Consider the following 54,968-nt stretch of genomic DNA (forward strand, 5'->3'; position numbering starts at 1 on the left):
CTGGTTTGTTCACCGAAGTGAACGATTTATTACCGTAAATTACGCTCGATGTTCAGTTTTCAAAGAACAAGCTGTGTTGCTTCTTTTTGTCATCCGCGCTAACGGCGACTTTTATAATATATCACAGCTGCCTACTCGATTGCAAGAGGTAATTTCTTACTTCTTTTATCATCTTGTATTCGATGCTGTGCGTCGCGCCCGTTTTACTGGGGCGAAAGATAATTTAACACAGATGCAGGCAGCGGGTCAAGCCTTTTATGCAATCTTCTTCGATTATCTTTGCAACCTTAATCCCGTCGCGTATCTGGACAGCTCTCTAGGCGGCGCGATCCGGGCGTACATACGGAAGATGATCTTGTAGCGCTTGGAGATCGCCTCCTTAACGGGCCCATCCAATCTGCGGTCGCTCATGTCGAGGAGCATCTCGTCCATCTCCTTGCGGAGCAAGTAATCCAGTTCCTTGCATTCCTTATCCGTGAACATCATTCCGAGCATAGGGCGCGACTCCTCCTGTATATAAGCGGCTTGTACCGATGCTCGGCCAAGTCGGCGGACGCTACCGGTATCGTTTTACTGTTATGCTCTTTTTTGCCCGCCTTTATGTCGGTTCGCCGCGCCTCTTTCCAACTTTATGTTAGGTCATTAACCAGTACGTAATCGTACTCTCCACCGCCGCGGCCAGCAACAACAGCGCGATGATCGCCGCGATGCCCGGTACGACGCCGATCGCCGTGCGCACGAACGGCTGCCATGGCTCCGACTTGCCGGTCAGGGAACGGCCGATCCCGCGAATGAACGTCAGACCGAACCGAATGCCGAAGGCGCAAGCCAAGAAGACCGCGCACAGCTCGAGCACGCCGTGAGGCAACAGCCCCTTCACGATCGTAAGCCATACGTTCTGATCGGTCTGACCGACGAGAGTAAGGACATAGCCCATGAGCATGCCATTCGAGACGAGCACCGCGATCGGCATGATGGCCCCGATGATTCCGAAGCCGATCGCCATGACGGACGCCAGCAGATTCTTCCCGATGATCAGGAAGAACATCGCGCGTTCCGGACTATCGGTCCCTTCCGCCGACTGCCTCAGCTTATCGATCTCTTCCAATTGACCGTTCATCCACCCGACCGGCGCGTCCGACGATCCCCCGACGAACATGCTGGCGAAGAACAAGATGCAAGCGAAGACGAAGTATCCCCGCGTTTCCTTCCAGATCTGCAGCAAGCCCTGACGCGAAAACATCCCGCTTCCTCCCTGGTCCCATGAATAACTGAATCGAACAAGCATACATTGTAGTAAACAAGCCCGGCCAAGCCGTCGGGCCGAGCGCACGTCATTTTATTCCGGAGAGGAGCCGATCATTCCCCATGAATTACTTTTTCGTATTTAATGGACGGCGTATTAAGAGAGCAATGTTCCTCGCGTTAACCGCAATCCTGTCCATCGCCATCATATGGGTAGAGAAGGACAACCTGAGCGTGTTCGCTCCCCATCCGCCGGCCGCGATCTACAGCGTGCCGACCGAACGCAAAGTCGTCGCCCTGACGTTCGACATCAGTTGGGGAGAAACGCGCGCGGAACCGATTCTCGAAATTCTGCAGAACAAGGGCGTGAAGAACGTCACGTTCTTCCTCTCCTCTCCTTGGAGCAAGACGCATCCGGACATCGTGAAGAAGATCATCGACGCGGGCTACGAGATCGGCAGCCATGGTCACAAGCACGACAACTACAGCCAATACAGCGACTCGGAAATCCAGAAGCAGATTACGGTCGCGGACGGCATCTTAAGGGAAATGACGGGCAAGAGCCCTACCCTCATCCGCATGCCGAACGGCGACTTCGACAAACGCGTGCTGCGCATCGCCGAATCGTTGAACTACAAAGTCATCCAATGGGATACCGATTCGCTCGATTGGAAGAACCCCGGCGTGAACACGATCGTTCAGCGCGTCGTCACGAAAGCCCATCCGGGCGACATCATCCTCATGCACGCCAGCGATTCCTGCAAGCAGACCCATGAGGCGCTCCCTACGATCATCGATAAGCTGCGCTCCCAAGGTTACGACTTCGTCACCGTATCGCAAATGATCGACCAGACCGAGACGAAGGGCAACACGGTCCAAGACAAGACCGCCTGGAACGAGCTGGCCCTGCTGGATTAACTCGCGCTCGTGACTTGAGCCGCGGATTGCGGCGACGTATCCAGAATGCGATGAAGCCTCATGATCTGGAACGCATTGCACGCGAATAACGGAATGATCTGGAACAATAGCGAAGGCATGCTGCCCGTCCGGAATGCTGGAACCGACTCCAACGCCGTAACCGCAACGAGGAAGAACACCGTTGGAATCCAAGCGCCGGACGACGTTTCATGCGTTTTCCTCCATCCGACGAGTACCGATGCGGCAAGCAAGACAAGCGGAACCGCCCAGAACGCGTTATCCGGGAAGTTGGTGTCGTACGTCCAGTAGCCGATTTCGAACAGCACGAACGCAGCCGCGATCGCTTGTACCATTAGCCAGGTGAACGGACGCTTGAAGATGCTGCGCGCGATGTAATTCAACATGAGATAAGCGAAAAAGCCCATATGCGAGAAGGCCCCGAACGTCAATCCGCCGAGCGCCATCATTCCGATATTGACGAGCCAATTCTCCGTGCCCTTCACTTGAAATTCCTGATCCGTAATCATAAGACCGATGCCGGTTAACGCCGCGATCAACGCGCCGATCAATACCGTCGTACCGAATAGTTTCATCCATCTGCGTAAATTCAAAGCCCGATTCCTCCTCGATGCATTTAAATCTTCGTCGGGCTCGAACGAACTCACCCTCGATTTGATCAACCTTTATTTTACCATGATCCAGCGAAAAAGCCATGAACCCCCCCTCATATTCGCCCTTCCCGCGTCGCATACTACCTCCATAACCCTATGGAAGGGAGTATAGGCCTACATGCGTATCCGGTTCGTCTCCGTATGCGTCGTTATCTCCATGCTTGTGGCTCTCTCCGCTTGCGGCCAGGAATCGAGCGGCGGCGGCGGGAACCAAGTCAGCTATAAAGAAGTCAAATCGATGGTTATCGACATTCTCGGCTCCGAGGAAGCGCAGAAAGCGTTGGAGAAGGCGTCTACCGCCCAATACGGCGAGAGCACGCTGCAGATGAAGAGCATGACCCCGCAAGATCAGGAAGAAGTAAGAATCGCGGTCAAAGACGTCCTGACGTCCGAAGGTTACGAGACGGTGCTCAAGAAGCTCATGGTCGATCCGAAGTTCGCGGGCGAGTTCGCCAAGGCGGTAAGCAAGGATAACAAGCAGATCCACAAAGATCTGATGAAAGATCCGACGTACCAGAAGGAACTCGTCGATATGTTCAAGACGCAGGAAATGCAGAAGATCATGACCGACTCGATGAAGACGCCCGACGTGAGGAAGCTGGTGAACTCCTCGGTTACGGAGGCGATGCAGAACCCTCTGTTCAAGCTGGAGATCATGAAGCTGTTGCAGGTTGTCGTCAAGGAAGAGCTTACGCCCGACACGGAGTCCAAAGGGAAGAAGGACGAGCAATCCGGCGGCGAAGAGCAGCAATCCGGCGGCGAGGAAGGCGGCAGCGGCGAAGAAGGCGGCGGCGAGGGCGGAGACGGCGGAGGCCAATAGCGTCGATCTCCGTCGGATGGCAAGGAAAAGCCTCGGGATTCCGGTAGATACCGGTTTTCCGAGGCTTATTCGCGTCGTTGACTATTAGCGTCCGCAGCGCGCGATGACCGCGTGCGCTAGCTCCAAGTAGGCTCGTCCCGTCTCGGAATCGGCCTTGTACACCGATGGAGAGTAATCAGGCTCTAACGGATGGTTGTCGGGAGCGCCGAGCGGGAATTGCGCGAGCAGCTCCGTATGGAGCGTCTCCGCAAGCTTGCCGCCGCCTCCGCGGCCGAAGATATAATCGCGCTCTCCGAGCTTCGGATGCTCGTAATACGACATGTTCTCGACGACGCCGAGAATGGCGTGATTCGTGCGGATCGCCATCGCGCCCGCTCTCGCGGCGACGAAGGCCGCCGTGGCGTGCGGCGTCGTGACGATGATCTCCTTGCTCTGCGGAAGCATCTGGTGGACGTCGAGGGCGATATCGCCCGTCCCCGGCGGCAAGTCGAGCAGCAAGTAATCCAGCTCGCCCCACTCCACTTCGGAGAAGAAATTGCGCAGCATCTTGCCGAGCATCGGCCCACGCCAGACGACCGGGCTGTTGTCTTCGACGAAGAAGCCCATGGAGATGACCTTCACGCCGAACCGTTCGACCGGCTTAATCTTGTCGCCGATCTGATCTGGACGCTCGTCGATACCCATCATATCGGGCACGCTGAAGCCATAGATATCGCTGTCGATCAATCCGACGCGCTTCCCGAGTCTCGCTAGCGCGACGGCCAGGTTGACCGTAACGGTGGACTTGCCTACCCCACCCTTGCCGCTCGCGACCGCGATGAATTCGACGCCGCTCTCCGGATGAAGGATCGGATGCTTCTCCAGCCCTGCGCCGTGACCTTGGATCGGTTGTTGCGGCTTCTGCGCGTCCGCCTGGGGCTGCTGTTGCGTCTGTTGCGCTTGCTGCTTGCCTTGCGCGTCGTCCAGCTCTCTCTCCGTCATCGTCCGATAACGGATGTGCGGCTGAGAGACGCCGATTCTCGCCAGCGCTTCGTTCAATTCCTTATGCAACGGCGCCGTAATATGCTCCCCCGTACTATCTGGATGCGTTACGAGCGTCAAGGAAACGGTCCCTTCGCGCACGACGACGTCGCGAACGAGACCGAGCTCCGTAATGCTTCGTTTCAAGGTTGGATCGATAATGTATGCCAGTGCCTGCAAGACTTGTTCTCTTGTAACCAAATGCTCGCCCCCTCGCGATCGTAAGCTAATCACCTTATTATAGCACAGGCTTGCCCGTTTCACCGGATGCATAGCGAAGGATACCTCGGTAGATAGCCGTCGCGACCTTCCGCTGATACTGTTCATCCGCCAACAGGTTCGCCTCGCGCGGGTTCGAGAGGAAGCCGACTTCGACGAGCGCCGTAGGCATCGACAGCTTCTTCAGCAAGTAGATCGTCTCGGCCTTCTTCGCGATTCGCTCCGTATTGCCGAGCGATTCGCGAATTTCGGATTGAATGACGGCCGCGAGCCGTTGGTTGTCCGGATTGGACGGATAGAAGAACGTCTGCGCCCCCGACCATTGCGGCGAAGGCATGCTGTTCATATGGATGCTGATCGTCAGGTCGATCTTCTTGCCGCCGCTCAGCTCCTCCACTCGCTTCATAAGGTCTTCCGTCTTCCTGCGCGAATAGCCTTTCGTATCTGGAGACGCCAGATCGTAATCCCCTTCCCGCGTAAGCAGCGTCACCGCGCCCGCTTGCTGCAGATAGTCGCGAAGGTACAGCACGATAGCCAGGTTCAAGTCCTTCTCGATCTCGCCCTCTCTGCCGACCGCGCCGCCGTCAGCGCCTCCATGTCCGGCGTCCAAGGCAATGACCTTGCCCGCCAGCGGCGTAGACCAATGACTCCAGGTGCGGGACGTCGGCATCTCGCTTAGGAATGCCGCTCCCGTGAGCGCGATCAATAAGGCGACGATCGCCAATCTTGTCCACCCGCGGCGCGTCATCCAGACGACCATGCGCCTTCTCGTCAATCTGGACCATAACTTGGTAACATGCCCTCTAAACAAAATAATCCACCTCGTCCCGGGAAAACTCCCTACATCATATGGGACAAGGCGGATCATTATGAGTAAGGCTTATCCTTTATTTCGCACGAGGATATTGCGGTATTTCCCAAAGTTCCCGGTTGTGCCGTTACCCGCTTCCAGCCCGTTAAGATCAAGCAAAGGTAATTTCGGCTCGCGAGGGCCGAAGCCCGTGAATATGCCGCCGCGAATATTGGCGAAGCCTACGTCCGACTGCAGATCGAAGTCGGAAGGATATGCGCATTGATCGCTTATCAGAGGCAACGCATCTCCTTTGTTGTACGTAGCGGCCGGTTGCTTGTGTCGCAGTACCATATTCACGTCCGGCTCATACCAGAAGCTGTCGAATAGATTGACTTGCTGCTTGGCATCGCCATCCTGCAGAAACACGCCGTTCTGATTCTCGTTGCCTACGGACACGACTACGCCGCAAGCTGCCGTGGCATGCATGACGCGGTCGATCAGAATAAGCGCGCCCATCGTTTTGTGCTGCAGAAACTCATCGACGACTAGCGGTTCCGAGACGACGATATCGCAGCTGACCAGCTCGTTCTTGACCGCGGTAGCCGTCGCAAGCAAGCTGCCGTTATTGACGTCTACCTTGTGATGCAAATCCGTCACTACGGCCGGCAGCATCTTCGTGCCCAGCTTAATCCAGTATTCCTTGCTCGGAACGAGCTGCTGTTCATCCATCCACAAGAGCGTCGTCGTAAGGGTGGTCGACGTCTTCAATCCTGCTTCTTTGGTCAGCACGCAGCCGCGCGAAACATCGACCTCGCGATCGAGCTGAATCGTTACTGGCTGCCCGGCGACGGCGCTGCCCACCTTCTTCTCTCCGATGTGAACGGACTTAACGATCGCCGTTTCGCCGCTTGGCAGAATCGTCAGCGTCTCGCCGACTTCAATCTTGCCTGCCTCGATCTGTCCTTGGAAGCCGCGGAAGTTGTGATCCGGACGGCTCACTCGCTGAACCGGCATGTAGAAGCCGTTCTCCGCTGCATCCGTGGAGATATCCACCGTCTCCAGATGCTCCAGCAACGCCGGACCGTCATACCATTCCATATGGGGAGAACGCCGCGTCACGTTGTCGCCCTCGGTCGCCGAGACCGGAATGATAACCGTATCTTCCAGACGAAGTTCGTTGCGAAGCTGCTGAATATCCTCCGTAATGTTCAAGAACCGTTGTTTGTCGTAGCCCACGAGATCGATTTTGTTCACCGCGAATATAAAGTGCTTAATGCCCATCAACGCGCATATCCGGGCGTGACGACGGGTTTGCACCAGAACGCCCTGTTTGGCGTCGATCAAGATAATGGCCAAATCGGCAAAGGCTGCGCCAACGGCCATATTACGGGTGTACTCTTCATGTCCCGGCGTATCGGCAACGATAAAGCTGCGACGCTCGGTGTTGAAGTAGCGGTAGGCAACGTCGATCGTAATCCCTTGTTCGCGCTCGGCCATCAGACCGTCGAGCAGCAGCGAATAGTCGATCGCTCCGTTTCGGCTGCCCACCTGACTGTCCAGCAGAAGAGCCTGCTCTTGATCGGCATACAGCATTTTGGAGTCGTATAGAATATGGCCGATAAGCGTTGACTTGCCGTCGTCCACACTGCCGCATGTAATGAATTTAAGTAGACCGCTCGCTGGTTGACTCATTAGAAATACCCCTCCCGTTTGCGCCGCTCCATGCTGCCTGCCGCTTCCTTGTCGATAACGCGGCTCGTGCGTTCGGAAGTCGTTGCCGATAGCGTCTCCGCGATGACCTCGTCCAGTGTATCCGCCTCCGACTCAACCCCGCCTGACAGAGGGTAACAGCCTAACGTACGGAAACGTACCATCTTCATCTCGGGAGTTTCTCCAGGCATCAGCCGCATGCGGCTATCGTCCACCATAATGATATTGCCGTCGCGATGAACGACCGGACGCTCCGCAGCGAAATAGAGCGGAACAATCTCTATATTCTCGCGTTGGATATATTGCCAAATGTCCTTCTCCGTCCAGTTGGAGATCGGAAATACGCGCATGCTTTCGCCTTTATGGATACGTGTATTAAAAAGCTTCCACATTTCGGGGCGTTGGTTTTTGGGATCCCAGGTATGCTGTTCGTTCCGGAACGAGAAGATACGCTCCTTGGCGCGGGACTTCTCTTCATCGCGTCTGGCACCTCCGAAAGCCGCGGTGAACTGATACTTCGTCAGGGCCTCTTTGAGCGCCTGCGTCTTCATAATATCCGTGTAGGCCGATCCGTGATCGAACGGATTGATGCCCTCGGCGATGGCGGCTTCGTTCCGATGAACGATCAGATCGACGCCAAGCTCCTGCGCTCTGCGGTCGCGGAACTCGATCATTTCGCTGAATTTCCAGCTCGTATCGACATGAAGCAGCGGAAATGGCGGTTTTTCAGGGTAGAAGGCCTTCATCGCGAGATGAAGCAAGACCGATGAATCTTTCCCTATCGAATAAAGCATGACCGGGCGCTCGCATTCGGCGGCAACTTCCCGGAAAATGTAGATCGCCTCAGCCTCAAGCTTATCCAAGTGTGTCAGCGACATCTGTATCACTCCTATATTGCCAAATTGAATCAGCACAATGTTCATCTAAGTATATGTATTTTCGATTGAGATGACCAGCATTGATTACGCAAACGTTTCACTTGAAATTCTCGCAAAGTTTGCGTTAACTTTACGCAAATCCACTTTCAATTTGCGTTAAAACCAGCTATCATATCCAATAAATAGGCAGGAACGCGAGGGAAGTCCGATGACTCTAAAGCAGATCGCAAATATGGCGGGCGTATCCATCTCGACGGTATCGCGCATTCTGAATTCCCCCGACAATAGCTTCGCGACGAAAGAAGTTCGCGACAGGGTCTGGAAGTTCGCGAGAGAAATCGGCTATGTACCTGATCAGAACGCCAGAGAGCTCAAACGCGGCAAACGTACGCTCCGCAAGTCTTCCCCTCCTTCCATCTCGTGCATCTTGGGGCGCACCAGACAATTGGATGACGATCCGTTCTTCGCTCAGATGTCGCGCGCCATCGAACAACAAGCGCTGGATCTGGGTTATGCCGTTCGCCATTCTTATTCGCTCTTCGATATCGAGACCGATACCCTGCTTGATCAGATCGAATCCTCGCATACGGACGGCGCAATCATATTGGGCCGCTTCAGTAACGACAGCATGAGCTTTCTCGAGAAGCACTACAAAAGTTTGGTCTATGTAGGGCGAAATATGATTTCCGCCAGCTGCGATCAGGTCATTTGCGACGGATACGAAGCTACGGAAATTGCGATTAAGCACCTGATTGCGAATGGACACAAACGAATCGGATATATCGGCGAGACGTTAAACGAGGTAAGGTACGAGGCCTACTGCGATATCATTCGCAAATACGGACTGGAAAGCTCGGATACATGGGTGAGTAATTGCCCGCAGAACGGTCCTGGCGGCTACCAAGGAGCCGAGGAGCTGTTGGCGAAAGCCTCTCCGCTTCCGACTGCGGTATTCTGCGCGACCGACATCGCGGCAATCGCCGCGCTGCGACGATTCGCGGAGGCGAAAATCAAGGTGCCCGAGCAGCTGTCGATTATTAGCATGGACAACATCGAGCTGTCCGGTTATATATCTCCGATGCTGACGACCGTGGGAATGCCGATCGTCGAGATGGGCAACTGGGCGGTTCAGCTCTTCATTGATCGTCTTAACCAGCGTCACAAGCTGCCGGTCAAAGTGTTGTTGCCGAATAAGCTGATTATTCGAGAAAGCGTCGCTAAGAGAACCTGATTCGTAATTTCATGCTGTAATAGAATTCGGCCGTCAAAGCGCCCATAAGGCACTCTGACGGCCGAAAGTCTGTGTTCTCGTCTTTACTTGTGCAAACCGCATTCCGTCTTCTCGTTGCCCGCCCAACGTCCGGCGCGCGGGTCTTCGCCCGGCATAACGGGACGCGTGCAGTGTTCGCAGCCGATGCTCGGATAGTTGCGATCATGTAATTCGTTGTAAGGAACGTTGTTCTCGCGGATATAGTTCCAGACGTCTTCGGTCGTCCAAGAAGCGATCGGGTTGAATTTCACGAGGCCGAACTTGACATCGTACTCGATCTTCTTGGAGTTCGCGCGGGTAGGCGCTTGATCGCGGCGAATGCCCGTGATCCACGCTTGGTAACGGCCCAATACGCGCGTGAGCGGATCGACCTTGCGAATGTTGCAACATGCCGTCGGGTCGCTCTTCCACAGCTCGTCGCCGTGCTCGGCGGCCTGCTCTTCCGGCGTAATCAACGGCTTCATCTCTACGAACTTCAAGCCGTATCTTTCGATCAGCTTATCGCGCGTCTCATACGTTTCCTTAAAGTGAAAATCGGTATCGAGGTAGAAAATGTCGGTTTTCGGGCTCACCTTCTGCAGCATATCGACGAGAACGACGTCTTCCGCGCCGAAGCTGCAAGCGAACGTGATATTCGGGAACGTCTCGACGGCGAACTTAATGATCGCTTCCGGCGTTTCATTTTCCAATTCGACTTCCATCTTACGGATTAAAGCTTCTTTTTCTAGCAAGTTCATAATATTGGCCCTCCATTATAAACCCAAGCAAGTTTGAATTGATTATACGACTTCACGCGCGTTAGTTCAATTAGAATAAAAATGGAGCAACGCAGTACCCATCATATGCCTATATATGCAAAAATGCCTTTCTCCCGGAAGGAGAAAGGCATCGCATAGATTAACGTTTGGAGAACTGTGGCGCGCGACGAGCGGCTTTCAAGCCGTATTTCTTACGTTCTTTCATGCGCGGGTCACGAGTCAGGAATCCGGCTTTCTTAAGAGCCGGGCGAAGCTCTGGATCGGCTTTCAGCAACGCACGGGAGATCCCGTGACGGATTGCGCCGGCTTGACCGGAAGTACCGCCGCCATGAGCGAGGATGTGGATATCGTATTTAGTGACCGAGTCGGTCAGGTTAAGCGGTTGTTTCACGATGAGTTTCAACGTTTCGAGGTCGAAATAGTCGTTGATCTCGCGTTTGTTGATCACAATGCGGCCTTCACCCGGCACGAGACGAACTCGCGCAACGGAGTGCTTCCGGCGACCCGTTCCGATGTATTGTGCTTGAGCCATTCGTAAGTCCTCCCTTATCGATTATCCGCGAAGTTCGTAAACTTCAGGTAGTTGTGCTGCATGTGGATGCTCTGCGCCTGCGTAAACTTTGAGCTTGCCTTGGAGCTGGTGGCCGAGCTTGTTGTGCGGAAGCATGCCGTATACGGCGAGCTCGATGATGCGAGCAGGCTTTCTGTTCAGCATTTCTTGCGCGGTAGTCGTTTTCAGACCGCCTGGGTAGTGGGAGTGCGTGTAGTACTTCTTCTGTTGCAATTTCTTACCCGTCAGTACGATTTTGTCGGCGTTGATGACGATAACGAAATCGCCCGTGTCAACGTGAGGGGTAAATTCAGGTTTGTGTTTGCCGCGGATCAGAGCCGCCGCTTCGCTTGCCAGACGGCCGAGCGTTTTTCCAGCAGCGTCGATCAACAGCCATTTGCGCTCGATTTCATTCGTCTTAGCCATGTAAGTGGTACGCATGAAAGTTCCTCCTTCGGGATTGTTGCCAGCTTGTATGTGATCCATCAGTTCCGTACTTGTTCGTTGCGTTCGTTATCTGGTTAAAATTCCGATGCGCATGATCGATCATCCGATCTAGGGAATAACCGATTGTGTCATACACAGCAAAATAGCGTGACGTTTCTTCGCTGGGGCCGTGGGTAGCCACGAAGAAAGCACAAAATTTATTGTACATGATTTTAGGCATATACGCAAGCAATAATTATTCGAGAACGTATGCCTCGCATTCGGTACGACAAACGGGCAGCCAAGGCTGCCCGTTCGCGGTCTGCTTATGCGAATTGCGCTTACTGAGACAACAATCTATACAGCACTTGCGCTACTTCCGCCCGGCTAGACGTCTTGCCAGGGTTCAGCTTGCCGTTCGAGCCCGAAATCGCGCCTGCGCCGACGAGCGCGTCGAACGCTTCTTGCGCATAGCTCGGAATCGAGGATGCATCGGAGTACGAAGACGTCGATGCCGTTCCTTGCGCCGCCGGTTGTTGGCCGATCGCTTTCAGCGCGCGATGCAGCAGCGTGAACAGATCTTGACGCGAGATCGTCGCGTTCGGAGAGAACCGATTCCCTTCGAACCCGTTGGCGATGCCAAGACGCTTCGCCGCCGCCAAGTAGCCGGTGTAGTACGTGTCGCCTGCATCCGCGAAGTTGCTCGCTCCTGCAGCGTCCGGAGCGATGCCGTAAGCATTCAGCAAGAGCACGATGAACTGACCGCGCGTGACGGTCGCGTTCGGGCTGAAGTGCGTATCGTCCGTGCCGCTCGTGATTTCCCGAGCCGCGAGGTATGATACGGCTTGCGCGTACCATGCCGTCGATTCGACGTCGGAGAAGGCAATTTTATTGTAACCGATAATGTATTGCGAGAAGTGCGTCGTTCCGAATTCGACCGATTGAGTGGCCGCGTTGTACTTGCCCGTGACGATTTGCAATTCTCCTTCTTCCGTCACGTAGTATACGACGACGGCGTTCGGATCTTCTCCCGGCTTAAGCGTGTATGGAAGCGATACTTGTACTTCCGATCCTCCGAAGCTCGTTACGCCCGTCTGGCCTGCATAGACGAGCAGGTCGTACACCGGACGGTCTCCGAGCACTTCCTTGCCTTCCGCCGTCAGCTCGGATTTGATCAGGATGAAGCTGATGTCTCCGCCGTCGGTCGAACCGCCGATTTGCTTGAGCGCCGCCGCGTCGAAGGACACTTTGCCGTAGCCGACGTCGATGACGATGTCCGCGCCCGTTCCGTTAACTAGCTCGTCGAACGCCGCGCGCGGAACCGTCACTTGCACGTTGCCGGTCTGGCCGGCGTCGCCGACTTTGATTTCCAATACAGGCTTCTTGCCTTCGCTCTCGGCTTGCTTCGCTTTGTTCAGCAAGTCTTTCGCCGCTTCCGGCGTGACGAGCGCGATCGAAGAGCCCGTCGCTTCGTCTTTCTTCGCTTCGATGGCCGCGGATGCTCCGTTGGTGGTGTCGGTTACGCCGGTATTTGGCGCAGTCGTCGTGCCACCAGAGCTGCCTCCCGTGTTGCCGCCGTTATTGCCGCCGTTGTTGCCATTGTTCGGTGCCACGTATTCCGGAACCGTTATGACCGTATCGGCGCTCGCAAGCGTTGCAGCAGTCTCCTTAACTCTCACGTAGTAGCTACCTGTCAGCAACGGGCTAATTTCCGTGCCGCTTACCGATACGTAAGTATTGCTGCCGCTCGAACGATACTCAAGGGACGAGTTTACGCCCGTGATTTTACCGTTATTTTGCGACGTTGTCGTCGGCGCTACTGCCGCAAGTCCCGATGGGGCAGCGACATTGGCTTTGATGACGAGGTCGACCGCGATACTCGGATTGTAATCTTCGTATACCGCGTAACGAACGCTATAGGATCCAGGCGTGAGGCTAACGATCTTGCCCGCTGCGATTGCCTCATCGGATACGAGCCCATATTCGCCGTCGTTCTTTTTATACTCCAGCTTGTATTTCGAATCGTATTCTGTTCCTTGAGTCAATCCGGTAATTTGACCGTCGTTATTGTCCAACGTCGTCGGATGTACGACGCCAAGGACCGATGGAGGCGACAGTTCCTTGTAACCTGGGACAGTTACGTTGACTGCCGCGCTTGCCGCGTACGTATCTCCGTTAACGATCTTGCTCGCGACTCTGACTTGATACGTTCCCGGTACAAGTCCTGTGATTGAAGATCCGATCACCGGCGTGTATTCGGATTGCGAATTCGATTTGTACTCAAGACCCGACGGCAAATCTACCGTAGCGCCGTTATCGTGAGCAACAATCGAGCCGTCAGTGTTGGCCGCGGTCGTCGGTTCATTGCCGATCAAGTGTGCAGGTGCCGCTTGGAAGTATGGAACTTCGAAGACTACGGACGGCCCCGGAGGATATACGGTCGTCGTATAACTCTGATAGTTATTCGATTCGCTCTCGAAACCGAACTTCGACGCATAGCGGACTTCGTACTTGCCCGACGTCAATCCTTCGATCGCCGTGCTCGTCGTCGGAACGGCGGCATAAGCGGAATCGCCTACTTTTCTATATTCCAAGGAACGAGTCGCGTAACCCGCCACTCCGTCGACGACGCGAGTCTTCGCGATGCCTTCGATTTTACCGTCCGCGCCGCCCACGCTCGTCGGAGGCAACGGCGTCAATCCGGACGGCTTCCACTCTAGTCTGGAGAATAGCGTGCTTAACGCGCTGCGCTTTAAGTTTTTTGCATTAACATTGCTATGCGTATCTCTCCAATATCCCATGAATTCTACGTGTCCGAGAATCGGCGCCCAATTATCGTTCTCGTCACGATTTCGCTTATCGTATACGAGTACATATGGGGCTTGAATCCTGCTCGCCTTAGTCGCGGTTCCGGCGTCTTTAGCCGCTTGATCCGGGAAGTAATAGATGGACGCATTGGCTTTCGTATTCTCCGAAGTCAGGTTCGGGAAGTAGGTCGATATTAAGTTGGTATAGATTGGTGTTATATTCTGGCTATTATCACGCGTTTGTAGGAAGTTGCCTCCGATATCACCCCAGGCCGGTCTCGCGGAACCTGCTTGCGCATGAGCCGGAGCGGCGCCGATTCCGCCATCCAGTTTCGTATCGAAGTTGTATACTTTCGTAATGCCGAATTCATTAGCTACTTGGTTAACGTATTTCACGATCCCTTGCGTATCTCCGCACCATGCACATCCGATCAGGAAGGCGTGCGTCTCTTCGGTGTTCAACAAATACTTGAACTCGTCTAACGTCACGGAATCGATGACGATGGCCGGATCGGACGAATCGAAGATTACCGGCGTCGGAGTCTGTCCCTGTGGAACCGTTCGGAATTCGTTGTACGAACCCGCAACATATTCTTGATTTGTCAGCGTTTTGAACTTGGCGTTCTTCGTGCCCGCTTCCGATATCGAATCGAACAATTCCCGAAGCTCGGCCTTGTACGCATCTGCTCCGGAGCCGTCCTGCAACGCCGTTAAACTGCCCGCGCTGCTGATTCCTTCGAGACTAGCCACGATCGGAGAAGCGGCATTGCCGCGATTATAGATGAACAGATACGGAGCGCCTACCACACGCGCGTTTTGTACTCCCGGAGCGTCGGCGCCTGTATACTCGGAGGTCAGCTTGGTACCCGCATATTGATCTGACACCACGAGGTTTTTCAAGTAACGAACAGCGAGATCGACGTAACGTCTCGAGAAGTCCTTTCTCGATTGTTGATCGCTCGCAGGTTTATTAGCATTCGGCTGCTCAGCGGGTGGTGGAGGTGCAGTCGGATTCGGAATTGTACCTCCAGGGCTAACCGGATAGTTAGGCGATGCATTACTCTTCGTGATATCCACCCAACCATCCGGACCGTCCAGCTTCGTATCGAAATTCTTGATCGACGTAATACCGTATTCCTTCGCCACTTCGTTTATGTAACCGATCGCGGCTTGCGTTTCCGGCTGCCAAGAGCCACCGAACAGAACGATGTAGTTATCGTCCGCGCCCGTCGACGCGTTGCGAAGCAAGTAGTCGAGCTCGTAATACGTTACCGTCTCGAACACGTGCGATTGATTCTGAAGCGCAGCATACCGTGTTTGGAAATAATCCTGCTGTCCCACCGCTACCGGATCCGCGCTTGCAATACTTGCCCCAAATGCGGGTATCGCCAAAGTAGCCGCTAGTAACAGCGAAGTCCAACGGCGGGCTTTAAATATCTTCCCCATATTTAACTTCTCCCATCAGAATAGTATGAATTATTGATAATGAAATGGCGGATACCGCGACCCGGTCGCGAGAGCTGTCCGGGTCGCTTCCGCCATTAAACTTTAGCCTCGTTACTGCTCGACGGTTAACGCTCCTTAGCAGATCTCTTCGCTGGAGGACGAAGAATCGCTCGAAGAGGACGAACCGCTGGACGAAGACGAACCGCTAGACGAAGAGCTTGCTGCAGGTGCCGGCGTTTCAACCTTCTGCGGCGCGTTCGACTGCTTCTGCGTCAAAATGGTTTTCTTCTTCTCGACAGGAGCCGGAGCAGGAGTCGGTTCAGGCGTCGCCGCTGCCGGAGCTTCGGCCTTAGGCGCTGCAGCCGGTGCAGGCGTAGCCTTCGGTTCGTTCGTCGTGGTCGCTTGAACTTCCGTCTTCGCCGCTTGCTTAGCCGGTGCCGTTGCTTGAGGCTTGCTGTCTTCCGTCTTCGCCGCGACTTGCTTCGTCGACGGTGCCGGGGCTGGCGTCGACTTGTTATCGGACTTCGCAGCTGGCGCTTGTACGGACTCGGCTGCCGGTTCGGAAGCCGCAGGCGCCTCGGTAGTTGCCGCGCCTTCCGCATCGCTGCTCGGCGCTTCCACGACCGCTACGGTCGTTTCTGTTACGGTTTCCACTGCCGCAGGAGCTTCCGTCGTAGCTTGCTCCGCTGCCGGTTGTTGTTCGACGACCGCTACGGTCTGTTCGGAAGGAACCGTGGTCGTCTGAACGACGCCCGTGTCGGACTCCTCGTTATTATTCGGTTTCGCGGCTACCGCCACGTAAGTCAATGCGATGAATGCTACAATCGAAGCCAGGAACAACAGCGTAAGCTTAGAGATCTGTTTCTTTGCGATAGTCATGTACATCTGCCTCCTCTAGTCTGATGAATGATTGGCCAAGCATTCGAGGGATAAAAAAAAGATTCGATATAAGGCGATATCACGCCTTACGTCGAATCTCTGGTTGTCCAGTAGATGTATGCTCTTCGTTTATCCAACGAGATAACTCGGAATTAATTTCCTGTTCTCATATTAAAACGAAGATCGCATGCTGTCAATGGATTTTGTTAAATTCATATAAAAACTGTCGGAATTCAACTGCAGTACTTAGAAAGCGCCCATTACCAAGAGGCATAAGCCACTTCCCATAGCGTAAGCCCGTGCGGCACCGCCGTCGGTCCGGCCTTCGCGCGGTCGCAAGCGGCGAGAATCGTCGCGACGTCCTCGGGTCTCCGCTTGCCTTCGCCTACTTGAATGAGAGTGCCGGCGATAATGCGCACCATGTTATATAGGAATCCGTTGCCGGTTATATACAAGTGGATAACTCCGCGTTCCTTGCCGGGGTACTTCTCGCCGTCCCAAGCCGCGGAATGATAGACGTTAGGTACGCCGAAATCGATCGATTCCGGCTTCTCCACTTCGATTCTCGCATCCAATACCGTGCGTACGTGGCTCGGCTTGGTCGAGAGCGGCGAAGTGAACGAAGTGAAATCATGCTCGCCGAGCACATGCGCGAGACCGCTGCGCATTGCGTTAACGTTCAATGGAGCGGGATGATGGAACTCATACCGGCGTCGGAATAGATCCGGTATGCGATTGCAATTAATCGAGTAGCGATACGTCTTCCGGATGGCTCCTCGCCGTGCATGGAAGCTCTCGGGAACATCAAAGGCGGATTGAACGACGATGTCTCCTGGCAGTCTGCTGTTGAGCGCGAGCGCCCAACGCTCGGCCGGTATGCTGGACTCGGTCAAGAAGTTCGCGACTTGTCCTCTGGCGTGAACGCCGGCATCCGTACGGCCAGATCCGATCAGCTTCACGCTCTCGCCGGACAACGCGAGGATCGCATCCTCGAGCCTGTCTTGAACCGTATTGCCGCCCGGCTGACTTTGGAAGCCGAAGTAATCCGTCCCGTCATAGCTGACGAGCAAACCGATATTGCGCATCGCCTCTGCCTCCTACCCAGGTTTTCATGCACAAAAAAAGGATGATCCGAATACATGATTCGGTCCATCCTTCCCTTGCTCCGTTCTTACGCGCGATCTACGAGCTCGAGATACACCATCGGAGCGGAGTCGCCGCGACGAGGTCCAAGCTTCAAGATGCGTGTATATCCACCTGGACGCTCCGCGTAACGCGGCGCCAAATCGGAGAACAGTTTTTGGATGGCGTCTTGATTACCGTCAAGGCTTTCACGACGCACGAATGCTGCTACCTGACGACGCGCGTGCAGGTCGCCACGTTTCGCGAGAGTAATCAACTTCTCGGCGATGGAGCGAACTTCCTTCGCTTTCGCTTCGGTCGTTTGAATACGCTCGTACAGGAACAGGTCGGTTACCAAGTCACGGAAAAGTGCTTTCCGCGCGCTGGAGTCGCGACTTAGTTTTTGATAAGCCATCTGTTTTCCCTCCCTTGTGCGTGATGATCGCTCATCACTTAATGCTGTCTATCTTTCACGATGCTATTCCTCGAAGCGAAGACCCAATCCGAGTTCTTCGAGCTTCTCTTGTACTTCCTCGAGGGATTTACGGCCCAAGTTGCGAACCTTCATCATGTCCTCTTCGGTTTTCGTGATCAGCTCTTGAACGGTGTTGATGCCGGCGCGTTTGAGGCAGTTGTAGGAACGGACGGAAAGATCGAGCTCTTCGATCGTCATCTCGAGCACTTTCTCTTTCTTGTCCTCTTCCTTCTCCTTCATCGTTTCCGTATCTTTTGCTTCATCCGTCAGGCCGACGAACAACGACAAGTGATCCGTCAGAATCTTCGCGCCAAGGCTTACCGCCTCTTCGGGGCGAATGCTTCCGTCCGTCCACACTTCAAGCGTGAGCTTGTCATAGTTCGTGACTTGGCCGACGCGGGTATTCTCGACTTGATAGTTCACGCGAGTGATCGGCGTGTAGATCGAGTCGATCGGAATAACGCCGATCGGTTGGTCATCCTTCTTATTGCGATCCGCCGGAACGTAGCCGCGGCCTTGTCTGGCGAAGATGCGCATATGAAGTCTGCTACCTGCCGCGAGAGTCGCGATGTGCAGGTCCGGGTTAAGGATCTCCACGTCGCTGTCCGCGCGAATGTCGCCGGCTGTGACGACGCCGTCTCCTTCCGCATCGATCTCAAGAACTTTCTCCTCGTCGGAGTGGATCTTAAGGGACAGACGCTTCAGGTTGAGGATGATTTCCGTCACATCCTCCATGACGCCCGGAATCGTGGAAAATTCGTGGAGCACGCCGTCGATCTGTACGGATACGACAGCCGCGCCCGGCAAGGACGACAACAGAATCCGGCGAAGGGAGTTACCCAACGTCATCCCATACCCGCGCTCAAGCGGTTCTACGACGAACTTGCCGTACCTCTTATCGTCTTGAATTTCCACCGAATCGATTTTCGGTTTTTCGATTACGATCACAACCATTACCTCCTTCAAAACGTCGCTAGACGTTGCCGATTGCTCACCCTACAACTTATGATAAAGCGCTCAGTTTATGAGGCTTATCCTTTAGCGGGTAAACCATGTAGTATGCCTAACCGTTACAACCATTATTCTCAAGTTGTTCTTGTTTGATACCACAGGAGCAACGCGGCTTATACGCGGCGGCGCTTCGGAGGACGGCAGCCGTTATGCGGGATCGGAGTCACGTCTTTGATCATGCTGACTTCAAGACCAGCGGCTTGCAGCGAACGAATCGCGGCTTCGCGGCCGGCGCCAGGACCTTTAACCATGACTTCTACGAGACGCATACCGTGCTCCATCGCAGCGCGCGCTGCAGATTCCGCTGCCATTTGGGCAGCGTACGGCGTGCTTTTGCGGGAGCCTTTAAAGCCAAGGTTGCCGGAGCTCGCCCAGGATACCGCGTTTCCGTGCGGATCCGTAATCGTCACGATCGTGTTGTTGAACGTAGACCGGATATGTGCAACGCCCGAGTCGATGTTTTTACGGTCACGACGCTTGGTACGAACGACTTTCTTGCCTTTTTGTGCCATGTCTGTTAACCCCCCTTATTACTTCTTCTTGTTCGCTACTGTACGACGAGGACCTTTGCGCGTACGCGCGTTCGTCTTCGAACGTTGTCCGCGAACCGGGAGGCCGCGGCGATGACGGATGCCGCGATAGCAGCCGATCTCGATCAGTCGCTTGATGTTTAGTGCAATTTCGCGACGCAAGTCGCCCTCGACCTTTTGCGATTTGTCGATCGATTCACGAAGTTTAGCAAGCTCGTCTTCGGTAAGATCGCGAACGCGAGTGTCGGGATTGATCCCTGTAGTTGCAAGCAGCTTCTGGGAAGTGGACTTGCCAATTCCGAAGATGTAAGTCAGGGCGATTTCTACGCGTTTGTCGCGTGGAAGGTCAACACCAGCAATACGTGCCACGTTAGGAGCACCTCCTCTTGATTAGCCTTGTTTTTGTTTGTGTTTCGGATTTTCGCAGATAACCATCACGTTGCCTTTGCGACGAATGACTTTGCATTTTTCGCAAATCGGCTTGACCGAGGGTCTCACCTTCATGAAATTGTCCTCCTTATTTGTGCGGTCAATGGTTGTGAGCCTCTGGCGTCACGGATTGACCGTCACGCTTTCGGTAGACCGGACGAACTTATTTGCGGTAGGTGATACGTCCCCGCGTCAGATCGTATGGCGACAGCTGAATTACGACTTTGTCTCCTGTCAGAATCCGGATGAAGTGCATCCGAAGCTTGCCGGAAACATGCGCCAGGATCTGATGTCCGTTCTCGAGTTCCACCTTGAACATCGCGTTCGGTAGCGGTTCTATGACCACACCTTCCACCTCGATGACGTCCTCTTTGGCCACCGTCATTCTCCTTTCTCGTCAGCATGCGCATCAAGCGCGACCTTCAGTCGTTCATCCTGAAGCCGCTCTTCATTCGTCACGTGTTCGATTTGTCCGATAGCGAACCGGAGCTTCGCGTTCGTTACGCGTCCGGTATCGCGAAGGCTATTCGCGACTTCCTCGCTATGGAGCCCGATCGGTTCGAGATGAAGCACGTTCTTGCGTTTGGGCCGATCGAACCGGCGATTGCCGCCGTCAGCCACGAGCGCGAATCGCTCGTCGACGATGGAGATTACGACAAGCAATTCTCCTTCGTCCCTTCCACGCCGGCTTCTCACGATGTCTCCGGGTACGAGCTTCACGTTTAGCGTCATTGCATTCACCTAGCTTTACGCACGGGTTAAGATTTCGAACCCGTCTTCGGTTACGGCAATCGTATGCTCGAAATGCGCGCACAGCGACCCGTCCACCGTGACGACGGTCCAATTATCGGACAACGTCTTCACGTAGCGTTCTCCTACGACGACCATCGGTTCGATCGCCAGCGTCATTCCCGGTTTGAGCCGAGGCCCGCGGTCAGGTACGCCGTAGTTCGGAATTTGCGGTTCCTCATGGAGGTCCTTGCCGACTCCGTGCCCTACGTATTCCCTGACTACCGAGAAACCAGCTTCTTCGATGACTTTCTGAATACCGTACGAGACGGTGAACAGGCGAACGTCCGGCTTGACGAGGTTAAGCCCCGCATAGAGCGATGCCTCGGTCACGTCGAGCAGCCGCTGCGCTTCATCTGAGATGCGACCGACGCCATAGGTCCACGCGGAATCGCCATGGAAGCCTTTGTACTGCGCGCCGATATCGATGCTGATGATGTCGCCTTCTACAAGCTTCCGCGGACCGGGGAATCCGTGTACGAGTTCCTCGTTCGTGGAAGCGCATATGCTAGCTGGAAAACCGTTGTAACCTTTAAAAGAGGGGACGGCGCCTTGGCTTCGAATGTACGTTTCCGCAATTCGATCCAATTCGGCGGTAGTGACACCAGGCACGACTGCCTGCTTCATCAGACGATGAGTTTCCGCCACGATCCGCCCTGCTTCACGCATCAAGTTCAGTTCTTTGTCAGACTTGCATACGATCATGGCCGATTACCCTCTGAGAAGGGAACCGATCTCGGCCGTAACCGCATCGATGTCCTTCTCTCCGTCTACTTCGCGGAGCAATCCTTTGTCGCCGTAATACGTCAGAAGCGGTGCGGTCTTGCTCGAGTATTCGTCGAGACGGGTACCGACTTTCTCTTCCGTATCGTCAGAACGCTGGTAAAGCTCTCCCCCGTCCTTATCGCAGATGCCTTCCTGCTTCGGCGGGTTGAAAATAATGTGATACGTCGTGCCGCAAGATTTGCAAATCCGTCTTCCCGTCAGACGAGCGAGCAAGAAGCCGCGATCTACTTTCAGGTTGATGACGTGATCGATTTTGCGACCCATTTCGCTGAGCATACCGTCCAACGCTTCGGCTTGCGCGATCGTCCGCGGGAACCCGTCAAGAAGGAAGCCCTTCTCGCAGTCGGGTTCGGCAAGACGATCCCTCACAATGCCGTTCGTCACTTCATCGGGAACAAGAAGGCCCTGATCAACGTACTCTTTCGCCTTCAATCCAAGCGGCGTACCTTGCTTCATGGCTAGACGAAACGCATCACCGGTGGAGATGTGCGGAATGCCGAATTGCTCGACGATCCGCTCAGCTTGCGTTCCTTTACCGGCGCCAGGAGGCCCCATAAACAAGATGTTCATCGCAAGTTCCTCCTGTTCGTCCCGTGATTACTTATTGATAAACCCTTTGTAGTGACGTTTGATCAGCTGGCTCTCGATTTGCTTCATCGTCTCGAGCGCAACGCCGATGACGATGAGGAGCGACGTGCCTCCGAGTTGAACGGTACGAGGCAGGTCAGCCAACATTCCGAAGAATACCGGCAATACCGAGATAAGCGCCAGGAAGATCGCGCCGGCGAGCGTGATGCGAGTGATAACGCGCATCAGGTAGCCTTGCGTTGGCTTGCCCGGACGAATACCCGGGATATAGCCACCGTTCTTCTTCATGTTATCCGCAAGCTGCTGCGGGTTGAATTGCACGAACGTGTAGAAGAACGTGAAGCCGATGATCAGCAATACGTACAACAACATGCCGAGCGGCTGGTCGTAGTAGAGGTGATTGATGACCCATTGCGCCCAATCGCGGTCAGCCCAGAATTGAGCGATCGTAATCGGGAACATCAGGAGCGATACCGCGAAGATTACCGGAATGACGCCCGCGCCATTAACCTTAAGAGGAATGTGCGTGGATTGGCCGCCGTACATTTTCTGTCCGACAACCCGTTTCGCGTATTGAACCGGGATCTTGCGAACGCCCTGTTGAATGAAGATAACCCCTGCGATAATCAAGATGATTACGAGCAGGATGATGGCTACCTTCACCACGTTAAGAAATACTTGATCGGAATTCGCGAATTGGTCCGCGTAGATATCGCGTACGTGCTTCGGAATCGCTGCCACGATTGCGGCGAAGATAAGGATCGAGATCCCGTTGCCTACGCCTCTTTCGTTGATTTGTTCGCCGAGCCACATCAGGAACGCGGTACCCGCGGTCAATACGATCGCGATCATGAGGTAGGTTGCGGCCGTAGGGTCGATAACCATACCGTACATGCGGTGGAACCCGATGGCCGTTGCAAAGGCTTGGATAAGCCCCAGAATGACCGTCCCGTAACGTGTAACCTGCGCAAGCTTGCGTTTACCGTTCTCGCCTTCCTTCTGCCATTCCGAGAACTTCGGAATGACGTCCATGGAGAGGAGCTGAACGATAATCGAAGCCGTAATGTACGGCGTAATCCCCAGTGCGAAGATGGAGAAGTTAAACAATGCGCCGCCGGAGAACGTGTTGAGCAGGCCGAACAAATCGCTACCCGATTCTCCAGCCTGCGTCAGAGCGTCCTTGTCAATGTTCGGAACCGGAATGAAGGCGCCGATGCGGTAAATCAACAGGATGAAAAGGGTGAACAGAATCTTCTTGCGAAGGTCCACGACTTTCCAAATGTTAGTGACGGTCGCGAACATTAGATCACCTCGGTTTTACCGCCGGCGGCTTGAATTTTCTCAATCGCGGATTGAGAAAACTTGTGGGCCTTAACGGTAAGCCCCACGTTCAGTTCGCCATTGCCCAGAATCTTGATTCCGTCTTTCGCGTTCTTCAGAACGCCCTCGGAGAGGAGCAGTTCCGGAGTCACTTCCGTGCCAGCCGCAAAACGGTTCAGTTGGTTCAGGTTCACAATTGCGAATTCGGAAGCAAAACGATCGTTGTTAAAGCCGCGTTTCGGAACTCGACGGTAAAGTGGGTTTTGGCCACCTTCGAATCCAGGACGAACGCCACCGCCGGAGCGAGCGTTCTGCCCTTTATGACCGCGACCGGACGTTTTGCCGAGACCGCTGCCGGCACCGCGACCAACGCGCTTACGCGTGGAAGTCGCGCCAGCGTTAGGAGCAAGCTCATGCAATTTCATCGTACGTCGCACCTCCTTGAGAGTTATGCTGTTATTCTTATACTTCTTTAACTTCGACCAAGTGGCTAACCGTGTTGATCAGACCGCGCGTTGCCACGTTGTCTTCTCTAACGACAGTGGATTGCAGCTTGCCCAGACCGAGCGTCTTCACCGATTGGCGTTGATTCTCGGGACGGCCGATCAAACTGCGCACGAGGGTAATTTGAAGCTGTGCCATCTGTTTCCCCTCCTTAACGGAATAGCTCTGCTACGGTTTTGCCGCGCAGTTTCGCTACGTCTTCGGCGCGTTTCAGGCGGGAGAGCCCTTCCAACGTCGCATTGATCATGTTAATGGAGTTGGAGGAACCAAGCGATTTCGTCAAAATATCGCCGACTCCAGCGAGTTCGAGCACGGCGCGGACAGGACCGCCCGCGATTACGCCCGTACCTTCGGATGCGGGTTTCAGCAACACTTTGCCGGCGCCGAATTGTCCTTCAACCGTGTGCGGAATGGTCGTGCCGACCAATGGAACGTGAATGAGCTTTTTCTTAGCGTCGTCGACGCCTTTACGGATCGCTTCTTGAACTTCGGAAGCTTTGCCGATACCAGCGCCAACCCAGCCCTTGCCGTCGCCGACAACGACGAGTGCGCTGAAGCTCATCCTACGTCCGCCTTTGACGGTTTTGGAGACACGGTTAATTTGAACCATTTTTTCGGTAAGTTCCAACGTATTCGGATCTACACGCAAGTCGTTTACCTCCTTGTGCAAAAAGTGAATTAAAACTGAAGGCCGGCTTCGCGTGCAGCGTCAGCCAGCGCTTGGATACGTCCATGGTACAGGTAACCGCCGCGATCGAATACGACGTTAGCGTATCCTTTCGCTTGCGCGCGTTTCGCGATGAGCTCGCCGACTTTGCGAGCGGACTCAACGTTACCGCCGTTGCCGAGTTCGGCAAGGTCTTTGTCCACAGTGGATGCGCTAGCGATCGTTACGCCTTTAACGTCGTCGATCAATTGCGCGTAGATGTGCTTGGAAGAACGGAATACGGACAAGCGCGGACGCTCGTTCGTACCGGTGATCTTCTTGCGCACCCGAAGGTGGCGTTTCAAGCGTGCTTTGTTCTTATCGCCTTTGGTAATCATCCGAAAGGTCACTTCCCTTCAAGTTGTTGTTGCCTATGGGCAGTCTTCAGATCAGGCCACCCGCAACGTGACGCTCAACTTACTTCTTCTTACCGGCTTTACCTTCTTTACGAAGGATGCGCTCGCCTTCGTATTTGATTCCTTTGCCTTTGTAAGGCTCTGGAGGACGGACAGCGCGGATCTTAGCAGCAATCTCGCCGACTGCTTCTTTGTTGATGCCTTTAACGATGATCTTGTTCTGAGCAGGCACTTCGAATTCAATGCCGTTCTCTGGAACGAACTCGACGGGATGGGAGTAACCAACGCTAAGTACCAGCTTCTCGCCAGTCTTGTTAGCACGGTAACCTACGCCAACCAGCTCCAGGTTTTTAACGTAACCTTCGGTTACGCCGCTAACCATGTTCGCTACAATGCTACGAGTCGTTCCGTGCAAGGAGCGATGAAGCTTATTATCGGAAGGACGTTCTACGGAGATGACGTTCTCTTCGTAAGAAACCTTCATATCTTTGTGCAATTCACGGGACAAAGTTCCTTTCGGACCTTTAACCGTGATTACGTTGTTATCCAGGTTCACGTTCACGCCGTTAGGCACCTGGATCGGTTTGCGTCCAATACGGGACATGGGTGCACCTCCAATCTTGTGACAGTTAAATTACCAAACGTAGCAAAGCACTTCGCCGCCGGATTTGCCTTGACGGGCTTCCTTGTCGGTTACGATGCCTTTGGATGTGGAAATGATCGCGATGCCGAGGCCACCCAGCACGCGCGGTACTTCGTTCGATTTCGTGTATACGCGCAGGCCGGGTTTGCTGATGCGTTTGAGGCCCGTGATAACGCGCTCGTTGTTTGGACCGTATTTCAGGAAAATACGGATCAAACCCTGTTTGTTATCTTCTACATATTCTGCGTCGCGGATAAAGCCTTCACGTTTAAGGATTTCAGCGATTTGCTTCTTAACCGTGGATGCAGGCAGTTCCACCGACTCGTGACGCACAAGATTCGCGTTGCGAATGCGCGTCAGCATATCTGCAATTGGATCAGACATAACCATGGGGTAAACCTCCTTCCCGAACTAGAGCCGATTACCAGCTCGCTTTTTTGACGCCAGGAATCTGGCCTTTGTATGCCAACTCACGGAAACAGATCCGGCAGATCTTGAACTTTTGGAAAACCGAATGCGGACGGCCGCAACGCTCGCACCGCGTGTAAGCGCGGACTTTAAACTTCGGCTCGCGTTGTTGCTTGATCTTCATCGATGTTTTTGCCACTTGCTTTACACCTCCATTGGGTCGCTATTTGCTAATTTGGCCGGGTGGGCGTCACTTCGCAAACGGCATACCCAATTGGGTCAGCAGCTCACGCGCTTCTTCGTCCGATTGAGCCGTCGTTACGATGACGATGTCCATCCCGCGAACTTTATCAATCTTGTCGTACTCGATTTCCGGGAAGATCAATTGCTCTTTCAAGCCCAGCGTGTAGTTACCGCGTCCATCGAACGATTTCGTCGATACGCCGCGGAAGTCGCGCACGCGTGGCAAGGAGATGTTGAACAATTTGTCCAGGAAGTAGTACATGCGGTCGCCGCGAAGCGTTACTTTCGCGCCGATTGCCACGTTCTCGCGAAGGCGGAAACCTGCGATCGACTTCTTGGAGCGCGTGATTACCGGTTTTTGACCGGCGATCTTCTGCATGTCTTCGACGGCATTGTCCATAATCTTGGAGTTAGAGACTGCCTCGCCGACGCCCATGTTGATAACGACTTTCTCGATTTTCGGCACTTGCATGACCGATTTGTAGCTGAACTTCTGCATCAGAGCAGGAGTAATTTCATTCTGAAAGCGTTCCTTCATTCTTGCTGCCATGAGTCACAATGACCTCCTTTCCGTCTAACTTTCGATTAATCGATCTCTTGTCCGGATTTTTTAGCGATCCGAATCTTTTTGCCGTTCTCGAGCGTTTTGTAACCGATACGGGTTGCTTTGCCGCTCTTAGGGTCGATATGCATCACGTTGGACACGTGAATCGGCGCTTCGCGCTCGATGATACCGCCTTGTTGGTTCGTTGGGTTCGGACGCGTATGGCGCTTGACCATATTGACGCCTTCTACGAGCACGCGGTTCTCGCGCGGATACGCTGCGATAATGCGGCCTTTTTTCCCTTTATCTTTGCCCGTGATGACGATAACGTTATCGTCTTTCTTCACGTGCAGTTTATTGTTGTGCGATTCAAGCACTTTTTTCAAACGGGGCATGGGTCCACCTCCTAGCCTGTTTCTTCGGCTGACGATACCGTGAGTTAGAGAACTTCCGGTGCCAGGGAAATGATTTTCATGAAGTCGCGCTCGCGAAGTTCGCGTGCGACCGGTCCAAAGATACGAGTACCGCGCGGGCTCTTATCTTCTTTTACGATTACGGCAGCGTTCTCGTCGAACGCGATATAGGATCCGTCTTTACGGCGCACCGAGCGTTTCGTACGGACGATAACGCATTTGACTACGTCGCCCTTTTTGACAACGCCGCCTGGTGTTGCTTGTTTTACGGAAGCTACGATCAGATCACCGATGGCTCCTACGCGGCGGCCCGTGCCACCAAGAACGCGGATGCACATCAATTCTTTAGCGCCGGAGTTGTCGGCAACTGCAAGACGCGTAAACGGTTGAATCATCGCAAAGTCCTCCTTTCAGTCATTGGTCAGTCAATTAGACCAATACGGCTTTCTCGACGATCTCGACCAAACGCCAGTTTTTGTCTTTCGACAACGGGCGGGTCTCCATGATTCTCACGGTGTCGCCGATTTGCGCATCATTGTTCTCGTCGTGCGCTTTGAATTTCTTCGTGTATTTAATCCGTTTGTGGTACAGGCTGTGCTTCTTGTAAGTCTCGACAGCTACCACAATCGTTTTGTCCATCTTGTCGCTAACGACTTTGCCGATCTGGACCTTGCGGTTGTTGTTACGATCGCTCATGGTAATCCTCCTTTTCTCGGGTTTTAGCCGATGCCGAGTTCACGCTCGCGCAAAATCGTTTTGGCCCGAGCAATTTCTTTCCGCAGATCGCCGAGGCGATGCGGGTTGTCCAGTTGGCCAGTAGCCAGTTGGAAGCGGAGGTTGAACAGCTCTTCCTTGAAGCCGGCGATCTTCTGTTCGAGTTCCGCCGAAGTCAGGTTACGAAACTCACTGGCTTTCATTTGCTTCACCACCCAGTTCTTCACGTTTCACAAACTTCGTCTTGATAGGCAGCTTGTGTGCGGCAAGACGCATCGCTTCACGTGCGATCTCCTCGGATACGCCTGCAAGCTCGAACAAGATTTTGCCCGGCTTAACAACCGCTACCCACTTCTCGACGTTACCTTTACCGCTACCCATCCGCACTTCGAGAGGCTTTTGGGTGATCGGTTTAGCAGGGAAAATTTTGATCCATACTTTACCGCCGCGTTTGATGTAACGAGTCATGGCGATACGAGCAGCTTCGATTTGACGGTTCGTTACCCAGGATGGCTCCATGGCTTGCAAACCGAACTCACCGAAATGCACTTCAGCGCCGCCTTTTGCGCGACCTTTCATTTTACCGCGGTGTTCTTTGCGGTGTTTTACGCGTTTTGGGACCAGCATGATTAGTTGCCTCCTTCCTCAGCAGCTCTTTTCTTCGTTGGAAGGACTTCGCCGCGGTAGATCCATACTTTTACGCCGATGCGGCCGTAAGTCGTATGTGCTTCCGCAGTACCGTAATCGATGTCGGCGCGAAGCGTATGCAATGGCACCGTACCCTCGCTGTAGCCTTCTTGACGAGCGATTTCCGCGCCGCCCAGACGACCGCTAACGGAAGTTTTGATTCCTTTAGCACCAGCGCGTTGCGTACGTTGCATAGCTTGCTTCATCGCGCGGCGGAACGATACGCGGCGTTCCAGTTGTTGAGCAATGCTCTCAGCAACGAGGATCGCGTCCATTTCCGGGTTTTTGATCTCGGAGATGTTGATGTGTACTTTTTTGCCGTTCGTGAGCTTCGTCAGTTGACCGCGAAGCACTTCGACTTCTGCGCCGCCTTTACCGATTACGATGCCCGGCTTAGCCGTATGAATCGTAACGTTAACGCGGTTCGCAGCGCGTTCGATTTCGATTTTGGAAACCGAAGCTTCTTTGAGCTTATTTTTGAGGAATTCGCGGATTTTGACGTCTTCCATCAGAAGATCGCCGAAATCTTTGTCAGCGTACCATTTGGATTCCCAATCACGGATAACGCCGATGCGAAGACCGACGGGATTTACTTTTTGACCCACACGTTGTCCCTCCTTATTTTTCGGATACGACCAGCGTAATGTGGCTGGAGCGCTTGAAGATGCTGAATGCGCGACCTTGGGAACGCGGTTGGAATCGTTTCATCGTAGCTCCTTCGTTGACGAAGGCTTCGGATACGACCAATTTGTTCACGTCGAGCTGGTAGTTATGTTCAGCGTTGGCGATCGCGGAGTTCAGCAGCTTCTCCACTACAGGAGATGCCGAACGCGGGGTGTGGCGCAGGATCGCAATCGCTTCGCCCACTTTCTTGCCGCGAATCAGGTCAACGACCAGACGAACTTTACGAGCCGGAATGCGAATGTTATTCACAACAGCTTTCGCTTGTTGAGACATCGAAGTACCTCCTCCCTTACGTTACGTACGTTGGCTTAGCCAACCGTAGGGTTGTTATAACTTAACGTTTGCCCGTTTTCTTGTCGTCGTCGGTATGGCCTTTGAACGTGCGCGTAGGCGCGAATTCACCAAGCTTGTGTCCGACCATGTCCTCAGATACGTATACTGGCACATGCTTACGTCCGTCATACACGGCGAAGGTGTGGCCTACGAATTGAGGGAAGACCGTCGAACGACGCGACCAAGTTTTGATAACGGCTTTCTTATTTGCATTAGACAGCTCTTCCACTTTTTTCAGCAGATAGCCATCCACGAAAGGTCCTTTTTTCAAACTGCGACCCATGGAATGCTCCTCCCTTCAACAGCGAGTGTGGCGTTCACGCCGCTAAGCAATTACTTGCTGCGGCGACGAACGATGTATTGGCTCGATGCTTTCTTCTTCTTGCGCGTTTTGTAACCAAGAGTCGGCTTGCCCCATGGAGAAAGCGGGGATTTACGGCCGATAGGAGCGCGGCCTTCGCCACCACCGTGCGGGTGATCGACCGGGTTCATGACGACGCCGCGGACGGTAGGGCGTTTGCCCAACCAACGGTTACGTCCTGCTTTACCGATGTTGATCAACTCGTGGTCTTGGTTGCCGACGGAACCGATCGTAGCGCGGCATTGTTTGAGCACGCGGCGAATTTCGCCGGAAGCCAAACGAATGGTCACGTAAGTCGCTTCTTTACCGAGCAATTGAGCTTCCGTACCCGCAGCGCGAACCATTTGTCCGCCTTTGCCCGGTTTCAGCTCGATGTTGTGGATAAGCGTACCGACCGGGATGTTCTCCAGCGGAAGCGCGTTACCGATCTTGATGTCGGCTTCGGGACCGGAGAAGATTTGATCTCCGACTTTCAGACCTTTAGGAGCGATGATGTAAGTCTTCTCGCCGTCCGCATAGTTGATCAGAGCGATGTAAGACGTACGGTTCGGATCGTATTCGATCGTAGCCACGCGGCCGGGAATGCCGTCCTTCGTGCGTTTGAAATCGATGATCCGGTATTTGCGCTTATGACCGCCGCCGTGGTGACGAACCGTAAGCTTACCTTGATGGTTGCGGCCCGCGCGCTTGCTCAGAGGTGCAAGCAAAGATTTCTCGGGCTGAGTAGCCGTGATTTCTTCGAACGTCGACACCGTCATTTGACGACGGCTAGGCGTTGTCGGATTAAACTTTTTAACTGGCACTTGGTTTCCCTCCTTACGTTAGAGACTGATTAAACCGAAGCCTCGAAGAACTCGAGTGGTTTGCTATCTGCGGACAGCGTTACGAACGCTTTCTTCCATTCGGAAGTATATCCGCTGTGTCTGCCATAGCGCTTAGGCTTAGCAGGAACGCGCAGCGTGTTAACGTTAACGACCTTAACTTTGAAGATCGCTTCGACCGCTTGCTTAATTTCCGTTTTATTCGCTTTGAGGTCAACTTCGAACACGTACTTCTGTTGTTCGACGAATTCGCTCGTGCGCTCGGTAATTACCGGCCGTTTGATGACATCGCGGGGGTTCTTCATTACGCGAACACCTCCTCAACTTTAGCGACCGCTTCCTTCGTGATGATCAATTGATCATGCTTCATCACGTCGAGCACGTTGATTCCGTCAGCGGCGACGAATTTGACGCCAGGAATGTTGCGTGCGGACAGGGCCACGTTTTGATCAAAGCCTGCGGTTACGACAAGCGCTTTACGCTCGACTTTGAGGTTGTTCAGGATTTTCGCGAAGTCCTTCGTTTTAGGCGCGGACAGGCTCAATTGATCCAGAACGATGATTTGATTCGAGATGACTTTGCTGGACAAAGCCGATTTGATCGCCAGACGACGAACTTTACGAGGCAATTTGAATCCGTAGCTACGCGGAGTAGGGCCGAATACGATACCGCCGCCCTTCCATTGTGGCGAACGGATACTACCTTGACGAGCGCGTCCGGTTCCTTTTTGTTTCCAAGGCTTACGTCCGCCGCCGCGCACTTCCGAACGTCCTTTGACGTCGTGCGTACCGGCGCGAAGCGAAGCTTGTTGCAGCAATACAGCGCTGTGCAGAACGTGGGTGTTCGGTTGCAGTCCGAAGATCGCTTCTGGCAATTCCAGCTCGCTAACCGGTTTACCCTCGACGTTATAAACAGTCACTTTAGGCATGAGTGGTCCTCCTTTCTAAATCTTTGTGGATTATTTCTTCACCGACGAGCGGATTTTGAGGAAGCTGTTGCGCGCGCCCGGTACGGAGCCTTTGATCAGCAATACGTTGCGCTCGACGTCGACTTTAACGACTTCGAGGTTTTGCACCGTGATCGTTTCGCTACCCATGCGGCCGTGCATTTTCTTGCCTTTAGGTACGCGGTTAGCGTCACGAATCGTCGCGAGCGAACCGTTACCGCGGTGGTATTTCGAACCGTGCGTCATCTTACCGCGTTGGAAGCCCCAACGTTTGATCGCGCCGGTCGTTCCTTTACCTTTGGAAACACCCGTTACGTCAACAAAAGCGCCTTCTGCGAATACGTCAACTTTAACTTCCGCACCGACTTCGAGGTCGGACGAACCGCTGATTTCGCGAATGAAGCGCTTGGGCGCCGTGCCTGCTTTTTTCGCATGGCCGATGGCTGGTTTAGTCGCTAGCTTCTCGCGTTTGTCCGCGAAGCCGAGCTGGATTGCTTCGTATCCGTCGTTATCAGCGGCTTTCTTCTGAAGAACAACGTTCGGAGTTGCTTCTACAACCGTCACAGGCACGACGCTACCGTCCGCCGCGAAGATTTGAGTCATTCCGAGTTTACGTCCCAAGATTCCTGGCATGTTGACACCTCTTTTCCTTTATGGATCGAATGATGGTTGTTGATCTCTGTATTACAGTTTGATTTCGATATCGACGCCGGACGGCAGGTCAAGACGCATCAGAGCGTCGACCGTTTGCGGCGTAGGATTGACGATATCAATCAAACGCTTGTGCGTACGCATTTCGAATTGCTCGCGCGAGTCCTTGTACTTATGCACCGCGCGCAGAATCGTGATGATTTGCTTCTCGGTTGGCAATGGAATCGGTCCAGAAACACCTGCACCGGTACGTTTAGCCGTTTCTACGATTTTCTCCGCGGATTGATCCAGGATACGGTGATCGTAGGCTTTCAAACGGATACGGATTTTTTGCTTAGCCATATAATTCCCTCCTTATTCGCCCAATTTTGGAATCGGACATACTCCGTGAGAATAACCCGCCACTTCCCTCTTCCCACTCTATGGCAAAGGGGCCGGGTGTGTCGGCAACCTCTCACATCGACGCACAGTCACAGACCAACATTCACTATTATAGCGATTTGCCCATGCGAATGCAACAATAATTTATGCATATTTCGAATGCATCGCTTTACTCCTATCCCTTGACGGAACAGGCTTTCGCGAATGGAGCATTAACATTGGAAAACACTTCATTTCATGATCCCGTGCTTCGCTGGATAACCTGAGTACGTACTGCTGAGGGGGGTGATTCGCGTGCCTGATTGGTTACAGGTTGGATTTCGAACGATATTGGCCGTTCTCGTGCTATTCATGCTGACGAGAATGCTCGGTAAGAGGCAAGTATCGCAGCTGTCCACCTTTGAGTATATTACCGGTATCTCGATCGGCAACTTGGCGGCTTATTTGTCGTTGGACACCGATTCACATTGGTTGCTCGGGCTTGTAGCATTGGTCGTATGGGTCGGAATGTCTCTCGGCATCGAATGGATTCAGTTGAAGAGCAAGAAGGCAAGGGATCTGATCGACGGTAAAGCGACCGTTCTCATTCAGAACGGCAGAATACTGGAGCGCAATCTGAAGAAGGAGCGGATCACTTCAGACGAGCTTCTGGAGATGCTGCGAAGAAACCAAGTATTCAATCTCGACACGGTGGAATTCGCGATTCTCGATACGAGCGGCGAACTTAACGTATTATTGAAGAAACAGTATCAACCGTTGACGCCGTCCGATATCGGAATGTCCGTTCAACAGGAGAAGCCTCCGATGACCGTCATCATGGACGGTAAAATATTGGAAGAGGCGCTCAAGAAAGCCGGTCTGAACGAGAACTGGCTGAACGCCAAGCTTAAGCAACTTGGCACTACGCACGAGCATATTTTCCTCGGACAAGTGGATTCGCAGAACAAGCTATACCTCGATCCCTTCGAGCGTCCGAATCACGGCACGCATTAAGCTACTATATATAGAAGAAAAAATTTCTCTGCTTGCGTTCATCAGTTTCCAGAGTCTGCCATAAGATAAAGACAGGCTGACTAAAGGGGCTGATACGACGTGCTGTCCATACCGAAATTAATCGCGATCGTAATCGGCTGCCTGCTCATCGCGGCGGGAATCGATTTCTTCCTCATGCCCATCAAAGTGCTTGACGGAGGGATTATCGGTATCGCATTGATCGCGAATTACTTATTCGGCGTTCGCGTCGGACTATTCTTGTTCCTGTGCAGCATTCCGGTATTCGTATACGCTTGGTTCCGGGACAAGACGATACTCGTATACAGCTTATACGGAATGCTATTCCTCTCCTACTTCATCGATTTGCTTGAGCCGTATTCGTATCATATCCGATACGAAATCCATTTGAATCCGTTCGCCAGCTCGACGGTAGGCGGACTATTCATCGGACTCGGCTTCGGGATCTTGCTCCGATATAATACGAGCACCGGAGGTTTGGATCTTCTGGCGAAGCTGATAACGGCGAAACGTAGAATCAACGTAGGGATCATCATCTGGATCCTAGATGCCGTAATCGTTAGCATCGGGGGAATGCTCTTCAGCGCCGACACGTTCTACTTATCGGTAGCGACGGTGTGCGCCGGAGGATTGGCAACGAGCTTATTCACGGCCATACCCACACCTAATAAAAGCAAATAAAAAAAAGCCCTCTGTTGCCAGAGGGCTTTCGTTCGCTTTGCGATTACTTCTGGATGGAAGCAACTGCGCCAGCGCCTACCGTACGGCCACCTTCGCGGATTGCGAAGCGCGTGCCTTCTTCGATAGCGATTGGAGCGATCAGGGAAACCGTAACCGTGATGTTATCGCCTGGCATAACCATTTCCGTGCCTTCCGGCAGGTTGATGATGCCCGTAACGTCAGTCGTACGGAAGTAGAACTGTGGACGGTAGCCTGTGAAGAAAGGCTTATGACGGCCGCCCTCACCGGAAGTTAGAACGTAGATTTGAGCCGTGAATTCCGTGTGTGGCTTAACGGAGTTAGGCTTAGCGATTACTTGACCGCGCTCGATGTCTTTACGGTCAACGCCGCGAAGCAATGCACCAACGTTGTCGCCGGCTTGCGCTTGGTCAAGCAATTTGCGGAACATTTCAACGCCCGTTACGACGGATTTGCGAGTATCTTCTTGCAGACCGACGATTTCAACTTCGTCGCCTACTTTGATGATGCCACGCTCAACGCGACCCGTAGCAACCGTACCGCGACCCGTGATCGTGAACACGTCCTCGACAGGCATCAAGAAAGGCTTGTCGGTTGCGCGCTCAGGTTGCGGGATGTAGCTGTCGACTGCTTCGAACAGTTCAACGATTTTGTCAGCCCAAGGGCCGTCTGGGTTTTGAAGAGCTTCACGAGCAGCGCCGCGGATGATTGGAGTATCATCGCCCGGGAACTCGTACTCGTTCAGAAGGTCGCGAACTTCCATCTCAACGAGCTCAAGCAATTCTTCGTCTTCAACCATGTCGCATTTGTTCAAGAATACGACGATGTAAGGTACGCCTACTTGGCGGGAGAGCAGGATGTGCTCGCGCGTTTGCGGCATAGGGCCGTCAGCAGCAGATACAACCAGGATCGCGCCGTCCATTTGAGCAGCGCCGGTGATCATGTTTTTAACGTAGTCAGCATGCCCAGGGCAGTCAACGTGAGCGTAGTGACGGTTGTTCGTCTCGTACTCAACGTGTGCGGTGGAGATCGTGATACCGCGCTCGCGCTCTTCCGGAGCTTTGTCGATTTGGTCGAACGCTACAGCAGCGCCGCCGTATCTTTTGGAAAGAACAGTCGTGATAGCAGCCGTCAGCGTCGTTTTACCGTGGTCAACGTGACCGATCGTACCGATATTAACGTGCGGCTTGTTACGTTCAAACTTGGCTTTTCCCATGGTTCAATTTCCTCCTTAATAAGTAAAAGGTTATATATTGTTGGCGTGGAGAACCGCATTGCGGCTCTCGTTCACGCCTGTTTCCTATGGGCTTACTCTTTGCCTTTGTGCTTGGAGATGATCTCTTCGGAGATGTTCTTAGGCACCTCTTCGTAGTGGGACAGTTCCATCGAGAACACGCCGCGGCCTTGCGTACCGGAACGTAGCGTCGTGGAATATCCGAACATCTCGGACAACGGCACTTTCGCGCGAACGATTTGCGCGCCGAAGCGCATGTCGGAACCTTCGATGCGTCCGCGGCGGGAGCTGAGCATACCCATTACGTCGCCGAAGTACTCTTCAGGAACCGTAACTTCGACTTTCATGATCGGCTCGAGCAATACCGGTTTGCACTTTTCCTTGGCTGCTTTAAGCGCCATGGAACCTGCGATTTTGAACGCCATCTCGTTCGAGTCGACGTCATGGTAAGATCCGTCGACAACGGTAGCTTTCAAGTCAACGAGAGGGAATCCAGCGAGGACGCCGTTCTTCATCGACTCTTCGATACCGGCGCCGATAGGAGCAACATACTCCTTCGGAATCGAGCCGCCGACGATCTTGCTTTCGAAGATGAAGCCGGTACCGGCTTCTTGCGGTTCGAACTCAACCCAACAATGGCCATATTGGCCACGGCCGCCGGATTGGCGAACGAACTTGCCTTCGACCCTTGCGGGAACCGTGAACGTCTCGCGGTAAGCAACTTGCGGCTTACCAACGTTCGTCTCGACTTTGAACTCGCGAAGCATACGGTCTACGAGGATCTCCAAGTGGAGCTCGCCCATACCCGAGATGATCGTCTGGCCGGTTTCTTCGTCCGTGTGCGCACGGAACGTAGGATCTTCCTCGGACAGCTTCTGCAGCGCGATACCCATTTTGTCTTGGTCGGCCTTGGTCTTTGGTTCAACCGCGAGCTGGATAACCGGCTCTGGGAAGTTCATCGACTCGAGGATAACCGGGTTCTTCTCGTCGCAAAGCGTGTCGCCCGTCGTCGTATCTTTCAAGCCTACCGCAGCAGCGATGTCGCCAGCGTATACTTCGCTGATTTCTTGGCGGCTGTTAGCATGCATCTGAAGGATACGGCCGATGCGCTCGCGTTTGCCTTTCGTTGCGTTGATTACGTAAGAACCAGCATTCAGAATGCCGGAGTATACGCGGAAGAACGTCAACTTACCGACGAACGGGTCGGTCATGATTTTGAATGCCAGCGCCGAGAACGGTTGGCTGTCATCCGATTTGCGAATCGTCTCCGTACCGTCTTCCAGCGTGCCCTTGATATCAGGTACGTCGACAGGAGATGGCAGGTAAGCAACGACTGCGTCCAACATCGGTTGAACGCCTTTGTTACGGTAAGACGAACCGCAGACGACCGGGAAGATTTTCACTTCGCAGACGCCTTTACGAAGGGCGGCTTTCAGTTCCGGAATGGTGATTTCTTCGCCTTCCAGATACTTCATCATCAACTCTTCGTCAAGCTCGGCGACTTTCTCTACCAAGATCAGGCGAAGCTCTTCGGCTTTCGCTTGAAGATCGGCAGGGATCGCTACCGTTTCCGCGTCTTTGCCAAGATCGTCTTTGTAGACGTAAGCGACCATCTCAACGAGGTCGATCATGCCTTTAAAGTCGTTCTCCGCGCCGATCGGAAGTTGAATCGCTACCGCGTTGGCACCCAAGCGAGCCTTCATGTCGCTAACGACATTGAGGAAGTCCGCGCCGATGATGTCCATCTTGTTAACGTATGCGATACGAGGTACGCCGTAACGGTCGGCTTGACGCCATACCGTCTCGGATTGAGGCTCAACGCCTTCTTTGGCGCTGAATACGCCGACAGCCCCGTCCAATACGCGCAGGGAGCGCTCGACCTCTACCGTAAAGTCAACGTGACCCGGAGTGTCGATAATATTGATGCGGTGACCCTTCCACTGAGCCGTCGTAGCAGCGGACGTAATCGTGATGCCGCGCTCTTGCTCTTGCTCCATCCAGTCCATCGTCGCCGCGCCTTCATGCACTTCGCCGATTTTGTGAACGCGACCGGTGTAGAACAAGATCCGTTCAGTCGTCGTGGTTTTACCCGCGTCAATATGCGCCATGATGCCGATATTACGCGTATTTTGCAAGGAGAACTCTCTTGCCATGCCGTGTGTCTCCCTTCATTTGACTTGCCTAACGGACATTTGTCAGGACCGCTAAGCGATCCCGATCGAATTGTCCAACAAATCCTACCAGCGGTAGTGCGCGAACGCTTTGTTCGCTTCCGCCATCTTGTGCGTGTCTTCGCGCTTCTTCACTGCAGCTCCCGTGTTGTTGGAAGCATCCAGGATTTCGGCAGCCAAACGCTCTTCCATCGTCTTCTCGCCGCGGTTGCGGGAGTAGTTGACGAGCCAACGCAGTCCGAGAGACGTGCGGCGCTCAGGTTTAACTTCGATCGGTACTTGGTAGTTCGCACCGCCTACGCGGCGAGCTTTAACTTCAAGCACCGGCATGATGTTCTTGATTGCAGCTTCGAAGACCTCCATTGGATCTTTACCCGAACGCTCTTTAATCAAGTTGAATGCATCATACAGAAGTTGCGAAGCAACGCCTCTCTTGCCGTCGATCATGATACGGTTGATAAGGCGCGTAACAAGCTTGCTGTTATATAACGGATCCGGGAGCACGTCCCGTTTCGTTACTGGTCCTTTACGTGGCATCGAAAAATTCCTCCTTTCTCATTCCTGGTGTTCGATCTCGGCCGGTTCAGGCGACGATTGCGCCCGTCAGCTTATTAAGACTTCTTGACTTTCGGTCTCTTCGTGCCGTATTTGGAACGAGCCTGCTTGCGGTTGTTAACGCCTGCAGTATCCAATGCGCCGCGAACGATGTGATAACGAACCCCTGGAAGGTCCTTTACGCGTCCACCACGAATAAGAACAACGCTATGCTCTTGCAAGTTGTGGCCGATTCCCGGGATGTACGCTGTCACCTCGACACGGTTCGTTAGACGTACCCGCGCGTATTTACGAAGTGCAGAGTTCGGTTTTTTCGGCGTCATCGTGCCTACACGGGTGCAAACCCCGCGTTTTTGAGGCGCGCTCAAATCCGTTTCCTCACGCTTCAGGGCATTGAATCCCTTTTGCAGTGCAGGCGATTTCGACTTGACCACTTTCGGTTGACGACCTTTACGTACGAGCTGGTTAATAGTTGGCATGTTGCCACCCCCTTCCGAAGATTATGCATAATAAAGTAATGAAGACGACACGACCGCTGCGCCATTTGTGAAGCCCACAGATCCAGGCGGTTCATTTTAAGAGACGAGAAAGGGCTCGACCGGAACTCTTCCTTCAAGATTCGCACCTATCCAGACGATCTCCGCATCAAACCCGACTTACTTATCCCTAACGATCGCGGCCATCGCCGCGCCGACTCCAATGCCACACGCTTTACCCAAGCTACCCATCGTATCGACGAACGTTACGGGAACGTTCGACTGCGTACACAGCTGCTCGATTCGTTTCAGCATTCGGGGATCTGCATCCTGCGCTACGTAGACATGAACGGCTTCGCCAAGCTCCACCGATTTCATCGTCTGCTTCATGCCAATGCGTGCGAGTCCGCTCTGCAATCTCTTATCCATCGCAGTCATTCGACTTTGACCTCCAGGAGATCAGAATGGCGCACGTCTGGCACACACTAGAACATAGTATCACTTCAATATGCCCATGTCAAGAATAGTTAGCGCGGGATTAATAGGTACTTTTCGTGCGCTAATCGCACGCCCTCACGTACTGGATTCCCATCTATCGCATGAATATTCAACGCGCCTAATCATTAATTTGCTTTCCATTCCGCTACTGGTCGCAAGAGCGATCTTAGCCAACAAAAGAGCGAATACCTGGACGGTATTCGCTCTTCGTTAATGAGAAACGCTAGTTGCTTATTCCACGCCAACCGGCTCGAGCTCCGCCGCCTCATCCGTCGGCTCGTCGAAAGGCGATACGACGCGAATGTTGCGGTAGCGCGCCATCCCCGTACCCGCAGGGATCAGCTTACCGATAATGACGTTCTCCTTAAGACCGAGCAAGCGGTCGACTTTGCCTTTGATGGCAGCGTCGGTAAGCACGCGGGTCGTCTCTTGGAACGATGCGGCCGAGAGGAACGAGTCCGTCTCGAGCGATGCTTTCGTAATACCGAGCAATACCGGACGTGCGACCGCCGGCTCCTTGTCGGCCAGAATCGCTTCGCGGTTCGCCGCTTCGTATTCGTGGATGTCCACGAACGCGCCCGGCAGAAGAATCGTGTCGCCCGGATCGACGATCCGAATCTTGCGAAGCATCTGCTTGATCATAACCTCGACGTGTTTGTCGTTGATTTCTACGCCTTGGTTCCGGTATACGCGTTGAACCTCTTGCAGGATATAGTTCTGAACGCCGCGGATGCCCTTGATGCGGAGCATTTCCTTCGGATCGATCGAACCGTCGGTCAGCTCGTCGCCGGCTTCCACTTGTTGGCCTTGGGTCACGCGGATACGCGAACCGTAGCTGACAGGGTATACCTTCGTCTCCGCTGCGCCTTGGATCTCGATCTCGCGACGGTCTTTGGTCTCGCGAATTTCTTTAACGACGCCGTCCATCTCGGAGATGATCGCTTGGCCTTTCGGATTCCGGGCTTCGAAGAGCTCCTGAATACGCGGCAAACCTTGCGTGATATCGTCTCCGGCAACGCCCCCGGTATGGAACGTACGCATCGTGAGCTGCGTCCCCGGTTCGCCGATCGATTGGGCGGCGATGATGCCGACCGCTTCGCCGATCTCGACCTTCTTGCCGGTTGCCAGGTTGCGGCCGTAGCAGAGCTTACATACGCCGTGGCGGGCGCGGCAGCTAAGCACGGAACGGATCGGCACTTTCTTGATATCGACGCGAACGATCTCTTCCGCCTTCGGCGTATCGATGAGCTCGTTGCGGTTGACGATGATTTCCTTCGTCTCCGGATTGCGGATCGTCTCGAAGGCGTAACGGCCTTCGATACGGTCGAACAGATCCTCGATGACTTCCTTGCCGTCCTCGATCCGGGACACGATAATGCCTTTGTCCGTGCCGCAATCGTCTTCGCGAACGATGACGTCTTGCGCGACGTCTACGAGACGACGGGTCAAGTAACCCGAGTCGGCGGTACGTAGCGCCGTATCGGCAAGACCTTTACGCGCTCCGTGGGTGGAGATGAAGTACTCCAATACCGTAAGGCCTTCGCGGAAGTTCGATTTGATCGGCAACTCGATGATCCGACCGGACGGGTTCGCCATCAGGCCGCGCATGCCGCCGAGCTGCGTAATCTGCGATTTGTTACCGCGTGCTTTGGAGTCGACCATGAGCATGATCGAGTTGTAGCGGTCCATGGACTTCATCAGGATGTCCGTGATTTCGTCCTTCGCCTTGCTCCAGATCTCGATGACGCGGTCGCGGCGCTCTTCGTCGGTAATCAGACCGCGGCGGTATTGCATCGTAACGACTTTGACGCGCTCCTCGGATTGCCCCAGGATCTCTTGCTTTTCCTTCGGAACGACGACGTCCGCGACGGCAACGGTAATACCCGCGCGCGTCGAGTACGTGAAGCCCAGTTGCTTGATGTTATCGAGAATCATCGACGTCTTCGTCGTATGGTAAATACGGAAGCACTCGCCGATAATTTGACCGAGATATTCTTTGCCTACGGCGCCGGCAAGCGGAACTTCATCGACGAATTTCTCGATGTCCGCGCCTTTGTCGTAGATGAAGTACTTCTCCGGCGTACCTTTCACGAGGTTCGTTTTCGTCGCCTCGTTGATGTACGGGAACGTATCCGGGAAGATTTCGTTGAAGATGATTTTGCCGATCGTCGTGACGATGAGCGCTTCTTGCTGCTCAGGCGTGAACGACTTCTTCTTCAGCTCTCTGACCGGAATGACGACGCGGGCGTGCAGCCCGATGCCTGCGTTCCGATGATAAGCCGAGATCGCTTCGTTCACGTTCGCGACTCTCATGCCGGTTCCCGTGGCTTCTTTGTTATCCATCGTGAGATAGTAACAGCCGAGAACCATATCCTGGGACGGTGTAACGACCGGCTTGCCGTCTTTCGGGTTCAAGATGTTGCCCGATGCCAGCATGAGCAGGCGAGCTTCCGCTTGCGCTTCGGCCGACAACGGAACGTGCACGGCCATTTGGTCGCCGTCGAAGTCGGCATTGTACGCCGTACAGACGAGCGGGTGAAGCTTGATCGCGCGGCCTTCGACCAGGATCGGTTCGAACGCCTGGATGCCGAGTCTGTGAAGCGTCGGAGCGCGGTTCAGCAGTACCGGATGTTCTTTGATGACTTCCTCGAGAACGTCCCATACTTCCGGGCTGACGCGTTCGACTTTGCGCTTCGCGCTCTTGATGTTGTGAGCTAGGCCCTTGAGCACGAGCTCCTTCATCACGAACGGCTTGAACAGCTCGAGCGCCATCTCCTTAGGCAAGCCGCATTGATACATCTTGAGGCTTGGTCCTACGACGATAACCGAACGACCGGAGTAGTCTACCCGCTTACCGAGCAAGTTCTGACGGAAGCGGCCTTGCTTACCTTTCAGCATATGGCTGAGGGATTTAAGCGGACGGTTGCCCGGGCCCGTAACCGGACGGCCGCGACGGCCGTTGTCGATCAAGGCGTCGACCGCTTCTTGCAGCATGCGCTTCTCGTTCTGAACGATAATATCCGGCGCGCCGAGATCAAGCAGACGCTTGAGACGGTTGTTCCGGTTAATAACGCGGCGGTACAGGTCGTTCAAGTCGGAAGTCGCGAAACGACCGCCGTCCAATTGAACCATCGGGCGAAGCTCCGGCGGAATGACCGGAAGCACGTCGAGAATCATCCAATCCGGCAGGTTGCCGGAGTTGCGGAACGATTCAACCACTTCGAGGCGCTTGATCGCGCGGTTGCGGCGTTGGCCCTGCGCGGTGCGCAGTTCTTCCTTGAGCATGTCGAGCTCGCGGTCGAGATCGATGTCTTGAAGCAATCTCTTCACCGCTTCTGCGCCCATGCCGGCGGAGAACGCGTAACCGTACTTCTCGCGGTAGCTGCGGTATTCCTTCTCGGAGAGAAGTTGCTTCTTCTCGAGAGGCGTATCGCCCGGATCCGTTACGACGTAAGACGCGAAGTAGATGATCTCTTCGAGCGAACGAGGAGACATATCGAGAGCAAGGCCCATACGGCTCGGAATGCCTTTGAAGTACCAAATGTGCGATACGGGAGCAGCCAATTCGATATGGCCCATCCGCTCGCGGCGAACTTTGGCGCGGGTGACTTCGACGCCGCAGCGATCGCAGACGACGCCTTTATAGCGAACGCGTTTATATTTACCGCAATGACATTCCCAGTCCTTCGTCGGACCGAAAATTTTCTCGCAGAACAAGCCTTCTTTCTCCGGCTTCAGCGTGCGGTAGTTGATCGTTTCCGGCTTCTTCACTTCGCCTCTCGACCAAGACCGGATCTTATCCGGGGAAGCGAGACCGATCTTCATGAACTCAAAGTTGTTGACGTCTAACAAGGAGCAAGCCCTCCTTCATCGTTGCTAAGATTTCAGATCTCAACGACGGCCCCGTAGGCCCGGCGTCATGACGCGCATGAGCGCAAGAGCGCGCCGCCCTTAGGCGAACGCGTCTTGCGCCTCGCGTGCTGTCGCTATGGAAGCGACAACGTTATTCAACGCCGACTTCCGAGCCTTCAAGATTCAGGTTCAGCTTATCGCCAGCAGCGTCTTCTTCGTCGTCCATTTCCTTCATTTCGATCTCTTGTTCGTCGCCGGACAAGATCTTCACGTCCATACCCAAGCTTTGAAGTTCCTTGATCAGAACCTTGAACGATTCAGGAACGCCCGGTTCAGGCACGTTCTCGCCCTTGACGATCGATTCGTACGTCTTCACCCGGCCGACGACGTCGTCGGACTTGACGGTCAGAATCTCTTGCAGCGTATAGGCAGCGCCATAGGCTTCGAGCGCCCATACTTCCATCTCCCCGAACCGCTGACCGCCGAATTGGGCTTTACCGCCCAAAGGCTGTTGCGTAACGAGAGAGTATGGACCCGTGGAACGGGCATGGATCTTATCGTCGACCATGTGCGCCAGCTTGATCATATACATGACGCCGACGGTAACTTCGCGTTCGAACTCTTCGCCCGAACGTCCGTCGCGCAGACGCCATTTGCCGTTGCGTTGCATGCCGGCTTCTTCCATCGTATCGAACACGTCGTGCTCGCGGGCTCCGTCGAATACCGGCGTCGCCGCGTGTATGCCGAGAATCCGGCAAGCCATGCCCAAGTGAACCTCGAGCACCTGACCGATGTTCATCCGCGATGGTACGCCCAGCGGATTCAGCACGACTTGTACAGGCGTGCCGTCCGGCAGGAACGGCATATCTTCTTCCGGCAGGATGCGGGCGATAACCCCTTTGTTACCGTGGCGTCCGGCCATTTTATCGCCTTCGGAGATTTTACGCTTCTGGGCGATATAAGCGCGTACGAGTTGGTTAACGCCAGGCGGCAATTCGTCGCCGTTCTCGCGCGTGAACACTTTCACGTCTACGACGATACCGTCCGTACCATGCGGTACGCGGAGCGACGTATCGCGAACTTCGCGCGCCTTCTCCCCGAAGATCGCGTGCAAGAGACGTTCTTCGGCCGTCAGCTCGGTAACGCCCTTCGGCGTGACTTTACCGACGAGAATGTCGCCCGCGCTGATCTCGGCGCCGACGCGGATAATGCCGCGCTCGTCGAGGTTGCGCAACGCGTCTTCGCCGACGTTCGGGATATCGCGCGTGATCTCTTCGGGTCCGAGCTTCGTATCGCGCGCTTCGGACTCGTATTCCTCGATATGAATCGAAGTATAGACGTCTTCGCGCACGAGCTTCTCGGAGAGCAAGATCGCATCCTCATAGTTGTAGCCTTCCCATGTCATGAACGCGACGACGACGTTGCGACCGAGCGCCAGCTCGCCGGTTTCCGTAGACGGACCGTCGGCCATGATGTCGCCCTTCTTGATCACTTCGCCGCGCTTGACGAGCGGACGCTGGTTAATGCATGTCCCTTGGTTGGAACGCATGAACTTCTGAAGCTTATGCTTGATAATGTCGCCCTTCACTTCTTTGCCGTCGATGATCTCGACGCGGCGAAGCTGGATTTCATTGGCAGACACTCGTTCGATGAATCCGTCGTGTTTGGAGACAATACATACCCCGGAGTCCTTCGCGGACTTATACTCCATGCCGGTACCGACGAACGGCGCTTCCGGAACGAGCAGAGGTACGGCCTGACGTTGCATGTTGGATCCCATCAGCGCGCGGTTGGAGTCATCGTTCTCGAGGAACGGAATCATCGCCGTCGCGACGGATACGACCTGCTTCGGCGAGACGTCCATGTAGTCTACGCGGTCGCTCGGCATCGTCAGGATGTTGTCGGTTTGCTTATTGTAGCGGACGATGACGTTCTCATCCACGAAGGAACCGTTCGGGTTCAGCTTCGCGTTCGCCTGCGCGATGATGTAGTTGTCTTCCTCGTCGGCGGTCATGTAGACGATCTCGTCGGTCACGCAGTTGTTGTTCGGGTCGACTTTACGGTACGGCGCCTCGATGAAGCCGTATTCGTTAATGCGCGCGAACGTAGACAACGAGTTGATCAGACCGATGTTCGGACCTTCCGGCGTCTCGATCGGGCACATCCGTCCATAGTGCGAGTGGTGGACGTCGCGGACTTCGAAGCCCGCGCGTTCGCGCGTCAGACCGCCCGGACCGAGCGCGGACAGACGACGCTTGTGCGTAAGCTCCGCGAGCGGGTTCGTTTGGTCCATGAACTGGGACAACTGCGAGGATCCGAAGAACTCCTTGATCGCGGCGATGACCGGACGAATGTTGATCAACGCTTGCGGCGTGATCGCGTTCTGGTCCTGGATGGACATCCGCTCGCGAACGACTCTCTCCATACGGGACAAGCCGATACGGAATTGGTTCTGCAGCAGTTCGCCTACGGAACGCAGACGACGGTTGCCCAAGTGGTCGATGTCGTCCGTGCTGCCGATGCTTTGCAGCAAGTTCATGAAGTAGTTGATCGAAGCGATAATATCCGCCGGCGTAATGTTCTTCACCGATTTGTCGATGATGCCGTTGGCGATTACCTTAACGACCTTCCCGTCCTCGATCGGAGAGTACACGCTGATGCTCTGCAACGGAATATCGTCGGACTCCATGACGCCGCCAGTTACGCGATAGCTCTTGAAGCCTACGTTCTTCTCGAGCATCGGCAGAATTTGATCGAGTAGACGGCGGTCGATCATCTGGCCGGCTTCCGCGATGATTTCGCCCGTGGACGGATCTACGAGAGTCTCGGCGAGCCGTTGGTTGAATAACCGGTTTTTGATATGAAGCTTCTTATTGATTTTATAGCGACCGACGTTCGCAAGGTCATAACGCTTCGGATCGAAGAACCGCGCGATAAGCAAGCTGCGCGCGTTCTCGAGCGTTGGAGGCTCGCCCGGGCGAAGACGCTCGTAGATTTCGATGAGCGCTTTCTCGGTAGAGTCCGTGTTATCCTTCTCGAGCGTGTTGCGGATATATTCGTCTTGGCCGAGCAGGTCGAGAATTTCCGCGTCCGTGCCGAAGCCGAGGGAACGCAGAAGCACCGTCACCGGGATTTTACGCGTGCGGTCGATCCGAACGTAAATGATATCTTTCGCGTCCGTCTCGAGCTCGAGCCATGCGCCGCGGTTCGGAATGACCGTCGCGGTGTACGTTTTCTTGCCGTTCTTGTCTACTTTCGTGCTGTAGTAGACGCTCGGGGAGCGTACCAACTGGCTGACGATAACCCGTTCCGCGCCGTTGATGATGAAGGTGCCGGTTTCCGTCATGAGCGGGAAATCGCCCATGAACACTTCCTGTTCCTTGACCTCACCGGTTTCCTTGTTGAGCAGCCGTACTTTAACGCGAAGAGGAGCCGCGTAAGTAACATCGCGTTCCTTCGATTCATCGACGGAATATTTCGGTTCGCCTAGGCTGTAATCGATGAATTCCAGCACGAGATTGCCCGTGAAGTCCGAGATCGGCGAAATATCCTGGAAAATCTCGCGCAGTCCTTCGTCCAAAAACTTCTGGTACGATTGCTGCTGGATTTCGATCAGGTTCGGGACGTCCAACACTTCATTAATGCGGGCGTAGCTGCGCCGCGTACGGCGGCCATACTGAACAAGATGTCCTGCCAACTTAACCTCACCCCTTAAGTCTGCTTCAACACAAAAATAAAGAAAAGCCCTTATGCGCCGGTTGGCGGCACAATGGCAACCCATCCTGTCCTTGCCCCAAAACAAACCCATTATACGCGATCTTGCATGAATTTATTCCTGGGAAAGGATCGGAGTTACAATACATATGTCTTGAAAGACAAATAGCCCATCCTAATACTGACATTTTTTAATAATACCACAGCGAAAATGTCAAGTCAAGCACAATCGGCGGAAACTGTCTAGGGGACGATCGTCATAATGTTGAACGACGCACGCCCTCTATTGCCGGGTGCTGCGGTACACCCGAAACCCTTTGTCTTTACCTACCAAGCAGACATGCTCCTCGCCGAACACTTCCTCCAGCTTCGCCAGCGCGCTTGGCGCGCCCTGCTTGTTCTGAATGACGATCCACAAGGAACCTCCCGGACGAAGATGTCCGTAGGCTTCTTCCAGCAATCGGTGCACGACCGCCTTGCCCGCGCGAATCGGCGGGTTCGACAAGATCGCGTCGTAAGTCCGGCCGTTCACCGCGGAGAACAGATCGCTCTGCAGGAACGTCGCGTTGCGCACGCCGTTCTCCTTCGCGTTCAGTTCGGCCAGCTCGACCGCCCTCTCGTTGATATCGATCATCGTCACATGTCCTTGCGGCGCAAGGCGAGCAGCCGTCAGCCCCATCGGCCCGTAACCGCAACCGACGTCGAGCACGTTATCTTCCGGCTTGATGTCCATCAAGTCGATAAGCACCCGGCTTCCATAGTCCACCCCGTCCCGCGAAAACACGCCCGCGTCCGATGTCAGACGTAAGGCAAAGCCCCGAAGCGTAGCCGAGAACGACTGCCGGTTACTGGCCGACTTCGGCTTGTTCGAATAGTAGTGATCGTTCATATCGTCTCTCACCCTTAGTCATCATACGCCAATATAGACGTGAACAAACCCCTCGAAGAAAATCTTCAAGGGGTTCGCCAGGTCGCTTCTTACTTAACTTCGACTTTAGCGCCAGCTTCTTCAAGCTTCGCTTTGATCGCGTTAGCTTCGTCTTGAGCGATTTTTTCTTTGATTGCTTTAGGAGCGTTGTCAACGACGTCTTTCGCTTCTTTCAAGCCGAGGCCCGTGATTTCGCGAACGACTTTGATAACGTTGATTTTGGAAGCGCCGGCTTCGATAAGGATAACGTCGAACTCGGTTTGCTCTTCAACTTCAGCTACCGCTACCGCGCCGCCAACTGCAACTGGAGCTGCAGCCGTTACGCCGAATTCTTCTTCGATTGCTTTAACGAGATCGTTCAGTTCAAGAACGGTCATAGCCTTGATGGCTTCCAAGATTTGCTCTTTGCTCATTAGGATTACCCTCCATTATTTGAGATCATAGAATGATCTTCTTAAGTTTGTGCGATTCGGTGTTACGCGCTTGCTTCGTTCTTCTCTGCGACCGCTTTGACAGCGAGTGCCACGTTGCGCATTGGCGCTTGCAGGACGCTAAGCAACATGGAGAGCAAGCCTTCGCGGGAAGGCAGGTCAGCCAGCGCTTTGATCTGAGCAGCGTCAACGTAACGACCTTCGACGATACCGCCCTTTACTTTCAGCGCTTCATTTTTCTTCGCGAAATCGCTAAGGATTTTCGCTGGAGCAATGATGTCTTTACTGAAAGCGACAGCCGTAGGACCGGAGAGGATCGCGTCAAGCTCGGTCAACTCTACGTTTGCCGCTGCGCGGCTAACGAGGGAGTTTTTCAGAACTTGGAAATCTACGCCAGCTTCGCGAAGTTGTTTGCGGAGCAACGTTACTTGCGCCACGTTCAGACCGCGGTAGTCGGCGACGACCGTCGTCGTGCTTTCGCGCAACTTCGATGCGATTACGTCAACTTCTTGCTGTTTCGCTTCGATGATTTTCGCGTTTGCCATTGTGTACACCTCCTAAAGTCTCGATATACCGCATATTTATACGACTCCCCCGCGCGGGACCATTAAAAATGCCCCCGCGACTGAGCGGAGGCATGTTTTCATTTCACCAGGCAACAAGACGCAAGCATCCTGAGCAACGGAAATTTATATCCACACACCTCGGTAGGAAATTAAGCGCGCGCTCTCGCGAAGATTGCGTGCAGCACCTACGGTCTACGGTATCCATATTCGTTTTTAGCTTCATCAGCTTAACACGAAGGCTCAGCCGATGTCAAAGTTAGTTTTTACCGTCGAATCGGCTTGCGCCGATCCTACAAGCGATATGCTGCCACATCTACGCGCGCGCCTGGGCCCATCGTCGAAGAGATCGAGACGTTCTTCAGGTATACGCCTTTCGAGGAAGCAGGTTTCGCACGGTTCAACGCGTCCATCAGTGCTTTAAGGTTCTCGTTGAGCTTGTCAGCGTCAAAGGAAACTTTGCCGATCGGAGCGTGGATTTGTCCGGCTTTGTCCAGACGGTATTCGATTTTACCGGCTTTGATCTCGGCGATCGCTTTGGCAACGTCGTTCGTTACCGTGCCCGCTTTAGGGTTAGGCATCAAGCCTTTGCCCCCGAGAATACGGCCCAGTTTACCTACTTCGCCCATCATGTCCGGCGTTGCTACGCAAACGTCGAACTCGAACCAACCTTGTTGGATCTTTTGGATGAGCTCGGCATCCCCTACGTAATCCGCGCCGGCAGCTTCGGCTTCTTTCAGCTTGTCGCCTTTCGCGAATACGAGGACGCGTTGCGTTTTACCCGTGCCGTGAGGCAGGACGACGACGCCGCGCACGTTTTGGTCTTGTTTTCTCGGATCGACGCCGAGACGGACAGCCGCTTCAACGGTTTCGTCGAATTTGGCCGTTGCCGCTTTCTTCACCAGGTCGATCGCTTCGGCGGACGTATACGTCGCGTCGCGGTCGATGAGCTTAGCGGACTCGCGGTATTTCTTGCCGTGTTTAGCCATGTTGTTCTCCTCCTTGTGTGGTTTTAACGGAAGTCTCCTCCCACAGTCCCTGCGAGACGATGCTCGCAAAAACCGACAGACCGCCGGCAACCGGCTCCGATAGCCGAAGGCTAAGGGATCGGTCGTCTAGCCGCATCCGTCTAATCGAACGGGCATCGCCCGATACGATGATTAGTCTACGATCGTAACGCCCATGGAACGAGCGGTACCTTCGACCATACGCATAGCCGCTTCGACGGAAGCCGCGTTAAGATCTTGCATTTTTTGCTCGGCGATTTCGCGAACTTTCTCGCGTTTAACCGTAGCGACTTTCTTCTTGTTCGGTTCGCCGGACCCTTTAGGGATACCCGCAGCGACGCGCAGCAATACAGCAGCCGGCGGCGTTTTCGTCTCGAACGTGAAGGAGCGGTCCTCGTATACCGAGATAACGACCGGAATGATCAGACCGGCTTGGTCAGCGGTACGAGCATTGAACTCTTTACAGAACGCCATGATGTTTACGCCGGCTTGACCGAGTGCAGGACCGATCGGCGGCGCAGGGTTAGCTTTACCCGCGTTTACTTGCAGCTTCACCAATTTGATGACTTTTTTTGCCATGATGCACACCTCCTTGCCCAGTAATGCGGTTCAACGAGACGCTTGTCTCTCCCGCTCTTTCAAGAAACCCCATCGTGCGAAGATAAATTATATCTTTTCCACCTGAGTGAAGTCCAACTCAAGCGGGGTTTCTCTGCCAAACATGTTCACGTGCACCTTCAGCTTGCTCTTCTCGGGCAGAATCTCTTCGACGGACCCGACGAAGTCGGCGAAAGGCCCGACCTTGACGCGGACGCTCTCCTTGAGTTCGAAGTCGATGACCGGCTTCGGCTCCTCCATGCCCATGTGTTGCAGAATCTGCTCCACTTCTTCGGGCAACAGAGCGGTCGGCTTCGATCCGGAGCCCGTGGAACCGACAAACCCGGTAACGCCGGGCGTGTTGCGGACCACGTACCAAGAATCGTCCGTTTGGATCATTTCAACGAGAACGTAGCCGGGATACACTTTGCGCATCACGGTTTTTTTCTTGCCGTCCTTGTTGACGATTTCCTCTTCCATCGGCACGAGCACGCGGAAGATTTTGTCTTGCATGCCCATAGACTCCACGCGCTTCTCCAAGTTCGCCTTAACCTTGTTCTCGTAACCGGAGTACGTGTGTACTACATACCATCTTTTCTCCATGGAAAAGCCACCTTTAGGTTCCTGCGTCAAATGACGAGTTCAACGAGGGATGAAATTCCGATGTCCAGACCCCAGAAGTAGACCGTCACCAGCAACACGGTTACGATAACGACGATCGTGTAGCTGACGAGTTCTTTCCGGCTAGGCCAACGTACTTTCTTAAGCTCGCCCCAACTGTCGCCGAAGAACGAAAAAAAGGACCCAAAGCTCTGTTTCATTTTGGCCAGCACGTCAATTCCTCCTAGGACTTAGCGCGTCTCGCGATGAGGAGTATGTTCGTTGCAGTGTCTGCAGAACTTCTTCAACTCGATGCGATCGGAGTGCGTCCGTTTGTTCTTGCTCGACGTATAGTTCCGTTGCTTGCAGTTCGTGCAAGCCAGAGTGATGATCACCCGCATCCCATTCCACCTCCCGGGATTACAACTTCATAAAAAGACAACCATCCAGCGGAAAACCCAGCTTGGCGAACCAAGGCTGTATCGGAATCGTCCTCGCGACGGCATGCCGTCCCGACAACATTTCCTGGTGTTTCGCCGATGATTCAGACCTGCGCATAAGAAGCCACCTTAAGGTTACTAAAACAATTTATCACAGGGCTAAATCGATGTCAACGAAAACCGTCTGGTTAAACGCTGGCAAAACTAGAATAGACGCCGTCCTTCCTCTACCGCGAACGGGCGCCCGCCGGAGGATTCGACGTTCGGCCGCAGAGCATAGCACCATTCTTCCAACTTTTCGCCTCGTTTAACCCTGCCTTGCAAGATTCGAAGCGGACGGCCGCCAGGGCAATAAAAAAAGCAGCTAATCGCGCTGCTCGGTGATCGTTATAAGGGCATGAACATTAGCTTACGATATCGCGGACTTCCAGGTAACGCTCCAACTTGCGCTTGACGCGCTGCAAGGCGTTGTCGATCGACTTCACGTGCCTGTCGAGGTCGACGGCGATCTCCTGGTACGAGCGTCCGTCCAGATAGAGCATGAGCACCTTGCGCTCCAGATCGCTTAAGATCTCGGACATCTTGTCTTCGAGGCCGTAAAATTCTTCCTGGTTGATGATCATCTCTTCCGGGTCGCACACTCGCGATCCGCAGATGACGTCAAGCAGCGTGCGGTCCGAATCCTCGTCGTATATCGGCTTATCCAGCGAGACGTAGGAATTCAGAGGTATATGCTTCTGTCGGGTGGCTGTCTTGATCGCGGTTATGATCTGGCGGGTGATGCACAGCTCGGCGAACGCCTTGAAGGAAGCAAGCTTGTCCCCCTTGAAGTCGCGGATCGCCTTGTAGAGGCCGATCATGCCTTCCTGCACGATGTCTTCCCGTTCCGCCCCGATCAAGAAGTACGATCGCGCCTTCGCCCTGACGAAATTGCGGTACTTGTTAATGAGAAACTCCAGCGCTTCGCCGTCGCCTAACCGGACGTCTTCCACGATGTCCTCGTCGCTCTTGAAGTCGTATTCACGTGTTGCCAGCCTCTCCAAGTCGACGCTCACGAACATCCCTCCGGTCTGCATTGGCGTGCTGGAACCTCCAAAACTACCAAACTACTAACAATATACTTGATAAACCCAATAGCGTCAATGGATTTGAGGCTATTGGGTCCGAATCGACCGTGGAAAAACTGTTAATTATCGCCATCTTCCTCCGAATTCGGACCGCGTCCTCTTCTCATTTGCTCCAGCCGCCGCCATACGTCGTCCTTCAACACGCCCCCGAGCGGATTGCGCTTCGTCGCCGGTTCGCTCCGAATCGTCGTCTGGATGTCGCTGCGGCTTTGGTCGACCGCAAGCCTCAATTCGCGCGCCGTAACCCGTAGCGCCCCCTTACCGAAGGCGACGTGCTGCTCGGTCGAATCGGAAGTCGCGACGTACACGTCGCGACGGACGGAGATCCATTCGCCGACGAGCCGCTCGATGCATTCGTCCGCCGTCTCCCGCTCCCGCGTGAAGACGACCCTAAGCTTCCGGTGCCGGAAGTCCGAACCCGTTCCGCCCGCGACGTGATACGCGTCGAAGACGACGATGACGTTAACCCCGGAGAACCCTTGGTAATCCGCCAGCATCTCCAGGAGCCGGTCGCGCGCGTTCTCAAGCTTCTCGTGCTTCAGCGCCGCCAGGTCCGGCCATGCGCCGATAATGTTATAGCCGTCGACGAGCAGGACGTCCTCACGCTTGTGCATGGCGCTGGCGCACGACTTCGTATAAGATGACGCCCGCCGCGACGGACGCGTTCAAGGAGTTGACGTTGCCGAACATCGGAAGCGACAGAATGAAGTCGCACTTCTCCCGTACGAGCCGGGACAGGCCCTTGCCTTCGCTCCCGATGACGATCGCGATCGGTCCCGTCAGCTTCGTCTGGTGGAAGCTTTGCGGTGCGCCCGCGTCCGCTCCGGCGATCCACAGTCCCGCTTCCTTCAGCTTCTCCATCGTCTGCACGAGGTTCGATACGCGCGCGACTCTGACGTACTCGACCGCGCCGGCGGACGTCTTCGCCACGACGGCGGTCAAGCCCGCGCTTCTGCGCTTCGGCACGATGACTCCATGAACGCCGGTGCAATCCGCAGTACGCAGAATCGAGCCGAGATTGTGCGGGTCCTCGATCTCGTCCAGCAGCACGATGAACGGCGGTTCGCCGCGCTCGGCCGCGAGAGCGAGCAAGTCTTCGACTTCGGCGTACGCGATCGGCGCCGCTTGAGCGACGACGCCTTGGTGCTGCATATCCGGCGCGAGCTGGTCCAGCTTGCGCTTGTCGACCATCTGCACGACGATGCCGCGCGCCTTGGCTTCTTCCATGATCGGTTGAATCAAGTGTTTCTGGGCTTGATTGAACAAGAATATCTTGTTCAGCGCCCGTCCCGCCTTCATCGCTTCGAGAACGGGATGCTTGCCGGCGATCATCTCCTCGTCGTCGGAACCTCCGCGTACGACGACGGCTTCGTCCGCATAGCCCTCATCCTCGCGCTCCCGAACCGTAGAGACCCGCGCCGCCGGAGCGACGGATTTCGAAGGCTCCGCGTTACGCTTATTGCCTCCGCCGCCGCCCGAACGGCTCCAGCCTTCCTTCCGCTTGTCCGCTCCCGGTCCTTGAGAATAAGGACGAGTCCGCCCTCCCGCCTGTCTCCCGCCTTCGTTACGATTGTTCATCTGCTATACTTCCTTTCTTCGAATCGGTCGAATGATCCGCCACGGCCGCTGCCGCGCCGTCGGCTTCCTCGAACGCGATCGCCACCAGCTGCTCCAGCCGGTCCTTCTCGCCCCGGTAATACAAGTAGCCGACCAAGCACTCGAGCGCCGTCGCGTGCCGGTAATCGGCGGGATCCGCGTTCTTCGGAGGCTGCCCGGACTTCGTATTGCGGCCGCGCCGCACGATGTCCGCTTCCTCCTCCGAGAGCAAGGGGTGCCAACGTTGCAGCAGCTTCGCCTGCGCGGCGGCGGACACGTACCGGGTCGCCGCCCGGTGCAGCTCGTGCGGTTTGCGAGCGCGTCCCGCGACAAGCCGTTGCCTAATATAGATCTCGAATACGGCGTCGCCAATGTAGGCGAGCACGACGGGATTCAGCAAATTGACCGGCGTGTCCGGCGGCAATACGGGAGCGATGACGGCAGGCACGCCGGCTTCGTTGCGCGGCTTCGTCATTTGCGCCGCCACCGCATGCCTTGCGGCGTGTCTTCCAATACGATGCCCCGCTCCGCCAATAAATCGCGGATTTCGTCCGCGCGCTTCCAATTGCGGCTCGCGCGCGCCTCCGCGCGCTCGGCGATCAGCGCGTCGACTT

At 54.4% G+C, this 54,968-nt stretch carries 69 protein-coding genes, 1 pseudogene and 1 other annotated feature (1 of these 71 running past the window's edge); of the genes and pseudogenes, 6 read left to right on the plus strand and 64 right to left on the minus strand.

What is annotated here, in order from left to right:
• Window positions 1-273: 273 nt before the first annotated feature.
• A complete protein-coding gene (locus tag ACFQZG_RS25945; protein ID WP_378109866.1) occupies window positions 274-495 on the minus strand; it encodes a hypothetical protein in 222 nt (73 codons plus the stop codon).
• Window positions 496-634: 139 nt separating this feature from the next.
• Window positions 635-1,243, minus strand: coding sequence for a stage II sporulation protein M (locus ACFQZG_RS25950; RefSeq protein ID WP_378157658.1), 609 nt, complete (start codon window positions 1,241-1,243; stop codon window positions 635-637).
• 125 nt (window positions 1,244-1,368) lie between these two features.
• On the opposite strand from ACFQZG_RS25950, the gene pdaB reads away from it, so the two are divergent.
• Entirely contained in the window at window positions 1,369-2,163 is a 795-nt protein-coding gene (pdaB, locus tag ACFQZG_RS25955; RefSeq protein WP_378157659.1) for a polysaccharide deacetylase family sporulation protein PdaB, read from the plus strand.
• Here the strand turns inward: pdaB and ACFQZG_RS25960 are convergent.
• On the minus strand, window positions 2,160-2,774 hold the full coding sequence (locus tag ACFQZG_RS25960) for a KinB-signaling pathway activation protein (RefSeq protein WP_378157660.1): 615 nt from the start codon (window positions 2,772-2,774) through the stop codon (window positions 2,160-2,162). The two genes, pdaB and ACFQZG_RS25960, sit on opposite strands and share 4 nt — an antisense overlap.
• Window positions 2,775-2,952: 178 nt before the next feature.
• Between ACFQZG_RS25960 and gerD the strand changes: the two genes are divergently transcribed.
• Entirely contained in the window at window positions 2,953-3,654 is a 702-nt protein-coding gene (gene gerD / locus ACFQZG_RS25965) for a spore germination lipoprotein GerD (protein WP_378157661.1), read from the plus strand.
• A gap of 84 nt (window positions 3,655-3,738) precedes the next feature.
• On the opposite strand, the gene ACFQZG_RS25970 is transcribed toward gerD, so the two are convergent.
• The 4 genes from ACFQZG_RS25970 to cysD all read right to left on the minus strand — a co-directional run bounded on the left by ACFQZG_RS25970 (window position 3,739) and on the right by cysD (window position 8,319).
• Complete coding sequence (locus ACFQZG_RS25970; protein WP_378157662.1) at window positions 3,739-4,875, minus strand: P-loop NTPase; 1,137 nt, start codon at window positions 4,873-4,875, stop codon at window positions 3,739-3,741.
• Between the two features lie 37 nt (window positions 4,876-4,912).
• The gene (gene cwlD, locus ACFQZG_RS25975) at window positions 4,913-5,653 is read right to left on the minus strand and encodes an N-acetylmuramoyl-L-alanine amidase CwlD (RefSeq protein WP_378157723.1); all 741 of its coding nucleotides are present in this window, start codon (window positions 5,651-5,653) and stop codon (window positions 4,913-4,915) included.
• A 120-nt stretch (window positions 5,654-5,773) separates the two neighbouring features.
• Window positions 5,774-7,378, minus strand: coding sequence for a sulfate adenylyltransferase subunit 1 (locus ACFQZG_RS25980; RefSeq protein ID WP_378157663.1), 1,605 nt, complete (start codon window positions 7,376-7,378; stop codon window positions 5,774-5,776).
• A complete protein-coding gene (gene cysD, locus ACFQZG_RS25985; protein WP_445297467.1) occupies window positions 7,378-8,319 on the minus strand; it encodes a sulfate adenylyltransferase subunit CysD in 942 nt (313 codons plus the stop codon). Before cysD ends, ACFQZG_RS25980 begins: the two co-directional genes overlap by 1 nt.
• A 163-nt stretch (window positions 8,320-8,482) precedes the next feature.
• On the opposite strand from cysD, the pseudogene ACFQZG_RS25990 reads away from it, so the two are divergent.
• Both ACFQZG_RS25990 and ACFQZG_RS25995 read left to right on the plus strand, forming a co-directional pair.
• Window positions 8,483-8,617, plus strand: a pseudogene (locus tag ACFQZG_RS25990) (LacI family DNA-binding transcriptional regulator); the annotation flags it as partial.
• Between the two features lie 102 nt (window positions 8,618-8,719).
• Window positions 8,720-9,505 (plus strand): substrate-binding domain-containing protein, encoded by a 786-nt coding sequence (locus ACFQZG_RS25995; RefSeq protein ID WP_378157725.1) that lies wholly within the window; start codon window positions 8,720-8,722, stop codon window positions 9,503-9,505.
• An 83-nt stretch (window positions 9,506-9,588) separates the two neighbouring features.
• Here ACFQZG_RS25995 and ACFQZG_RS26000 read toward each other — a convergent pair whose 3' ends face one another.
• The 37 genes from ACFQZG_RS26000 to rpsJ all read right to left on the minus strand — a co-directional run bounded on the left by ACFQZG_RS26000 (window position 9,589) and on the right by rpsJ (window position 32,816).
• The gene (locus ACFQZG_RS26000) at window positions 9,589-10,281 is read right to left on the minus strand and encodes a phosphoadenylyl-sulfate reductase (RefSeq protein ID WP_378157664.1); all 693 of its coding nucleotides are present in this window, start codon (window positions 10,279-10,281) and stop codon (window positions 9,589-9,591) included.
• A 160-nt stretch (window positions 10,282-10,441) separates the two neighbouring features.
• On the minus strand, window positions 10,442-10,834 hold the full coding sequence (gene rpsI / locus ACFQZG_RS26005; RefSeq protein ID WP_378157665.1) for a 30S ribosomal protein S9: 393 nt from the start codon (window positions 10,832-10,834) through the stop codon (window positions 10,442-10,444).
• 21 nt (window positions 10,835-10,855) lie between these two features.
• Entirely contained in the window at window positions 10,856-11,293 is a 438-nt protein-coding gene (rplM, locus tag ACFQZG_RS26010) for a 50S ribosomal protein L13 (protein WP_378157666.1), read from the minus strand.
• Window positions 11,294-11,619: 326 nt separating this feature from the next.
• Complete coding sequence (locus ACFQZG_RS26015) at window positions 11,620-15,531, minus strand: S-layer homology domain-containing protein (RefSeq protein ID WP_378157667.1); 3,912 nt, start codon at window positions 15,529-15,531, stop codon at window positions 11,620-11,622.
• Between the two features lie 135 nt (window positions 15,532-15,666).
• Window positions 15,667-16,410: a hypothetical protein gene (locus ACFQZG_RS26020; RefSeq protein ID WP_378157668.1), complete on the minus strand. Its 744-nt coding sequence runs from the start codon at window positions 16,408-16,410 to the stop codon at window positions 15,667-15,669.
• A 260-nt stretch (window positions 16,411-16,670) separates the two neighbouring features.
• On the minus strand, window positions 16,671-17,495 hold the full coding sequence (gene truA / locus ACFQZG_RS26025) for a tRNA pseudouridine(38-40) synthase TruA (protein ID WP_378157669.1): 825 nt from the start codon (window positions 17,493-17,495) through the stop codon (window positions 16,671-16,673).
• A gap of 86 nt (window positions 17,496-17,581) precedes the next feature.
• Window positions 17,582-17,947 (minus strand): 50S ribosomal protein L17, encoded by a 366-nt coding sequence (gene rplQ / locus ACFQZG_RS26030; protein WP_378157670.1) that lies wholly within the window; start codon window positions 17,945-17,947, stop codon window positions 17,582-17,584.
• 63 nt (window positions 17,948-18,010) lie between these two features.
• Window positions 18,011-18,955, minus strand: a complete 945-nt coding sequence (locus ACFQZG_RS26035) for a DNA-directed RNA polymerase subunit alpha (RefSeq protein WP_378157671.1) — start codon at window positions 18,953-18,955, stop codon at window positions 18,011-18,013.
• Window positions 18,956-19,131: 176 nt separating this feature from the next.
• Window positions 19,132-19,530, minus strand: a complete 399-nt coding sequence (gene rpsK / locus ACFQZG_RS26040; protein WP_027087378.1) for a 30S ribosomal protein S11 — start codon at window positions 19,528-19,530, stop codon at window positions 19,132-19,134.
• An 18-nt stretch (window positions 19,531-19,548) separates the two neighbouring features.
• A complete protein-coding gene (gene rpsM, locus ACFQZG_RS26045) occupies window positions 19,549-19,917 on the minus strand; it encodes a 30S ribosomal protein S13 (RefSeq protein ID WP_378157672.1) in 369 nt (122 codons plus the stop codon).
• A gap of 21 nt (window positions 19,918-19,938) precedes the next feature.
• A complete protein-coding gene (gene rpmJ, locus ACFQZG_RS26050; RefSeq protein ID WP_003333770.1) occupies window positions 19,939-20,052 on the minus strand; it encodes a 50S ribosomal protein L36 in 114 nt (37 codons plus the stop codon).
• Window positions 20,053-20,140: 88 nt separating this feature from the next.
• Window positions 20,141-20,356: a translation initiation factor IF-1 gene (gene infA / locus ACFQZG_RS26055; protein ID WP_378157726.1), complete on the minus strand. Its 216-nt coding sequence runs from the start codon at window positions 20,354-20,356 to the stop codon at window positions 20,141-20,143.
• 2 nt (window positions 20,357-20,358) lie between these two features.
• Complete coding sequence (locus ACFQZG_RS26060; protein ID WP_378157673.1) at window positions 20,359-20,709, minus strand: hypothetical protein; 351 nt, start codon at window positions 20,707-20,709, stop codon at window positions 20,359-20,361.
• 15 nt (window positions 20,710-20,724) lie between these two features.
• Complete coding sequence (map, locus tag ACFQZG_RS26065; protein ID WP_378157674.1) at window positions 20,725-21,471, minus strand: type I methionyl aminopeptidase; 747 nt, start codon at window positions 21,469-21,471, stop codon at window positions 20,725-20,727.
• Window positions 21,472-21,477: 6 nt separating this feature from the next.
• A complete protein-coding gene (locus ACFQZG_RS26070; RefSeq protein ID WP_378157675.1) occupies window positions 21,478-22,122 on the minus strand; it encodes an adenylate kinase in 645 nt (214 codons plus the stop codon).
• 27 nt (window positions 22,123-22,149) lie between these two features.
• Window positions 22,150-23,442, minus strand: coding sequence for a preprotein translocase subunit SecY (gene secY, locus ACFQZG_RS26075; protein ID WP_378157676.1), 1,293 nt, complete (start codon window positions 23,440-23,442; stop codon window positions 22,150-22,152).
• Complete coding sequence (rplO, locus tag ACFQZG_RS26080) at window positions 23,442-23,885, minus strand: 50S ribosomal protein L15 (RefSeq protein ID WP_378157677.1); 444 nt, start codon at window positions 23,883-23,885, stop codon at window positions 23,442-23,444. Before rplO ends, secY begins: the two co-directional genes overlap by 1 nt.
• A gap of 37 nt (window positions 23,886-23,922) precedes the next feature.
• Window positions 23,923-24,102, minus strand: a complete 180-nt coding sequence (rpmD, locus tag ACFQZG_RS26085; RefSeq protein WP_378157678.1) for a 50S ribosomal protein L30 — start codon at window positions 24,100-24,102, stop codon at window positions 23,923-23,925.
• Window positions 24,103-24,115: 13 nt separating this feature from the next.
• On the minus strand, window positions 24,116-24,613 hold the full coding sequence (rpsE, locus tag ACFQZG_RS26090; protein ID WP_378157679.1) for a 30S ribosomal protein S5: 498 nt from the start codon (window positions 24,611-24,613) through the stop codon (window positions 24,116-24,118).
• 29 nt (window positions 24,614-24,642) lie between these two features.
• A complete protein-coding gene (gene rplR / locus ACFQZG_RS26095; protein ID WP_378157680.1) occupies window positions 24,643-25,008 on the minus strand; it encodes a 50S ribosomal protein L18 in 366 nt (121 codons plus the stop codon).
• A gap of 79 nt (window positions 25,009-25,087) precedes the next feature.
• Window positions 25,088-25,630 (minus strand): 50S ribosomal protein L6, encoded by a 543-nt coding sequence (gene rplF / locus ACFQZG_RS26100; RefSeq protein WP_378157681.1) that lies wholly within the window; start codon window positions 25,628-25,630, stop codon window positions 25,088-25,090.
• A 30-nt stretch (window positions 25,631-25,660) separates the two neighbouring features.
• Window positions 25,661-26,059 carry a 30S ribosomal protein S8 gene (gene rpsH / locus ACFQZG_RS26105; protein WP_378109838.1) on the minus strand — a complete coding sequence of 133 codons (399 nt, stop codon included), beginning with the start codon at window positions 26,057-26,059 and terminating at the stop codon, window positions 25,661-25,663.
• 31 nt (window positions 26,060-26,090) lie between these two features.
• On the minus strand, window positions 26,091-26,276 hold the full coding sequence (locus ACFQZG_RS26110) for a type Z 30S ribosomal protein S14 (RefSeq protein ID WP_119147603.1): 186 nt from the start codon (window positions 26,274-26,276) through the stop codon (window positions 26,091-26,093).
• Between the two features lie 51 nt (window positions 26,277-26,327).
• Window positions 26,328-26,870 carry a 50S ribosomal protein L5 gene (gene rplE, locus ACFQZG_RS26115; protein ID WP_378157682.1) on the minus strand — a complete coding sequence of 181 codons (543 nt, stop codon included), beginning with the start codon at window positions 26,868-26,870 and terminating at the stop codon, window positions 26,328-26,330.
• 35 nt (window positions 26,871-26,905) lie between these two features.
• Window positions 26,906-27,259 carry a 50S ribosomal protein L24 gene (rplX, locus tag ACFQZG_RS26120; RefSeq protein ID WP_378157683.1) on the minus strand — a complete coding sequence of 118 codons (354 nt, stop codon included), beginning with the start codon at window positions 27,257-27,259 and terminating at the stop codon, window positions 26,906-26,908.
• Between the two features lie 44 nt (window positions 27,260-27,303).
• Complete coding sequence (gene rplN, locus ACFQZG_RS26125; RefSeq protein WP_378109834.1) at window positions 27,304-27,672, minus strand: 50S ribosomal protein L14; 369 nt, start codon at window positions 27,670-27,672, stop codon at window positions 27,304-27,306.
• A 34-nt stretch (window positions 27,673-27,706) separates the two neighbouring features.
• On the minus strand, window positions 27,707-27,973 hold the full coding sequence (rpsQ, locus tag ACFQZG_RS26130) for a 30S ribosomal protein S17 (protein WP_378157684.1): 267 nt from the start codon (window positions 27,971-27,973) through the stop codon (window positions 27,707-27,709).
• A gap of 23 nt (window positions 27,974-27,996) precedes the next feature.
• Entirely contained in the window at window positions 27,997-28,194 is a 198-nt protein-coding gene (rpmC, locus tag ACFQZG_RS26135) for a 50S ribosomal protein L29 (protein WP_027087359.1), read from the minus strand.
• The gene (rplP, locus tag ACFQZG_RS26140) at window positions 28,181-28,618 is read right to left on the minus strand and encodes a 50S ribosomal protein L16 (RefSeq protein WP_378157685.1); all 438 of its coding nucleotides are present in this window, start codon (window positions 28,616-28,618) and stop codon (window positions 28,181-28,183) included. Before rplP ends, rpmC begins: the two co-directional genes overlap by 14 nt.
• 2 nt (window positions 28,619-28,620) lie before the next feature.
• Window positions 28,621-29,283, minus strand: coding sequence for a 30S ribosomal protein S3 (gene rpsC, locus ACFQZG_RS26145; RefSeq protein WP_378157686.1), 663 nt, complete (start codon window positions 29,281-29,283; stop codon window positions 28,621-28,623).
• A gap of 13 nt (window positions 29,284-29,296) precedes the next feature.
• Window positions 29,297-29,635 carry a 50S ribosomal protein L22 gene (gene rplV / locus ACFQZG_RS26150; protein WP_378109829.1) on the minus strand — a complete coding sequence of 113 codons (339 nt, stop codon included), beginning with the start codon at window positions 29,633-29,635 and terminating at the stop codon, window positions 29,297-29,299.
• A gap of 61 nt (window positions 29,636-29,696) precedes the next feature.
• On the minus strand, window positions 29,697-29,978 hold the full coding sequence (rpsS, locus tag ACFQZG_RS26155; RefSeq protein ID WP_378157687.1) for a 30S ribosomal protein S19: 282 nt from the start codon (window positions 29,976-29,978) through the stop codon (window positions 29,697-29,699).
• A gap of 50 nt (window positions 29,979-30,028) precedes the next feature.
• Window positions 30,029-30,859 (minus strand): 50S ribosomal protein L2, encoded by an 831-nt coding sequence (gene rplB / locus ACFQZG_RS26160; protein WP_378157688.1) that lies wholly within the window; start codon window positions 30,857-30,859, stop codon window positions 30,029-30,031.
• Window positions 30,860-30,888: 29 nt separating this feature from the next.
• A complete protein-coding gene (gene rplW / locus ACFQZG_RS26165) occupies window positions 30,889-31,182 on the minus strand; it encodes a 50S ribosomal protein L23 (protein ID WP_378157689.1) in 294 nt (97 codons plus the stop codon).
• Entirely contained in the window at window positions 31,182-31,805 is a 624-nt protein-coding gene (rplD, locus tag ACFQZG_RS26170) for a 50S ribosomal protein L4 (RefSeq protein ID WP_378157690.1), read from the minus strand. The genes rplW and rplD overlap by 1 nt, the downstream gene beginning before the upstream one ends.
• 30 nt (window positions 31,806-31,835) lie before the next feature.
• Entirely contained in the window at window positions 31,836-32,456 is a 621-nt protein-coding gene (gene rplC / locus ACFQZG_RS26175; RefSeq protein WP_378157691.1) for a 50S ribosomal protein L3, read from the minus strand.
• 51 nt (window positions 32,457-32,507) lie between these two features.
• Window positions 32,508-32,816 (minus strand): 30S ribosomal protein S10, encoded by a 309-nt coding sequence (gene rpsJ / locus ACFQZG_RS26180; protein WP_027087350.1) that lies wholly within the window; start codon window positions 32,814-32,816, stop codon window positions 32,508-32,510.
• Between the two features lie 333 nt (window positions 32,817-33,149).
• Here rpsJ and ACFQZG_RS26185 point away from each other — a divergent pair, with 333 nt between their 5' ends.
• Together ACFQZG_RS26185 and ACFQZG_RS26190 are read left to right on the plus strand one after the other, a co-directional pair.
• Window positions 33,150-33,848 (plus strand): DUF421 domain-containing protein, encoded by a 699-nt coding sequence (locus ACFQZG_RS26185; RefSeq protein ID WP_378157692.1) that lies wholly within the window; start codon window positions 33,150-33,152, stop codon window positions 33,846-33,848.
• Between the two features lie 99 nt (window positions 33,849-33,947).
• Window positions 33,948-34,547, plus strand: coding sequence for a YitT family protein (locus ACFQZG_RS26190; protein ID WP_378157693.1), 600 nt, complete (start codon window positions 33,948-33,950; stop codon window positions 34,545-34,547).
• 43 nt (window positions 34,548-34,590) lie between these two features.
• On the opposite strand, the gene tuf is transcribed toward ACFQZG_RS26190, so the two are convergent.
• The 20 genes from tuf to cysS all read right to left on the minus strand — a co-directional run.
• The gene (gene tuf, locus ACFQZG_RS26195; protein ID WP_378157694.1) at window positions 34,591-35,781 is read right to left on the minus strand and encodes an elongation factor Tu; all 1,191 of its coding nucleotides are present in this window, start codon (window positions 35,779-35,781) and stop codon (window positions 34,591-34,593) included.
• A 92-nt stretch (window positions 35,782-35,873) separates the two neighbouring features.
• A complete protein-coding gene (gene fusA / locus ACFQZG_RS26200; RefSeq protein ID WP_378157695.1) occupies window positions 35,874-37,952 on the minus strand; it encodes an elongation factor G in 2,079 nt (692 codons plus the stop codon).
• Between the two features lie 84 nt (window positions 37,953-38,036).
• A complete protein-coding gene (rpsG, locus tag ACFQZG_RS26205; protein WP_378109818.1) occupies window positions 38,037-38,507 on the minus strand; it encodes a 30S ribosomal protein S7 in 471 nt (156 codons plus the stop codon).
• A gap of 74 nt (window positions 38,508-38,581) precedes the next feature.
• Window positions 38,582-39,004, minus strand: coding sequence for a 30S ribosomal protein S12 (rpsL, locus tag ACFQZG_RS26210; protein WP_378157696.1), 423 nt, complete (start codon window positions 39,002-39,004; stop codon window positions 38,582-38,584).
• 177 nt (window positions 39,005-39,181) lie between these two features.
• Complete coding sequence (locus ACFQZG_RS26215) at window positions 39,182-39,439, minus strand: ribosomal L7Ae/L30e/S12e/Gadd45 family protein (RefSeq protein WP_378157697.1); 258 nt, start codon at window positions 39,437-39,439, stop codon at window positions 39,182-39,184.
• Between the two features lie 291 nt (window positions 39,440-39,730).
• A complete protein-coding gene (gene rpoC, locus ACFQZG_RS26220; protein WP_378157698.1) occupies window positions 39,731-43,351 on the minus strand; it encodes a DNA-directed RNA polymerase subunit beta' in 3,621 nt (1,206 codons plus the stop codon).
• 151 nt (window positions 43,352-43,502) lie between these two features.
• A complete protein-coding gene (gene rpoB / locus ACFQZG_RS26225; RefSeq protein WP_378157699.1) occupies window positions 43,503-47,048 on the minus strand; it encodes a DNA-directed RNA polymerase subunit beta in 3,546 nt (1,181 codons plus the stop codon).
• Between the two features lie 300 nt (window positions 47,049-47,348).
• Window positions 47,349-47,954: a class I SAM-dependent methyltransferase gene (locus ACFQZG_RS26230; protein ID WP_378157700.1), complete on the minus strand. Its 606-nt coding sequence runs from the start codon at window positions 47,952-47,954 to the stop codon at window positions 47,349-47,351.
• Window positions 47,955-48,043: 89 nt separating this feature from the next.
• The gene (rplL, locus tag ACFQZG_RS26235) at window positions 48,044-48,406 is read right to left on the minus strand and encodes a 50S ribosomal protein L7/L12 (RefSeq protein WP_378157701.1); all 363 of its coding nucleotides are present in this window, start codon (window positions 48,404-48,406) and stop codon (window positions 48,044-48,046) included.
• Between the two features lie 62 nt (window positions 48,407-48,468).
• Entirely contained in the window at window positions 48,469-48,969 is a 501-nt protein-coding gene (gene rplJ / locus ACFQZG_RS26240) for a 50S ribosomal protein L10 (protein ID WP_378157702.1), read from the minus strand.
• A gap of 53 nt (window positions 48,970-49,022) precedes the next feature.
• Window positions 49,023-49,206, minus strand: a sequence feature (ribosomal protein L10 leader region).
• A 74-nt stretch (window positions 49,207-49,280) separates the two neighbouring features.
• Window positions 49,281-49,976 carry a 50S ribosomal protein L1 gene (rplA, locus tag ACFQZG_RS26245; RefSeq protein WP_378157703.1) on the minus strand — a complete coding sequence of 232 codons (696 nt, stop codon included), beginning with the start codon at window positions 49,974-49,976 and terminating at the stop codon, window positions 49,281-49,283.
• Window positions 49,977-50,147: 171 nt separating this feature from the next.
• Window positions 50,148-50,573, minus strand: a complete 426-nt coding sequence (gene rplK / locus ACFQZG_RS26250; RefSeq protein ID WP_378157704.1) for a 50S ribosomal protein L11 — start codon at window positions 50,571-50,573, stop codon at window positions 50,148-50,150.
• Between the two features lie 87 nt (window positions 50,574-50,660).
• Window positions 50,661-51,194 (minus strand): transcription termination/antitermination protein NusG, encoded by a 534-nt coding sequence (gene nusG, locus ACFQZG_RS26255; RefSeq protein WP_378157705.1) that lies wholly within the window; start codon window positions 51,192-51,194, stop codon window positions 50,661-50,663.
• Window positions 51,195-51,220: 26 nt separating this feature from the next.
• On the minus strand, window positions 51,221-51,430 hold the full coding sequence (gene secE, locus ACFQZG_RS26260; protein WP_378157727.1) for a preprotein translocase subunit SecE: 210 nt from the start codon (window positions 51,428-51,430) through the stop codon (window positions 51,221-51,223).
• Between the two features lie 12 nt (window positions 51,431-51,442).
• Window positions 51,443-51,592 (minus strand): 50S ribosomal protein L33, encoded by a 150-nt coding sequence (rpmG, locus tag ACFQZG_RS26265; RefSeq protein WP_378157706.1) that lies wholly within the window; start codon window positions 51,590-51,592, stop codon window positions 51,443-51,445.
• 443 nt (window positions 51,593-52,035) lie between these two features.
• Entirely contained in the window at window positions 52,036-52,692 is a 657-nt protein-coding gene (sigH, locus tag ACFQZG_RS26270; RefSeq protein WP_378157728.1) for an RNA polymerase sporulation sigma factor SigH, read from the minus strand.
• Between the two features lie 125 nt (window positions 52,693-52,817).
• On the minus strand, window positions 52,818-53,372 hold the full coding sequence (locus ACFQZG_RS26275) for an NYN domain-containing protein (protein WP_378157707.1): 555 nt from the start codon (window positions 53,370-53,372) through the stop codon (window positions 52,818-52,820).
• Window positions 53,359-54,090, minus strand: coding sequence for a 23S rRNA (guanosine(2251)-2'-O)-methyltransferase RlmB (gene rlmB, locus ACFQZG_RS26280; protein WP_378157729.1), 732 nt, complete (start codon window positions 54,088-54,090; stop codon window positions 53,359-53,361). Before rlmB ends, ACFQZG_RS26275 begins: the two co-directional genes overlap by 14 nt.
• 232 nt (window positions 54,091-54,322) lie before the next feature.
• Window positions 54,323-54,829 carry a Mini-ribonuclease 3 gene (locus ACFQZG_RS26285; protein ID WP_378157708.1) on the minus strand — a complete coding sequence of 169 codons (507 nt, stop codon included), beginning with the start codon at window positions 54,827-54,829 and terminating at the stop codon, window positions 54,323-54,325.
• Window positions 54,826-54,968, minus strand: the end of a protein-coding gene (gene cysS, locus ACFQZG_RS26290) for a cysteine--tRNA ligase (RefSeq protein WP_378157709.1). The gene runs 1,270 nt beyond the window's last position; 143 of the gene's 1,413 nt are visible here — the last part of the coding sequence; its start codon lies off the right edge, out of view — the gene reads right to left on this strand; its stop codon occupies window positions 54,826-54,828. The genes ACFQZG_RS26285 and cysS overlap by 4 nt, the downstream gene beginning before the upstream one ends.

Origin of the sequence: Cohnella sp. GCM10027633 (assembly GCF_042675445.1) — a bacterium.
In the GTDB taxonomy this organism is placed as follows: domain Bacteria; phylum Bacillota; class Bacilli; order Paenibacillales; family Paenibacillaceae; genus Cohnella.

Bases quoted from the DNA above. Each gene is read 5' to 3' on its own strand.
- ACFQZG_RS25945 (WP_378109866.1), bottom strand. From the start codon at position 495: ATGCTCGGAATGATGTTCACGGATAAGGAATGCAAGGAACTGGATTAC.
- ACFQZG_RS25950 (WP_378157658.1), bottom strand. From the start codon at position 1,243: ATGTTTTCGCGTCAGGGCTTGCTGCAGATCTGGAAGGAAACGCGGGGA.
- pdaB (WP_378157659.1), top strand. From the start codon at position 1,369: ATGAATTACTTTTTCGTATTTAATGGACGGCGTATTAAGAGAGCAATG.
- gerD (WP_378157661.1), top strand. From the start codon at position 2,953: ATGCGTATCCGGTTCGTCTCCGTATGCGTCGTTATCTCCATGCTTGTG.
- cwlD (WP_378157723.1), bottom strand. From the start codon at position 5,653: ATGGTCGTCTGGATGACGCGCCGCGGGTGGACAAGATTGGCGATCGTC.
- ACFQZG_RS25980 (WP_378157663.1), bottom strand. From the start codon at position 7,378: ATGAGTCAACCAGCGAGCGGTCTACTTAAATTCATTACATGCGGCAGT.
- cysD (WP_445297467.1), bottom strand. From the start codon at position 8,319: ATGAACATTGTGCTGATTCAATTTGGCAATATAGGAGTGATACAGATG.
- ACFQZG_RS26000 (WP_378157664.1), bottom strand. From the start codon at position 10,281: ATGAACTTGCTAGAAAAAGAAGCTTTAATCCGTAAGATGGAAGTCGAA.
- rpsI (WP_378157665.1), bottom strand. From the start codon at position 10,834: ATGGCTCAAGCACAATACATCGGAACGGGTCGCCGGAAGCACTCCGTT.
- rplM (WP_378157666.1), bottom strand. From the start codon at position 11,293: ATGCGTACCACTTACATGGCTAAGACGAATGAAATCGAGCGCAAATGG.
- ACFQZG_RS26015 (WP_378157667.1), bottom strand. From the start codon at position 15,531: ATGGGGAAGATATTTAAAGCCCGCCGTTGGACTTCGCTGTTACTAGCG.
- ACFQZG_RS26020 (WP_378157668.1), bottom strand. From the start codon at position 16,410: ATGACTATCGCAAAGAAACAGATCTCTAAGCTTACGCTGTTGTTCCTG.
- truA (WP_378157669.1), bottom strand. From the start codon at position 17,495: ATGCGCAATATCGGTTTGCTCGTCAGCTATGACGGGACGGATTACTTC.
- rplQ (WP_378157670.1), bottom strand. From the start codon at position 17,947: ATGGCTTATCAAAAACTAAGTCGCGACTCCAGCGCGCGGAAAGCACTT.
- rpsK (WP_027087378.1), bottom strand. From the start codon at position 19,530: ATGGCACAAAAAGGCAAGAAAGTCGTTCGTACCAAGCGTCGTGACCGT.
- rpmJ (WP_003333770.1), bottom strand. From the start codon at position 20,052: ATGAAGGTGAGACCCTCGGTCAAGCCGATTTGCGAAAAATGCAAAGTC.
- ACFQZG_RS26060 (WP_378157673.1), bottom strand. From the start codon at position 20,709: ATGACGCTAAACGTGAAGCTCGTACCCGGAGACATCGTGAGAAGCCGG.
- map (WP_378157674.1), bottom strand. From the start codon at position 21,471: ATGATCGTATGCAAGTCTGACAAAGAACTGAACTTGATGCGTGAAGCA.
- ACFQZG_RS26070 (WP_378157675.1), bottom strand. From the start codon at position 22,122: ATGAACATCTTGTTTATGGGGCCTCCTGGCGCCGGTAAAGGAACGCAA.
- secY (WP_378157676.1), bottom strand. From the start codon at position 23,442: ATGTTCGCGACCGTCACTAACATTTGGAAAGTCGTGGACCTTCGCAAG.
- rplO (WP_378157677.1), bottom strand. From the start codon at position 23,885: ATGAAATTGCATGAGCTTGCTCCTAACGCTGGCGCGACTTCCACGCGT.
- rpmD (WP_378157678.1), bottom strand. From the start codon at position 24,102: ATGGCACAGCTTCAAATTACCCTCGTGCGCAGTTTGATCGGCCGTCCC.
- rplR (WP_378157680.1), bottom strand. From the start codon at position 25,008: ATGATTACCAAAGGCGATAAGAACAAAGCACGCTTGAAACGCCACCTT.
- rplF (WP_378157681.1), bottom strand. From the start codon at position 25,630: ATGTCCCGTATTGGACGCAAACCGATCCAGGTGCCTAACGGCGTGAAC.
- rpsH (WP_378109838.1), bottom strand. From the start codon at position 26,059: ATGGTTATGTCTGATCCAATTGCAGATATGCTGACGCGCATTCGCAAC.
- rplE (WP_378157682.1), bottom strand. From the start codon at position 26,870: ATGGCAGCAAGAATGAAGGAACGCTTTCAGAATGAAATTACTCCTGCT.
- rplX (WP_378157683.1), bottom strand. From the start codon at position 27,259: ATGCCCCGTTTGAAAAAAGTGCTTGAATCGCACAACAATAAACTGCAC.
- rplN (WP_378109834.1), bottom strand. From the start codon at position 27,672: ATGATTCAACCGTTTACGCGTCTTGCAGTTGCCGACAACTCCGGCGCT.
- rpsQ (WP_378157684.1), bottom strand. From the start codon at position 27,973: ATGAGCGATCGTAACAACAACCGCAAGGTCCAGATCGGCAAAGTCGTT.
- rpmC (WP_027087359.1), bottom strand. From the start codon at position 28,194: ATGAAAGCCAGTGAGTTTCGTAACCTGACTTCGGCGGAACTCGAACAG.
- rplP (WP_378157685.1), bottom strand. From the start codon at position 28,618: ATGCTGGTCCCAAAACGCGTAAAACACCGCAAAGAACACCGCGGTAAA.
- rplV (WP_378109829.1), bottom strand. From the start codon at position 29,635: ATGTCTCAACAAGCGAAAGCTGTTGTGAATAACATTCGCATTCCGGCT.
- rpsS (WP_378157687.1), bottom strand. From the start codon at position 29,978: ATGGGTCGCAGTTTGAAAAAAGGACCTTTCGTGGATGGCTATCTGCTG.
- rplW (WP_378157689.1), bottom strand. From the start codon at position 31,182: ATGAAGAACCCCCGCGATGTCATCAAACGGCCGGTAATTACCGAGCGC.
- rplD (WP_378157690.1), bottom strand. From the start codon at position 31,805: ATGCCTAAAGTGACTGTTTATAACGTCGAGGGTAAACCGGTTAGCGAG.
- rplC (WP_378157691.1), bottom strand. From the start codon at position 32,456: ATGCCAGGAATCTTGGGACGTAAACTCGGAATGACTCAAATCTTCGCG.
- rpsJ (WP_027087350.1), bottom strand. From the start codon at position 32,816: ATGGCTAAGCAAAAAATCCGTATCCGTTTGAAAGCCTACGATCACCGT.
- tuf (WP_378157694.1), bottom strand. From the start codon at position 35,781: ATGGGAAAAGCCAAGTTTGAACGTAACAAGCCGCACGTTAATATCGGT.
- fusA (WP_378157695.1), bottom strand. From the start codon at position 37,952: ATGGCAAGAGAGTTCTCCTTGCAAAATACGCGTAATATCGGCATCATG.
- rpsG (WP_378109818.1), bottom strand. From the start codon at position 38,507: ATGCCACGTAAAGGACCAGTAACGAAACGGGACGTGCTCCCGGATCCG.
- rpsL (WP_378157696.1), bottom strand. From the start codon at position 39,004: ATGCCAACTATTAACCAGCTCGTACGTAAAGGTCGTCAACCGAAAGTG.
- ACFQZG_RS26215 (WP_378157697.1), bottom strand. From the start codon at position 39,439: ATGACTGCGATGGATAAGAGATTGCAGAGCGGACTCGCACGCATTGGC.
- ACFQZG_RS26230 (WP_378157700.1), bottom strand. From the start codon at position 47,954: ATGAACGATCACTACTATTCGAACAAGCCGAAGTCGGCCAGTAACCGG.
- rplL (WP_378157701.1), bottom strand. From the start codon at position 48,406: ATGAGCAAAGAGCAAATCTTGGAAGCCATCAAGGCTATGACCGTTCTT.
- rplJ (WP_378157702.1), bottom strand. From the start codon at position 48,969: ATGGCAAACGCGAAAATCATCGAAGCGAAACAGCAAGAAGTTGACGTA.
- rplA (WP_378157703.1), bottom strand. From the start codon at position 49,976: ATGGCTAAACACGGCAAGAAATACCGCGAGTCCGCTAAGCTCATCGAC.
- rplK (WP_378157704.1), bottom strand. From the start codon at position 50,573: ATGGCAAAAAAAGTCATCAAATTGGTGAAGCTGCAAGTAAACGCGGGT.
- nusG (WP_378157705.1), bottom strand. From the start codon at position 51,194: ATGGAGAAAAGATGGTATGTAGTACACACGTACTCCGGTTACGAGAAC.
- rpmG (WP_378157706.1), bottom strand. From the start codon at position 51,592: ATGCGGGTGATCATCACTCTGGCTTGCACGAACTGCAAGCAACGGAAC.
- sigH (WP_378157728.1), bottom strand. From the start codon at position 52,692: ATGTTCGTGAGCGTCGACTTGGAGAGGCTGGCAACACGTGAATACGAC.
- ACFQZG_RS26275 (WP_378157707.1), bottom strand. From the start codon at position 53,372: ATGCACAAGCGTGAGGACGTCCTGCTCGTCGACGGCTATAACATTATC.
- rlmB (WP_378157729.1), bottom strand. From the start codon at position 54,090: ATGATCGCCGGCAAGCATCCCGTTCTCGAAGCGATGAAGGCGGGACGG.
- ACFQZG_RS26285 (WP_378157708.1), bottom strand. From the start codon at position 54,829: ATGACGAAGCCGCGCAACGAAGCCGGCGTGCCTGCCGTCATCGCTCCC.